Source organism: Desulfoluna butyratoxydans (assembly GCF_900699765.1).
Classification (GTDB): domain Bacteria; phylum Desulfobacterota; class Desulfobacteria; order Desulfobacterales; family Desulfolunaceae; genus Desulfoluna; species Desulfoluna butyratoxydans.
Genome location: NZ_CAADHO010000003.1, coordinates 690,285 through 747,955 on the forward strand (window position 1 = coordinate 690,285; position 57,671 = coordinate 747,955).

Below are 57,671 nucleotides of genomic sequence, written 5' to 3' on the forward strand. Positions count from 1 at the left end.
TGGTCGTTTTCCTTTCTGTCGTTTTGAGGTATAACACGGGCACACAATCGGAAGACGGTTGGAGGGGGACAGATGATCGCCGGGTTGCCTTTGGCAACCGGGAGGAAAGTCCGAACACCACAGGGCAGGGTGCTCCATAACGTGGAGTCGCGGTAACGCGAAGGCAAGTGCAACAGAGAGTAGACCGCCACGCATCCGTTTCGGGTGCGGGGTAAGGGTGAAAGGGTGCGGTAAGAGCGCACCAGTTCTCCGGGTGACCGGGGAAGCTGGGTAAACCCCACCCGGTGCAAGACCAAATAGGGAAGTGTCCGAGGGCTGCCCGTCCGAGCTTCCGGGTAGGTCGCGTGAGGTGTCGGGTAACCGGCATCCTAGATGAATGATCATCGCCCCGTTTCCGGGTAACCGGGACGGGGAACAAAATTCGGCTTACGTGCCCCTTCAACCGTCTTCGTTTTTTTTGATGGACCCGTAAAAAGCCATCCACTCCTTTTTACGACAGACCAGAGGCAGGCGACAGGCTTTATGGCAGATAAACAGTCGGCATGTTCCATTACCTTTAAAGAAAAGGTTCAGATCTATTCCCACGATTTTCTAAAGGCCTGTGTGTACATCGCCAGGTTCGACAGGGATGATAATCCCTTCACCAAGAAGCTCTACTCCCGCATGACGGCCACCAGCCACCTGCTGGAAGACTTCCTGGACCTTCATGGGGCCAAGAACAACCGGGACTGGTTTTACTACCGGGAACTTACCTCCCTTGTCCGCCACATCAGCCTCAGCTGCTACGCCCAACGTCACATCGCCAACCGCATCCCCTTTTACGATCTCACGGATACCTCCGACTTTGAAGCCCAGGGGCGTGTCACCCTGGATTTCCTCAATGATATTTTGAGAAAAGCCGTGCCGGTCATCATTGAAGAGGCGCGGCGGCTGGACATCCGGGTACCGGAAGGGGGCTACGACCAGGCCAACTTCCCCGGAGTGGTCTCCGGCGAAATGCTGGAGTACAACATCGATGACGACGCAGGTCACGATCAGCGCAAGCACATCGTCAAGATCTCCAGTGAATTCCTCAATATTGCCAAGCTTTTTGCCCCCTTTACCTTTTACGAGGAGCAGAGCCTTGAAGCGATTCGGGAGATGGTCCCGGCCAAGGTCAACGAGGTGGAGATCAGGGGCTTTGAGATGGTGGTGCACAACCTCCAGTCCTCCTTCGACTCCTATGTTATCCAGGGGGGATTCCGCTACGGCGATCGCAAGCTCAAGCAGCTGCGCGCCCATTTCTCCGTGGTGCTTCATCTCATGGAGGTCCAGGGACGCCTGCTTCATTTTTATGAGCGCCATCTCCACGAGGTGGGCACCATCCAGACCTACCGGGAGGTGCGGAAAAGCCTTGCGGAGATTGTGGACATCGACAAGCTCCTGGATCGCACGGTCAACTACTGCCTCTTTTACGCCTGCCACTTCATGAGCTGCGGCAAACGCCTGGCCAAGGAGGTTCTCAACGAGAACATCGAGCGCGGGATCATCACCGTGGGCATCCCCGAGACCCGGGGCTTCCATGCCCGGCCCAGCCTGATGGTGGCCAAGATCGTTCAGAACTACGGCGGCGAGGTGGAGATGGTGGTCAACGGGGACCGGTTTGACGCCAGCAGCGTTCTGGATATCCAGTGGGCCGGCGGCAAGATCCAGAAAGAGGAGATCTCTCAGGTGGTCTTCGAAGGAGACACCCGGGCCCTTAAGGACATCGAAATCCTCGCCTCGGTCAACTATGCCGAAGATTCCATGGGCAAGGGGCTGCCCCTTCCCAAAGAGTTGAAATACCTGAAATAGCCGCAGCCCGGCTTCGAAAAAAAAGGGGGGGCAATGCAGATCGCCGCCATTATCGTTGCCGGGGGCAAGGGGCTCCGCATGGGGGCCGATACCCGAAAGCAATACCTGAAGCTGGACGGGGTCCCCATTCTTGTGCGGACCCTGGACGCCTTTCTCTCCTGTCCGAAGATCCATCGCATCGTCCTGGCTGCTCCGGCCGATGATTTTCCGTTTATTCGATCAGAGCTTCTTTCCCTGCTCCCCGGAGGGGACCGCGTGGTCCTTGCTGCGGGCGGGGCCGAGCGCCAGGAGTCCGTGTACAGCGGCTTAAAGGCCCTGGGCACCGACTTTAAGGGGCTGGTGGCGGTCCATGACGGGGTGCGCCCCTTTGTGTCCGAAGAGGAGATCCTCAAGGTGTGTGAAGCGGCTTCAGGGTGCGGAGCCGCCATTCTGGCCGTGCCCGCCTTTGAGACCCTCAAGCGGGTAAGCACGGACGGTGCCATCGCAGGGACCCTGTCCCGGGACGGCCTCTGGATGGCTCAGACCCCCCAGGTGTTTGACGCCGGACTCCTGTGCCGTGCCCATGATGAGGCCCGGGCCCTGGGCGTGCTGGGTACGGACGATGCATCCCTGGTGGAGCGCCTGGGGCACCCCGTGGAGGTGGTGGCCGGCAGTCGGTGCAACATCAAGATCACCACGCCGGATGACCTGGATCTCGCGTCCCTTTTTCTCCCCCGCTTTCCTCTTTCTGCTGAAAATCCTGCAGGATGAAGGGCTTTTCTGTTCTTTAACTTCCTTTAAGTGCAGGCGAATTGTGCTATTTTGCAAGTAAAGGCGAATGCAGCCTTACAGGCGCTGGTTAGTCTTTCGATTTGCCTTGGGGCAGCGATTGTGCTACAACAGTACTCCGGCTAACCGCATACGGAAGATGGCGCCTCAGGGTGGGCGCCTGTCCGATACCACCTTTTCTCTCCCCACTTGCCCATGGAGCCGCAATGATCGGACAATCCCAGGAGATGGCTGACCGACGTGCCCACAGGCGTTACCGCGCCGGTGACGGCGCTTATGCTGCATTGTCTCCGGCCTCAAGCAAGGTGGGGCCCATTGTGGATATCAGCATGGACGGGCTCTGTTTTCGGTACATTGTCCACGCCGAGCAGCCCAAGGAGCCTGTGGAGACCCATATCTACGTGGGGGACAACGGGTTCTACCTGGAAAAGATGCCCTACGAGACCGTGGAAGACGTGGAGATCGACAACCCCTCTTCCCTCTCCTCCATCATCATGCGCCAGAGGCGGGTGCGGTTTGTGGACCTCAGCGCCAACCAGAAGGCTCAGCTCCAGTACTTTATTGCTCATCGCACCTCCAAGCAGGAGGAGGTTGAGGCCGGGTAGTTTTTTAAAGAAAACGGTTGTTAAAACGCCAAAGGGCGCACACGAAAGCTTGCTTCGTGTGCGCCCTTTTTTTGTGCGGTTGGGCGTGCGGGCTAAAGAACGCCTTCCTCCACCCGGTGGCAGGCCACAAGGCCTGTGCCGCAGGGATTTACCTTGGGGATCTCCCGGATGCAGCGTTCATCCGCGTGGGGGCATCTGCCGTGGAACACGCACCCCGAGGGCAGGTTGATGGGGGAGGGCACCTCGCCTTTCAGGCTGATGTGGCTCTTTTCCCCGCTCAGCTTGGGGATGGCGCTGAGGAGGGCTTTGGTGTAGGGGTGTCGCGGTTCGGTGTAGAGGGTCTCGGCATCGGCAAGTTCGCAGAGGCTCCCCAGGTACATCACGGCCACCCGGCTGCTGATGTGGCGCACCACCGAGAGGTCGTGGGAGATGAACATGTAGGAGAGGCCCCGTTTTTCCTGCGTCTCCATGAGAAGGTTGAGGATCTGGGCCTGCACCGAGACGTCCAGGGCGCTGATGGGCTCGTCGGCAACGATAAAGGCGGGGTCCACCACCAGGGCCCGGGCGATGCTGACGCGCTGGCGCTGGCCTCCGGAGAATTCGTGGGGGTAGCGCTGGGCCCACATGGGGTCCACCCCCACCTGCTCCATGACTTCGGCGATGCGGTCCTTGACCTCCCCGTTGCTGATGCCGGGGTTGTGGAACCGCAGGGGCTCTTCCAGGGTTTTTTTCACGGTGAGCCGCGGGTTCAGGGAGGAGTAGGGGTCCTGGAACACCATCTGCATCTTAGACCGGTAGGGCATCATGGCCTTGGACGAGAGGTTGTCGATGCGGTTGCCCCGAAAGAGGATCTCCCCACTGTCGGGCTGGTGGATGCCGATGACGCAGCGCGCCAGCGTGGACTTGCCGCACCCGCTCTCCCCGACAACGCTCAAGGTCTCTCCTTCCAGGATATCCAGGCTGATGCTGTTCACCGCCTGGACCACCGTGCTGTGGAGGCTGAGCTTGCCGCCCTGGAGGCGAAGTTTTTCCAGAAAGCCTCCGGAGATGTCGAAGTGCTTGACGACGTTTTTCAGTGTAAGGATGGGCTTGGTGGATTCTGTTGTCATGATGCAAGGTCTCCCGAGACTAAATGGCATGCGGCCATGTGGCCTGTTTGTTCATCCGCAAGGGCCGCCTCGGGCCGTTTGGTCATGCAGATCTCTCCCTTCATGGGGCAGCGTGGGTTAAAGGCGCAGCCGCTGGGAATGTCCGTGAGGGTGGGCATCATTCCCGGGATCTGGTAGAGGGCTTCCCCGGGTTTACGGCTCTCCGGCAGGGCCTTGATGAGGCCCTGGGTGTAGGGGTGCTTCGGGGTGTTGATGATGGCCTGGGTGGGCCCGGTCTCAATGACCCGCCCTGCGTACATGACGGCGATGCGGTCGGTGACCTCGGCCACGACCCCTAAGTCGTGGGTGATGAGGATCAGGCTCATGCCGTCGGAGTCGCACAGTTCGATGAGCAGGTCCATGATCTCGGCCTGGATGGTGACGTCCAGGGCCGTGGTGGGCTCGTCGGCGATGATGATGTCCGGATCGGTGAGCAGGCTGATGGCGATGATGATCCTCTGGCGCATGCCCCCGGAGAACTCATGGGGATACTGGGCCAGGCGCTTCTCCGGGGAGGGGATGTGCACGCGGGCCAGCTTTTCCAGGGCGATGCGCTCAGCCTCCTCCTTGGAGACATCCATGTGGGCGTGGATGGCCTCGGTCATCTGCGTGCCGATGGTCAGCACGGGGTTCAGGGCCATCATGGGGTCCTGGAATATCATGCTGATGCGGTTTCCGCGGATGTCCCGCATCTTCTCTTCGGAGTAGGCGGAGATCTCTGTGTCGCGGAAGCGGATGGTGCCCCCTGCGATAAAGCCGGGCTTTCGGATCAGCTTGATGATGGAAAAGCCCATGACCGATTTACCGGCCCCGCTTTCTCCCACGATCCCTAAGCGCTCCCCCTTGGCCAGGGAGAGGGAGAGGTTGTCGATGGCCGTGACCTCTCCGGTGCGAAGGGCGAATTTGACGTCAAGGTTCTGTATATCGAGTATCGGTTCCATGATTGGGTGTCGCCTTTATCCTTTGTAAAGCTTGGGGTTGAGCACATCCCTGAGCCAGTCCCCGAGGAGGTTGATGACAAGGACGAGGATCACGAGAAAGAGGCCGGGAAAGAGGGTGATCCACCAGGCGCCGCTGAAGATGTACTCAAATCCTGCGTTGATCAGAGAGCCCAGGGAGGGACGGTTCACGGGCATGCCCAGGCCGAGGAAGGAGAGGGCGGCCTCGCTCATGATGGCGTTTGCCACCTGGACCGTGGAGATGACGAGCACCGAGCTCATGGTGTTGGGCAGGATGTGTCGGAACATGATGCGCAGGCGGGAAAGCCCCACCACCCGAGCCGCTTCCACGTACTCCTTGCCTTTTTCGCCCAGCACCGAGGCGCGAACCGTCCGGGCGTACTGGGGCCACTCGGCGATGCCGATGATGACCACCAGCAGGGGGACGGCCATGTCGTTGTACCGGCTCGTGCCGAACACCGTCTGGAAGATGGCGCTGATGAGGATGGCCACCATCATGGTGGCAAAGGAGAGCTGGATATCAGCCATGCGCATGAGAAAGTTGTCCAGCCGGCCCCCTAAGTAGCCCGCAAAGAGCCCCACGGTGATGCCGATGAAAGCCTGGAGCACCACGGCCCCTAAGCCGATGAGCACCGACAGGCGCATGCCGTACATCATGGTGGAAAGAAGGTCCCGCCCCTGCTGGTCCGTGCCCAGGAGAAAGGCGTCGGAGCCGCCGTGCATCCAGGCCGGAGGGAGCTCCGAGTTGAGGATGTCGATGGTCCCGGAGTCATAGGGGTCGTAAGGCGCAAGGAGTGGGGCCGAAAAGCTCACCACCATGAGAATCAGCAGAATAGCCAGGCTGACCATGGCGATCTTGTCGCGCTTGAAGCTGTAAAAGAGATACGAATCTTTGAAATTTCTGAGTGACTGTTTCATTTTCTCCCCGATACCCGGATGGTGGGATTGACGAGACCATAGATGATATCCACCATGGTGTTGACGATGACGAAGACGGCGCCCACAAAGATGATGTAGGCCACCAGCAGGGTGGTGTCGGAGCGCTGGACCGCTTCAAGGAACATGAAGCCCATGCCGGTCCACTGAAAGACCGTTTCGGTAAGGATGGTGTAGGCCAGCATGATGCCCAGCTGGACGCCGCCCACGGTGATGACGGGCAGCAGGGTGTTCTTGAAGGCGTGCACGAACCAGATGCGCGGCTTTTTGAGGCCCTTTGCGTAGGCAAACCGGATGTATTCCGTCTCCAGGACCTCCATCATCTCCGATCGGATGAGCCGGATGAAGAGCGGCAGCATGATGGAGGAGAGGGCGATGGCCGGCATGACGAGGTGTTTCAGGCCGTCCAGGGTGAGAAGGCCTGTCTGCCATCCCCACAGGTTCACCGTTTCCCCCCTGCCGTAGGATGGAAACCACGCAAGGGTCACCGAAAAGAGGTAGATCATGAGAATGGCGGTGAGGAAGACCGGGATGGAGACCCCCACGATGCTGGTGCCCATGGTGAGGCGGGAGAACCAGTGGCGGGGGTTGATGGCGGCGAAGATACCCGCCGGCACGGAGATGAGGATCACGATGAGGCTGGCGGCAAAGACCAGCTCGATGGTGGCCGGGGCCTTGGAGAGGATCACGTGCATGGCAGGCTTCTTGTGGAAGAAGCTTGTGCCCAGGTCTCCGTGGGCGGCGTTTTTGAGAAACCGTCCGTACTGGGTGAGGAAGGGGTCGTTCAGTCCCATCTGTTCCCGGAGCTGCTCGCGCTCCTGAACCGACACCCGGACCCCCACCATGTCTCGGATGGGGTCGCCGAACTGGTGTTTGATGGAGAAGCCCAGCAAGCTGATGACCAGCATGACGAACAGTGCCTGTAAAATGCGTTTTACGGTAAATGCAAACATGGGTATGGTCGCGTCCTTAATTGTCACGGTGCGAGGGGAGTGCGTTGGTGCGGCACTGGGCCGCAGCGCTTCCCGTGGGCGTTCTACCCGCTGCCTGCCGGTGTCCTGTACGGGCACCGGCAGGCAGCGGGTACAGCTGATGAGGAATATGTTCCCTCACCGGTAAACGAAACGCTCGTATTCAAGCATAGATGGGCGGTGAAATGCAAATGAATCCGCCAAAATAAATGGCCGGTTCAACCGGAATTTATCGGTGGAACCGGCCAGGGATCGTCTATTTTACATCCCTTACTTGACGACGAGATCGCCGAGGTAGGGGAAGTTCATGGTGTTGACGATGGGCTCGATGTCGAGGTTCTTCACAGAAGCCCAGGCCAGGTTCTGCCAGTGCAGGGGGACGAAGGCCGCCTCGTCGTAGAGGATCTGCTCGATCTCCTGGAGCATGGCGGTGCGCTTGGCCGTGTCGGTCTCGGACTGGGCGGCCAGGGTGAGCTCATCAACCCGGGCGTTGCAGTACGTCCCGCTGTTGTACTGGCCGTAGCCGGTCTCGGTGTTGATGCACATGGTGAGGTACTCGGTGAAGTTGCCGGAGTCTTCGGTATCCGCGTGCCATCCGATGAGCTGGATGTCGGCCACCTTGGCGTCGAATTCGTCCCAGTACTGGGCCTTGGGCATGGTCTTGAGGTTCACCTTGATGTTGATCTTGGCCAGCATGTTGGCAACGGCCTCGGCGATCTTGGCATCGTTGACGTAGCGGTTGTTGGGGGAGATCATGGAGCACTCGAAGCCGTTTTCGTAGCCGGCTTCTTTCATGAGGGCCTTGGCCTTCTCCAGGTCGTAGCGGGGCACCAGGTTTTCTTTGTAGCCCAGGTAACCTTTGGGGCTCTGCTGACCGGCGGTGGTGGCGAATCCTTTCATGATGTTCTTGACGATGCCTTCGTTGTTGATGGCATGGACAATGGCCTGACGAACGCGCACGTCTTTGAACTCGGGGCGTCGGGTCTGGTTCATCTGAAGGGTGATGATGCGGGTGCCGCCCATGGTAACGAGCTTGGTCTTTTCGTCGTTTTCAATCTGGTGGAAGTCCTGGGGGGAGACGGGATAGATGAAGTCGGTGTCTCCGGAGAGCAGCGAAGCCACGCGGGTGGCGGTGTTCTTGATGGGGGTGAGCACGATTTTTTCCACGTTGCCGGGGGATGCCTTGTCCCAGTAGTCGGCGTAGCGCTCGTAAACGGTCTTGACGCCGTGCTCGCGGGAGGTGACGACGAAGGGGCCGGTGCCGGACTCGTGGTTGAGGGCAAAGGAGGGGCCGCTCTTGACCTGGGCGTCCTTGGGCTGGCCGTTTTCATCGGTGCCGGTGTAGAAGACGCTGTCCATGGGGAAGATGTAGGTGGCCATGTTCAGGAGAAGGGGGTAGGGACGCTTGGTGACGATGTCGATGGTGTGGTCGTCGACGATGTTGATGCTCTCAAAGGGCTCGAAAAGGCCTTTGTAGTCGATGCTTTTCTGGAGACGCTTGAAGGTCCAGACCACGTCTTTGGCGGTGAAGGGGTTGCCGCTGTGGAAGGTGACGTCTTTTCTGAGCCAGAATCGGACGGTCAACGGGTCCAGGCGCTCCCACTTTTCTGCGAGCCTGCCCTCAATGGACATGTCGCGGGTCCAGCGGACCAAGGGATCGAAGGCCACGTGGGAGTATGCCAGCATGCCGCCGGAGAGCTGAATGTGGGGGTCCAGGGAGACCGGGTCGGCGTCCATGGCAAGATGGACCGTTGTGTTTAACGTTGTCTTCACTTCTTCTTCCGGTTTTGAACATCCCGATACCAAAAGGGCCGCTCCCATGAGCAGGATGGATGTCAGTGCCAGTATTCGTCTCATTCACGCCTCCTGAAATTAGTGTGTTGTAAAAAAACGGTCCGGTGGATCCGCGGTGTCCTCCGTGGGGAGAAGCTGGGTGTCCCGAAGAGGGGACATGTGCGGAGCTTCGGTCGTTGTTTCAGCTGCGGAAAAAGCGCCGGTGCATATCCGGTGCCTGTGATCCGCTGTCTCTTTCCAAAATCGTTTCGTGTGCCGTATTTCGCTTAGGTGTGCCCCCGGTATGAAATGACTTATTATTCTAGTGTCATACCAAGGTTAAGTTGTAAAAATTAGCAAAAATAAACATGGAAAGCAAATGAATTCAACAATGTTCTTAGGGGGTAACAGTGCGTTTGGGGGGCGATGATGGTCCATTATCTCGGCGAGATGACACAGAAAACACCGGGGAGGCAGGGCCCCGATTCCGAAAAAAAGTGAAAGCCTGGGGAACATAAATCGGCGGGGGCTGCCCGTAAAGTGAGGGGGAAGGGGACGCTGCGGAAAAAGGATGCATGTCTCCTGTTCCGGTAAGACCGGCTTCAAAGGGCGGTGTGACGGGCAAGAATCGGGTGTGGGGGGGAGTGGGCCGTTACACTTTTTCGTCGAAGATGATGCCGACCATCTCTTCGATTTTTGCTGCCAGGTCAAGGACCTGCTTGGCGGGAATTTCACGGATAACCTCTTCGGTATCGCGGTTCGTGATCCGAACCATGGTGCGACCGGTTTCGTCATGTCGTGTGAAATTCAGGCCGACGGCGTGCAGGCTGTCCAGGTCCCGGGAGATTTCGTCAAGGGTCTCCTGGGAGAGGTTTTCTTCACGAAGCCGGTCTTCCCGGTCGCTGCGCACTTTTTCCTGGCGCTCCTCGGTGCTGGCCTTGTTGTCCGAGGTGGCTTCGGATCCGGGGGCTCTGCGGACGGGTTCCGCGGCAGAGACATCATCCCGTCTTTGGGGCATCTGGGGTTGAACGTTCGATACGGTTTGCATCATGGTGAACTCTCTTTATCCATGCGCCCTGAAGGGTGCAAAGGCTCGCCTTGGCAGGGCCTGGTTTTTCCAAAGGTTTGTGACGGCAGGGTCGGTGCCGCCTTGTGTCAATACGGGGAGGCATAGGCTCCCCGGATTCGCTTTTTGTTTGCCGAGGCAGTGAGCTGGGACCGGATGGCGTCCATCTCCTCTTCAATGCGCTGGGCAAGGTGCCGGCTCCGTTCCAGAATGCGGGAAAGGAGCTCGGCGTGGGACCTGTCCATGGGCAGCTTCTTGAGCTCGCCCACCAGGTCGGCCTGGCGCCGGGCCAGGGTGAAGAGGGCCTCGGGATCGGCGGAGCTCAGTGATGCCTCCACCTGGTCCATAAGGGCCTCCATGCGTGCCATGACATCGGCCGGAGTCTCAGATGGCAACACAGACACCACAGCTCTCCCTTGGTTTTTCGGGACGCCTCACCGACGACTGGCGTCGGGCGCGTGAGGCCTCGGTAAAGCCTTCGTTGAGGCTTACGAGGAGGGCCTCCACCTCGCGGAGGGCTTCGGTGCGGTTGTGGATGTTCGCCTCGGTGAGGCGCCGGACCATGTAGTCGTACAGAGCGGCGAGGTTTTCGGCGATCTCCCCACCGCGCTCCATGTCGAGGGCGGTGCTGAGCTCGGTAATGATGGCCAGGACTTTGGAGATGTACTCCCCCTTGAGCGCCGGTCGTTTTTCCTCGATGCCCCGCACGGCCAGGTGGATGAACTTGATGGCCCCTTCGTAGAGCATGATGAGGATCCGATCCTGGGGAAGGTCCTCTCGGGCGGCCGATGCGGCATATGCACTGTAGGTCATGGGTGTCATGGGTGTGAACTCCTTCAACTGTAACGGAAACTAAGGTGAGTGGCACCGGTTCCGGTTCTACTCTTTGGATACCCCGGGCAAAGCCTTCAACTGCGAGGCGAGGTGATCGCTTGTGACTTTGTATTCGGCAAGCAGGCTCTCAAGGGAGTTGAACTTGTTCCGAAGTCTTTCCTCGGAACGTTCCGCCTTGTCCCCGATGCGCGTGATCTGCTTGTCGATGCTGCCGATCTTGGTTTTGAGGCCCTTGCTCCCGGAGGCTAAGATGCCGCCTGTGGGATCGTTGAACCCTTCGATGAGGGTGCACATGCGAACCGCAAAGCCCTCTTCCCCTTCGTCGATGCTGGTAAAAAACCGCTTCAGGTCGTCGGGGTGTTCTTCAAGGGCTCGGGAAAGGGTCTCCTGGTTCAGTTCCAGATAGGGCTTGCCGTACTCGGGATCTTCTTTGTCCGTGACCCGCCGCATGGTCACCCCGACATCGGAAAGATAGCGGAAGCTGTCGTTTCCGGACACTGTGCCCGCGGTGGAGCGGGTCAGTGCGCCGTTGATGCGGTTGGCGGTCTGGTCTCCGAAGAGGGTGCCCTGCTCTTCCCCTTCGCCGTTGTACTTCTGGCTGTTGAAGAAGAAGGTGAGGACATTGTTGTACTTTTCCACAAAGGTTTCGAGCTTCTCGGAGATGGCGCCCTGGTCCAGTGCCACGTTGAAGGTGGTGGCCGGGGCTGTCCCGGAGAGGGTCAGGGTGACGTCCTTGACCACGTCTTCGATGGTGTTGGAGGGCCGGTGGATTCCCTGGACCCCGTCCACGGAGATGATGGCATCCTTGGCTTCCTGGGTCACGGAAAAGGCCTTGTCTCCAGCACCTTCCCCCTCTTCATTCCCGTAGGCTACCAGGGCGGAGAGCCCGGCGTCATCCCCTGTGTCCCCGTCTTCGTCTTCGATCACGTCAACGGAGATGGTGTTGGCCGCTCCGGTGTCGTTGGCCGACAGGGTCAGGAAATGATGGGTGCCGTCAAAGATCACCCCGGCCGTCACAGCGCCTTTTTCGGCGTTGATGGCGTTGGCCAGGTCGTGGAGGGAGAAGTTGGCCCCTGCCGTGATCTCCATGGGATTGCCGTCGCCCACCTGGATGCTCAGGGTCCCGCCACCGGGAAGCGCGTCTTCAGTAAAGGGCCCGGCGGCCAGCTTCTGGCTTGTGGCCAGCTGATGGACTTCCAGGCTGTAGGTTCCGGTCCGGGCAAAGGATCCGGCGGAGACGGTGTAGCTCTCGGGGTCGGGGCTGGTGGCCGTGCGGGCGGTGTAGGCGCTGGGGTACCGGAGGGAGCGGGCAGCGTTGCTGAGGCCGGAGAGCTCCTTCGACAGGTTGGCATAGGCGGAGATCAGGACCTTGAAGTCCTCTTTCTTCGCTTCCAACGCTTTGACGGGTCTCTTTTCCACTTCGGTAATCTGCTCGACGATGCCGTCGAGATCGATCCCCGAAACGATGCCGCCTACCGACACTCCCATGATCCTGCTCCTTTGGCATCCGCCGTGGGGCGGCCCGATGCCTTTGTGAACGTTTTTTCGGTGAACACGGTTCCTGCAGAAGGTGTCGGGGAAAGCCCCCGGGCGATTGGGATCGCCCAGGGGCTTTTTCGACTATGCAGGTTCCCTGTGCACTCGTTTTATCCTGAACAATCGGATAAAGGCAAACCTTCTCTTACTAAGGGTGAGACGGCTCCTTAATGGTTACCCGATCAGGCTGAGAACGGACTGCGGCAGCTGGTTCGCCTGTGCAAGCATGGCGGTACCGGCCTGCTGCATGACCTGGAGTTTGGTCATGTTGGCCGTCTCGGAGGCGAAGTCCGTATCAAGGATACGGGAACGTGACGCACTCAGGTTCTCAGAAACGTTGGAGAGGTTCTGGATGGTGGAGTCAAAACGGTTCTGGACCGCACCCAGGTTGGCGCGCATGTCGTCCACCTGGCGGATGGCGCTGTCCACCGACTTGATGGTTTCGTTGGCCGCTTCCACCGTGGAGACGTCGGCGTTGGCGATGGAGCCCTTGGCCTGGACGTTGTCCTCGGAGAGGGTTGCGAAACCGGCGTCCGTGGCGTTGGTGCCGGACAGGCTCAGGGTGTCTGAGGCCGTCAGGGAGACAGAACCGGTGATGCGCAGGTCGTTGAAGTTAGAGTCAAAGGAGGTGGACTTCACGCCGCCGCCGAAGACGAGGTTGGTGACTTCCGCGTTGGTGGTGCTCAGCACGATGTCACGGCCGTCGTCGGCAGACAGGGTCAGCTCGCCGTCGTCATCCACGCTGGCGGTAACGCCGGTGAGGTGGCTCTTGGCGTTAATGGCGTTGGTGAGGCTGCCGTCGGCGTCGTTCTCTTTGAAGTCTGCAGGGCCCACGCCCACGCCGTTGATCATCAGGTCGCTGTTGCCGATGCGGCCGACGCCGACGTTGCTGGGGCCATCCCCTGCCACGGCAGAGCCGGAGTAGTCGGCGGCGTCCATGTCGGATGCCTGGAAGCTGGTGGACGCCTTGGCGTACACGCCCTCAAGGCTGGTGCCTTCCATGCCTTCGCCGGGATCTTCCTCGTTCATCTCGCGGATGTTGTTGATTCGATCGGCAATGGCCTTTGCACTACCGCTGCCGTAGTTGGCTGCGTTGGTGTCCTTGAGGTCGGCCGTGGAGGCGGAGGTGATGTCGCCGCCGTACTTGGCCTGGGCGATGTCCACAGAGGAGGCACCGTCCACCTGGACGCTGACGTCCCCGGCGGTGAGGGTGCTGCCTGCGGCCCCTTCCTGGATACCGATGCTGCCGGCGTCGGCGGCGTCGTTGGTCAGGGAGACGCGGGAGGCGGTGGACTGTACGATGCCGGGCTGCTGGCCCAGGGCGTTGGCCTTGACGTTGACAAGGTCCACACCGATGGTCTCGTTGGCGTTGGCGCCCACCTGGAAGGTGAAGGTGCCGGAGCTGCCGTTGAGGATGTTTTTGTTGTTGAAGGTGGTGGCTTCGGCGATTCGGTCGATCTCGGAAACCAGCTGGTCGATCTCGAGCTGGATGGATGCCCGGTCTTCAGCGGTGTTGGTGTCGTTGGCCGCCTGTACGGACAGTTCGCGGATTCGCTGGAGTCCGTTGGTGGTCTCCTGGAGGGCCCCTTCAGCGGTCTGGGCCAGGGAGATACCGTCGTTGGCGTTTCGAACCGCCTGGTTCAGGCCACGGATCTGGGAGGTCATACGGTCGGTAATGGCCAGGCCAGCGGCGTCGTCTTTTGCAGAGTTGATTCTCAGGCCGGAAGAGAGTCGCTGGAGCGATTTATTGAGGCCTGACGCGGTGTTACCCAGGTTACGCTGGGCGGTGAGAGAGGTGACGTTGGTGTTGATTGAAAGTGCCATGTGATTTCCTCCGTGAAATAAACTTTCAATGGTCGGCATCCGTGCCGTGAAGTCAACTTGTCGTATACCGTTTGGGAGCCCTGTGTGGTTTTGGAAAATCCTTTTTCCAAAGGCTGGTGCCGGATCACCCGCGGTATAAAGAACATATCGGAGGATTTTTCGTATTCTTTAAATAAAAATGACGATGGGCTGTTGAAAAACAGGGAAGGAATAGGGCGGGATGGCGGGGCTGGGATACGAAAGAATTGAAATTCAATGTTTTGGGGCGCCCCGACCCTGTTGGGCCGGGGCATTTTTTTTGGCCCTTATTGACTTAAGAGTGTGGAATATCTGCGGGGCGATCCGGCTTTTTCGTGGGGGTGGAGAGCTCTTTGAGGTTGCGGATCAGCCAGCTTACCTCGTTGATGGGGTCGATGCCGAGGCCCGAGTGGCTGATGGAGAGGCGGTCAATCATGTAACCGAACAGGGCCGAAAGGTCGGTGCCGTCCTCTCCCTGGGAGGGGGCGTGTTCCCGTGCCTCCTTGAGATGGTTCAGGATCTTGACCACGGTGGAGATGTTTTTCTTCTGGTCCTCGGCTCCGCTGCAACGGGCAAGGGTGAGGTGGTCCATGGCGTCGTCGTACATGCGGACAAGCTCTTCCCGCCCAAGGGGCGAAGAGAGGTCGGGTGTTCGATACAGGGGATGGGTGGATGGCATGGTGTCCTCCCTAATATAAGGAAACGATCAGATCTTGCGATCAACGGGTTGTCCGGGGTGCTGGTGTTCGGGCGGTGCGTCAGCGGCAAGGGGGTGCGGGGAAGGGCTCCGTCCAGGGAGAGTGGGAACGATGTCAGAATGTGTTTCGATGCGGCGTTTTAGTAAACAACGTACTGATATAGATAATACAACAGCTTGTATGTAAAAGCCATTACAAATAAACAACAGGTACATGCGGTCATCTCTGTTCCGGTTGCACGGAAGTGTGGCTCATGTTTCGGATCATTGTCTTTTGTGCGGATAAATCGATCATGGACATGCGCTTTTGAGGTGGCTCACCTCGTCGCCGGAGGCATGGACTTTGGCCATGGAAGGCTTCTATTGACGATGGGCCCTGAAGTGCCATATCGTCGGGGGTATACGTTTATTGCAAATGAAAACCTGCGCCCCTTGGCGTTGCCCCGGGTCATGCCGAGGCACGTCGACACCGCTGGTGCAGGCAATGTTTAAGAGCGGGGAGAGCTGTGCATCGTTTATCGGCATTGACGGAAGATCAGGTTGTCGCCTTGAGTGTGCTGGCGTTTGTGAGGTCCCACATCCATGAGTCCGTTCTTGCCGAATGGACGGGGAGCACCATCCGGGAGACGTCCCTTGCCCTTCGGGGGCTCCATGGGGCCGGGCTCGCACACGCCTGTGGGACAGCGTGCTGGCAGCTGGCCCCGGGTGGACTGGGTCGCGCTGAAATCAGGGCCCACCTCCCGACCCTGGAGGCCCGGGCCTACCGAGGAGGGCTTCTCTCCGAGATAGACCGGCTCCGCGGCCCTGACGAGATCGCCGTGTTTGAAGCCCTGGTGGCCGATATCTCCAACCGGCTGGAGGTTTCGGTCACGGCCGGGCTCCGGGTGCTCCTCACCGAGACTCTGGAGCAGATGCTGGCTTTCTGCGACGAAGAGCGCACCCTGGAAAAATCCCGGGAAGAGCTCTCCCGGTTTCTGGAGCTTGCCATTGCCATCCTCGGGCTCAGCCTTTATCTGGCCCGGAACCTCTCCCTTTCCATTCGCCTCTTCTTTTTTGCCAACGAAATCGCCATCCGCATCGGCGACATGCGCAAGCGCATTATCCTCAAGCTCAGCGAGGTCCTTCTGGATCATTTTACCGGGCGCTCTTCCCTCCAGGCCCTGCCGTCGCTCATGGAGAGCCAGGAGGCCATTGACGAGCTCGGGGACAACGATATCCTCTGTATCGCCGCCATGTTTCTCTCCTCCCTGCACTTCAACCAGGGGGACATGAAAAAGACCCTGCACTACTACAACGAGGTGGATCCGGCTTCCTATGTCTGGAACCTGCGGTACTACAAGGACCTCTCCGGGATTTATCCCTCTTCGGCGGCCCATTTTCTGGGGAAATTTCACCTGGCCATCGGCATTGCCAAATCCGCGTGCCGCACGGCTCACCTGAAGGGCAACGAGCTTACCGAAGGGTGGTGGTGCCTCCAGCTCACCATGGTTCTGGGGGACGCAGGTTGTGATCGCGGTGAGGTGGAAAAGTACCTGAACCGGGCCAGGAGCCTTCTGGACCCCCGGCTTCACGAGATGGCCTATGTCTTTTATCTCCATGTGACGGCCTGTACCCACAGCCGTTACGGCGAGATGGACAAGGCCTATGAAGCCCTGAAGGCGTACCATGCGTTTTTCACGTCCTGTGAATTTGAGCAGACCCTCTTTGGCCGCTCCCGCAGCTACGAGCTCAGTGTTGATTTTTTCAGGCGGGGGTATCCCCCCATCCCTTCGGTGGATGTGGAGGCGGAGACCCGGAAGAACCTGAACGGCGGGGACAAAATGATGCGAGGAGCTGCCCTGCGCCAGAAGGCGCTGTTGGCCTATGACGCCGGAAAACCCCTGTCCGTTGTGCGGCAGCTGCTTACGGAGAGCATGGAGGTGTTCCATGAGGCGGGCGGGACCATCCGTATTCCCCAGACACGACAGCTCCTGGAGCGGGTGGGGTGCCTGGAAAAAGAGGGGGCGGGCGGGCAGCGGCCTCCACTGTTTCTGGAAGAGATTGCCTGGCCCCAGGCAAAAATCGCGGACCCGGAGCCGGGTGTCGGAAGCCTGACGCAGCGGTGCACCCGGCGGTTCAAGAAGCTCACGTCCCATAAGGAGCCATCGATTTTCTACCGCCAGCTTGTCACCATTATTCAAGAGGAGTTTGAGGCCGAGCGGGTCATACTGGTTCGGGGGGTCGAAGAAGGGGCGGTGGCCGGTATCGCCGCATGCAATGTCTCCCGGGAGGAGCTGGAGCACGGGGTGTGTAACTCTCTTCTTCCCCTGGCATCCCAGGCCATTGAGCGCCAGGAGGTTGCCAGGGTGAATCTGGAGTCCTTTGCCGCGGTTGCCATTCCCGTGAGCGCCCAGGGGGCGTCCACCTGGGTCCTGTATGCCGAGAGCCAGGAGACCTCCGGGCGGCTGGGGCGCCTGCTCGGGGAGATGGATGAACATCTGGCCCTGCTCATCACATCGGAGGTCCGCTCGGCGGTGATCCTGGAGGCCTCGCAGCAACAGCCCCGGTATTACCCCGTGCCCGGCGAGTCCTCCCACGAGCCCTTTTACGGCGTCTCCATGGCGCCCCTGTTGAAGAAGTCGGCCCAGGCGGCCCGCACCGATGCCACCATCCTTATCCTGGGGGAGACCGGGGTGGGCAAGGAGCTTTTTGCCCGGCATATCCACTCGGAGAGCGGGCGCAAGGGGCCGTTTATCCCTGTGCATCCGGCGAGCATGGCAGAGTCCCTTATTGAAAGTGAGCTTTTTGGTCACGAAAAAGGGGCCTTTACCGGGGCGACCTCCCAGAAGGTTGGTTTTTTTGAGCTGGCCAACCAGGGAACCCTTTTTATCGATGAGGTGGGGGAGATCTCCCTGTCCCTTCAGGTCAAGCTCTTGCGGGTGCTCCAGAACCATAAGTTCACCCGGGTGGGGGGAACCAAGGAGCACCTCTCCGATTTCCGGCTGATTGCCGCCACAAACAGGGATTTGAAACAGGACGTCATCGACGGGACCTTTCGGGAAGACCTTTTCTATCGCCTCTTTGTCCTGCCCTTTACGATTCCCCCTTTAAGGGAACGCTCCGAAGACATTGTCTATCTCGCCCAGATGTTTTTGACCCATTTTGCCAGGCGCTACGGAAAAACAGTGCTGAGTCTCACCCCGGGGCAGATCGCCGACCTTCAGTCCCGCCCCTGGCAGGGGAACATCCGGGAGCTGAAAGGGATTATGGAAAGGGCTGTGATCCTCTCCTCCGGGGACCGGCTTGAGCTGTTTCCCGAGGCCCATGAGTCGTCTCCGTCTTTGTCTGCCCCTGTGGCAGGGGCCGGTACGGAGCTCTTTGGGGGGCTGCCGACCTTAAAAGAGCTGGAGAAGAAGTACCTCGCCTATGTTCTGGGGCTGACCGGCGGTAAGGTGGCCGGTCCCGACGGCCTGGAAGGGGTGCTGCAAACCAAGCGCTCCACCATCTACGCAAAGCTTAAACGCCACGGCCTGATTTGAATGCCATGGGTCAGCCCATTCCCTTTTTGGTGGCGTCTAAAAATCAAGACATGTGTTCATGCGCGTCCCGTTTTTTGGATCCAAAAAACGGGACGCCTCCTCCTTCTGCCCGGGCCTCCTCGCCGTCCTATGCCTGCTTTCCTCCCGCTGAGCTGTTCCGTGTCTTTTCTGCTTGATACCAAATATAGATGAATTGTCGCAGTACCTGCACATGATGTGGTGTGCCTGGCCCGCGTGTGTCGATGGGGTCTGAGGGATCTTGTCCGGCATGTGGCATGGTTTGTGCCTTGATACCACGGCAAGAACAGGCCTTCGGTGGCCAATTCTCTGTGGAAGAATGATGTCAATATGATGATCGCAGACTTTGTTAGGAGGAAACGTGATGAAGAAAGTGGCTTTATGTGTGGCGATGCTGTTTCTGATGGCGGTGTTCAGTGCTCCGGCCTCAGCCAAGGTGGTCATGAACCTGGGGTGGCAGACAGCCGATGACAGCGCTTACGGCGAGCTAGTCACCATCTTTTCCGGGCTGGTGGATGAATACACCGGGGGCGAGGTGGTGGTCAAACGTCGTTGCTGCGGACAGATCGGGGGGGAGGAAGATGGGTTTAAATCCCTTCAGATCGGCATCGTGGACGGGTTTATCATCACCATGAACAACGTCTCTCCCCACTACCCCCTCATGGACGTGTTCGTCCTGCCGTATATCTTCAACAGCCTTGAGCATGCCTCCCAGGTGCTGGAAGGACCCATCGGGGACCGGTTCCGGGATCAGCTCTACGCCAAGACCGGCGTCTACCTTCTCTCCTACAACGCGGTGGAGCCCCGGGACATGTACAACACCAAGCGCCCCATCCGCAGCATGGACGACATGAAGGGGCTGAAGCTCAGGGTTCCCAAGAACAAGATCATGATCCGTACCTTCCAGGCCTTCGGCGCAGAGCCTGTGCCCCTGGCGTGGTCGGAAATGTCCACGGCCCTTCAGACCGGGACGGTGGAAGGCGGCGACAACGGCACCTTTGTCATCCGCTCCCAGAAGTTTTTCGATTTGGCCGACAACCTCACCGTCCTGGATCACTTCACCTCTTTTTCTCCTCTCTTCTGCAGCAAGCGGTTCCTGGGGAAACTCACCGATGCCCAGCGTGAGGCCGTGATCAAGGCGGGGCGGGACGCCGGAAGGATCCATCGGGCCAACATGCTCAAGAAGATCGAGGAGTGCCGCACCTACCTTGAGGCAAACGGGATGAAGATCACCCGACCGGACCGTACGCCGTTTATCGAAGCGGCCCGCAAGCTTCAGGATGAGATCCTCTCCAAGCGATCGGCCGAGTTCCGGGAGATTGTCGATCAGATCCGCGCGTCCTCCGGCAGCAAAACCGACGCATAGCCCCTCGCCAGGGCAATGATCGCGTCCACCTGCTGTTACCTGCTGCCCCGGGAACCATCCTGAACGCCCGGGGCAGTCCTTGAATTAAAAAATTCGGCTCTGTGCCATGAGTCAAGGAGCGTTTGATGTCCCCGTCAACCCTGATGCGCTGGTTCAACACGAAGTTTGAAAGCACCTTGTGCGTGATCTCCCTTGTGGTGATGTCCTGCTGTGTCTTTCTTCAGGTGATCCTGCGATACGTTTTTCATCAGTCTGCCCCGTGGGCAGAGGAGCTGGCCATTTACGGCATGGTGTTTTCCGTTTACTTCGGCACGGCCCTGGCCGTCACCGAAAAGAGCCATGTGCGTATCCTGAACCTGGTCCAGCTGTTCCCCAGAAAAATCGCCGTGGGTCTTATTGTGGCAGGCGATGCCGTCTGGTGCGCGTTTAATGTCTTTATGGTGTTTCACGGCGTGGAGTACGTGAAGGTCCTCTGGGGCACCCATTTTATCTCGCCGTCCCTGGGCATCGAGCAGCGGTGGCCCCAGGCCGTGGTGCCCTTTTGTTTTGCGCTGATGACCTTCCGGATCCTTCAGTTCTATTACCGATGGCTCCGAACCGGGACCTGTGAGCTGACCTGCGTCCTGCCCGGTGACGAACCCGTAAAATGAGGTCCGCCCGGGCGGCATGAAAAAAAAGACCACGCGCAACCCTTCGTGCATGATGTTTTAAGGAGTATGAATTATGAACGGACCTTTGTGGATGTCCATCGCCTTTGTGGGCTGCATGCTCATCGGCGTGCCCATTCCCTGGGCGGCCGGTGTCGCCACCGTCATCGGCCTGCACATTATCGATATCCCCTTTGCCCTGCTCAGCCAGACCGCTTACAACGCCTTTGAATCCTTTCCCCTGATGACCATCCCGCTGTTTGTGCTGGCCGGAAAGCTCATGGAAAAGGGCGGGATGTCCGAGCATCTCATCCACATCGCCCGCAAGATGGTCGGCTCCCTCCGGGGCGGGACCTCCCTTGTGACCATCGTGAGCTGCGGGCTTTTTGCTTCTCTTACGGGGTCCGGACCCGCCACCACGGCGGCCATCGGCTCCATCACCATTCCGGCCATGGTGGACGAAGGGTACCCGAAAAAATTCGCTTCGGGGATTTCCGCTTCTTCCGGGGCCCTGGGGAGCATCATTCCCCCCAGCAACCTGTTGATCATTTATGCCCTCATTGCCGAGGAGTCGGTGCCCAAGCTGTTTCTTGCCGGCCTGGTGCCGGGGTTTATGGTGATCCTTTTTCTGATCCTGACCTCCACCACCGTCTGCCGTGTGAGCGGGTTCGGCGGGAGGGTGGACGGTGACTTTTCCTTTGCCCCTCTCCTGCGGGCGCTCTGGGAAGGAAAGTGGGCCATCGGCGCCCCCCTGATCATTCTTGGCGGAATCTACAGCGGGGTCTTTACCCCCACCGAGGCCTCGGCCGTGGCGGTGTTTTACGGGCTCTTCGTGGGCACCGTGATCTACAGGAAGCTTACGGTGGGCCACGTCATCGAGAGCCTGAAGTTCACCACGACCATGGTGGGGACGGTGCTGGTGATCCTGGGTTCCACCAAGGCCTTTGGCCAGCTGGTGGCCTTTTACGACATTCCCCTTGCGGTCCAGGCCTTTTTTACAGGGTTTACCGACAACCCCTTCCTCGTGCTGATGATGATCAGCTTTCTTTACATCCTGGCCGGGATGTGGATGGAGTCCATCCCCCAGGTGGTTATCTTTACGGCCGTGCTTCTGCCCGTGGTGAAAAGCATGGGGGTGGACCCCATCTTTTTCGGGGTGTTGACCGTTTTGACGTGTGAGGTGGGCTTTCTGACACCACCCATCGGGGTCAACCTGTTTGTCTCCTCACGCATTGCGGGGATCTCGTTGGAAGAGTCCTCCGTGGGGGTGCTTCCCTTTGTTATCCCGTATCTGGCCACCATCACCATCCTGTGTGCCATGCCCTGGCTGACCACGGGCATGGTGGACATGTTTTTTAAGTAGCCGTTCACCTGATGATCTAACGGAGTGTAACCATGATTGACGTACTCATTAAAAACGGCGTGGTGATTGACGGAGAGGGCGGAGCGTCCTTTAAAGCGGATGTGGCGGTCAAAGACGGTCTCATCTCCACGGTGGGCCGGATCGAGGGCGACAGAGCCGCCCTGATCATCGACGCACGGGGTCAGATGGTCTGCCCCGGGTTCATCGACCTGCATACCCATTCGGATTTTACCTTTCTGGTGGACGGCAGGGCCCAGAGCTCTCTGCATCAGGGGGTCACCACCGAGGTGGTGGGGCAGTGCGGCTACAGCTGCGCCCCGTGTACCAATGCTTCGGATTTGAAGGGCCTTCTGGGCTACCAGCCGGGGGTGGCCGTGGACTGGCGCAGTGCCGGCGAGTACCTGGACCGCCTGAAGCGGGGCGGGGTGGGCGTGAACGTGGCGGCCCTTGTGGGCCACGGGTCCCTTCGGCGGTGCGTGATCCCCGAGGGCAGGGGCCAGGCCACGGACGAGCAGCTCCAGGCCATGTGTGCCCTGCTGGATGACTCCATGGCACAGGGGTTCCACGGCCTCTCCCTGGGGCTTGAGTATGAGCCGGGCATCCATGCCGATACCCGGGAGCTGGTGGCCCTGGCCAGGGTGGTGGCCGACCGGGGCGGGATCCTGTCGGCCCATGTGCGGAACCGGGACGTGCACTACGACATGGCCTTCAGCGAGGTTCTGTCGGTGGCCCGCATCACCGGGGTGCGTCTCCAGATCTCCCATATCAGCCCCAAGTTCGGAGCCCCGGACGATGCCGTGGCCAACAGCCTTGCCATGATCGACCGGCTCAACGCCACCGGGGGGGATGTGGCCTTTGACCTGATTCCCGACAACTGGGGGCCGACCCTGATGGCCTCGGTGCTTCCCTCCTGGGCCCATGTGGGTGGGATCGAGGCCACCCTGGGCTATCTCTCCGACCCGGAGGCCAGGGCAAAGATGAAGGTTTCTCCCAACCCCATCTGGCAACTGGTGCTCCAGAAACGCTGGGACCTCATCACCCTGTTTTTTTCACCGACGCACCCGGAGCTGGTGGGGAAAACCATGGCGGAGATCGGGACGATCCTGGGGTGTGATCCCCATGACGCCGCCTTTGATCTTCTGCGAGCCTCGGGTCAGGAGATGGCCCAGGTGATCTGGGCCGGGTGGAACTTTGACGAGTCCATGCAGCGGGAGCTTCTGGCCCACCGGCTGTGCGGGGTGATCTCCGATGCCCAGACCGTGGCTCCGGACGGCCCCCTGTCCGGCAACACCGGCGCGCCCACCGTCTACGGATGGGTGGGGCAGTTCTTCCAGCGCTACGTCAAGCAGGCGGGGCTCCTCTCCTGGGAGGAGGCCGTGAGGCGGATCACCAGCCTTCCGGCCGACCGCATGCGCATGACGGACCGGGGTCGCATTCACCCCGGACTGAAAGCGGATATCACGGTGATGTCTCCGGAAACCATCGCCTGCCGGGCCACCCTCCATGAACCCAACAGGTACCCGGACGGTATCAGCCATGTGCTGGTCAACGGTGAGGTTGTCATCGAAGGTGGAAAACGGGTCACCGGGAACCATGGCCGGGTGATCCGGCACCGGGAATCCTGAAGGGTAAAACAGCATGGCCCGGGGGTGTGTCTCCGGGCCATGGTCCATGGTTGTCAGGTACAAGGGTAGGGGAACCGGAACCGTGGGCATTGGCCGAGGCGTTTTTTGGGGAAACGGCCCTGGCGACGTCCTGATGAAAACCCCGGCCTCGTTTTCGGCTGTGCTGCAAAAACGTTCCATGTGGTCATTCGTTTGACCTCGGCTGGCGAATCGGCTATGACATAGCGATATATTGCAGGCGTTTTTCCATGCAACCTCCTGAAGGCTATGGAGAATAACGCACGTGCTGCCGTTTTACGGGCCAGCCGCAACCCACCACCCGCCCTGCGGGTGTCTTTGTTGGTGGCTGCCGTAAGGGCTCATCGGTGCCTTGACGGTACCGGGCCTGTTTGAGGACAGGCCGGAGGGGGGCGACGGCGCGCGGGGGGGAAATGCCGAAACCAATGAGATCAGGAGATACTGCTTGAAGATCGTTATTGTAGGAGCCGGTGAGGTGGGTTTTCACATCGCCAGTCGCCTCTCCCTTGAAAATAAAGATGTCGTGGTGGTGGACACCAGTGACGAGGCCCTGAAACGGGTCTCTGAAAACCTGGACGTGCAGGTTGTGAAGGGCTCGGGCAGCAGCCCGGAGGTCCTCATTGACGCCGGAGTGAAAAAGGCGGATATCATGCTGGCGGTCACCGACAGCGATGAGACCAACCTGGTGGCCTGCCTCACCTGCGATATCCTCTCACCTGCCACCAAAAAACTGGCCCGCATCCGTCTGGGCGATTACGACGCCTACCATGAGCACTTCAGGACCAGTGCGCCCCATATCGACACCATCATCAACCCCGAGATCGAGGTGGTAAAGACCATCTACCGCCTGATGCGGGTGCCCGGGGCCGTGGACGTGGGTGAGTTCGAAGGCGGCCGGGTGAAGATCGTGGGCATGCGGCTGGAGGAGGGGAGTCCCCTGGACGGTCTCAGGCTGGCCGAGTTCTCTTCCCGGCTTGGGGGCGTGCGGCCCCTTATTGCGGCCATCGTGCGCAAGGGGCAGCTCATTGTTCCCCACGGCAACGATGTGCTCCAGCTGGGGGATCTTGTCTATTTTATCAGTGAAGACACCAAGCTCAATGACGTCCTGCGATTTTTCAACCGCCGCATGAAGCCCGTGAACCGGGTGCTCATCGTGGGGGGCGGGCTCATCGGGACGCGCCTGGCCGACCTTCTGGAGAGCAAGAACATCCACACCAAGATCGTGGAGAGAAACCCGGATCGCTGCCGGTACCTTGCCGAGCGCATGAACCGCGCCGTGGTCCTTTGCGGTGACGGCTCCGACCAGAGCCTGCTCCTGGAAGAAAACATCAAGGACATGGACTTTGTGGTCTCCCTGACCGACGACGAGGAGACCAACATCCTTGTCTCCCTGCTTGCCCGGAGCGTGGGGGCGGACAACACCATCACCAAGATCAGCCGGTTCAGCTACATGCCTCTCATGGCCAGCATCGGTGTGGAGCAGGTGGTGAGCCCGCGGCTCTCGGCCATTAACTCCATCCTGCAGCATATCCGAAAAGGCAAGGTGCTTTCGGCCATGAGCGTCCACGGTGAGCAGGCCGAGGTCATCGAGGCCGTGGCCCTCCAGACCTCGGATATTGTGGATACCCCCATCAGCAAGGTCTCCTTTCCCCGGGGCGCGCTGCTTATCTGCATCATCCGCGACGACGAGGTGATCATTCCGTCCGGGGACAGCGTGATCAAGCCCGAAGACCGGGTGATCATCTTTGCCACGCGCGAAGCCGTTCCCCGCATTGAAAAAATGCTCACCGTCAAGCTGGAGTTCTTCTGATGCGCTGGCCTGTCGTGACCTACATTACCGGGTTCCTTCTCTTTGCGCTGGGGCTCTGCATGCTCCTGCCCGTGATCTGTTCCGTGATTTACGGGGGCGGGGACCTTGCCGCCCTGGCAGTCTCTGCGGGGTTTACCACCGTCTCCGGTGCCATTGCCATTCTGGTGTGCCGGGACACCAGCTTCGACAATATCAGTCAGCGGGAGGGCATGGCCATCGTGGCCGTGGGCTGGACCGTGGTGGGGCTTTACGGAGCTCTTCCCTTTTATATAAGCGGGGCCTTTCCCCATTTTGTGGACGCCTTTTTCGAATCGGTGTCCGGCTTCACCACCACGGGCTCGTCCGTGCTGACCAACATCGAGGCGGTGCCCAAGGGGCTCCTCTTCTGGCGGAGCCTGATTCAGTGGCTCGGGGGCATGGGGATTATCGTCCTCTCCCTGGCCATTCTCCCGTTTCTGGGGGTGGGGGGCATGCAGCTCTACAAGGCAGAGGTGCCGAGCCCGGTGCCGGATAAGCTGAAGCCCCGGCTTTCGGAGACCGCCTCCATCCTCTGGAAGGTGTACGCCATGATCTCCGTGGTGGAGGTGGTGCTTCTCCTCTTCGGGGGCATGGACCTCTATGATGCCCTCTGCCACACATTCACCACCATGCCCACGGGGGGCTTTTCCACGAAGAACGCATCGGTGGCAGGGTTTAACAGCGCCTACCTGGACGGGGTGATCATCGTCTTTATGGTGCTTGCCGGGATCAACTTTTCCCTTCATTACCAGATGCTGAGGGGCCGCACCCTGGCATTCTGGCAGGACTCCGAGTGCCGCTGGTTCCTCATAATCGTGCTGGGCCTTTCCGTGGCGGTGACCTTTGATATCTATGGCACCGTCTACCAGAGCCTTCCCGAGGCCTTTCGCTACGGTTCTTTCCAGGTGGTCTCCATTATTACCACCACGGGCTATGCCACGGCCGATTACGAGCTCTGGCCGGGCCTGAGTCAGGTGCTGATCTTTCTGTGCATGTTCATCGGGGCCTCGGCGGGCTCCACCGGGGGCGGCATGAAGATCGTGCGGGTGATGCTTTGCCTGAAGTACTGCTACCGGGAGCTCTATATGCTGATCCATCCCCGGGCCGTGGCCACCATCAAGCTGGGTGGCAAGGCGGTCTCCGAGGACGTCATGCGCAGCATCATCGGCTTTGTGTGCATCTATGTGGGCCTGTTTGCCCTCTGCTCTGCGGTGTTGGCGGGCATGGGTGTGGATTTTGTCACGGCTTTTACCGCGGTGGGTTCCTGTATTGGTAACATCGGGCCCGGTTTTGGCCTGGTGGGGCCCGCGGAAAACTTCGCCCTGATCCCCCAGGGGGGGAAGTGGCTCCTTATCTGGTGCATGCTTCTTGGGCGCCTTGAAATCTATACGGTCATCATTTTTCTGGTGCCGGAGTTCTGGCGCAAATAAAAGGGGTGAGCCTCTATCTGGGGTGAATGCACCGGTTTAGGGCGGTGCTGTGTCGCGTGTCTGCACGAATCGTCATTTTTATGTGACTTTCGGCTTGACACCTGCGTCACAAGTTGAGTATAAGCTTCGAGTCTTTGAGACGCAGCGGGTCGTTAACTCAGTCGGTAGAGTATCTGCCTTTTAAGCAGAGAGTCACTGGTTCGAGCCCAGTACGACCCACCATGCGTCCCCATCGTCTAGCCTGGTCCAGGACACCGGCCTTTCACGCCGGCGACAGGGGTTCAAATCCCCTTGGGGACGCCACACTGCATTTTAGAGTCTTTTAAGGCGCATTACGGGTCGTTAACTCAGTCGGTAGAGTATCTGCCTTTTAAGCAGAGAGTCACTGGTTCGAGCCCAGTACGACCCACCATGTGTCCCCATCGTCTAGCCTGGTCCAGGACACCGGCCTTTCACGCCGGCGACAGGGGTTCAAATCCCCTTGGGGACGCCATTTCGCCTTAAGACCCGATCAAAGAACATATGGGTCGTTAACTCAGTTGGTAGAGTATCTGCCTTTTAAGCAGAGAGTCACTGGTTCGAGCCCAGTACGACCCACCACGATGTCCCCATCGTCTAGCCTGGTCCAGGACACCGGCCTTTCACGCCGGCGACAGGGGTTCAAATCCCCTTGGGGACGCCACTTGATTTCATGAGGGGCTGACTGAAAATCCAGTCAGCCCCTTTTTTGTGTGGGGAAAAATCAGGCGAGGCCGCCCTTTCTTGGAAAAGGGTGACATGTTCCATGCAACCCTGTATGTTCAATTCAGGCGCCCGCGCCGGTACCCTCCCATATTAATTCCATACGGACACGACCCATGAAACCCATCGTCGCCATCATTGGACGCCCCAATGTGGGCAAATCCACCCTGTTCAACCGCATCACACGAAGCCGGACGGCCCTCGTGGACAACATGCCCGGTGTCACCCGGGACCGCCACTACGGCGAAGCCCTCTGGAACGACGCCCCGTTTCTGCTGGTGGACACGGGCGGATACCTCATCGACGACGAAGACGCCTTTGCGGGCGCCATTCGGGACCAGGTGACCCAGGCTGTGGCCGAGGCCGACGCCGTGGTCATGGTCCTGGACGGAAAAGGGGGGATCTCCCCTTACGACCGCGACCTGGTCACCATCCTCCGGGAGTCCCATCCCAAGGTGTTTTATGTGGTCAACAAGATCGACGGGGAGAAGCAGGAGGAGAACCTCTACGACTTCTACTCCCTGGGTATCGACCACCCCTATCCGGTCTCCGGCGAGCACGGCTACGGCGTGCCTGATTTCCTCGACGACCTGGTGGCCTCCTTTCCCGAGGCGGCGGCCTACCCCAAAGAGGAAGAGGAGATCGTCAACGTGGCGGTGGTGGGACGCCCCAACGCCGGGAAATCATCCCTTATCAACCGTCTCACCGGGCAGAAGCGCCTGGTGGTGAGCGACGTGGCCGGTACCACCAGGGATGCCGTGGACACCATGCTCAAGCGCGACGGCCAGCTCTACCGGTTCATCGACACCGCGGGAATCCGGAGAAAAGGCAAGGTCAAGGACAAGCTGGAGAAGTTCTCCGTCTTAAAGGCCATCAAGAGCATGGACCGCTGTGACGTGGCCCTGATCCTCATCGACTCCTCCGAAGGGGTCACCGATCAGGATGTCACCGTGGCCGGATACGCCCATGAAAAAGGGTGCGGGGTGATCTTCGTCTTCAACAAGTGGGACCTTGTTCCCGAGCGGGAGAAGAACCCCAAACTGTTCAAGGAACGCCTGGACATGGGCGCCAAGTTCCTCTCCTTTGCCCCCTTTACAACCATCTCGGCCCTCACCGGCCAGCGCGTGGAGAAGATCTTCGGGCAGATCCGAAGCGTGTACGATCAGTACAACACCCGCGTCTCCACCGGAGATGCGAACCGCATCATCGAGTGGGCCACGGAGCGGACCCCGCCCCCCCTTCACAAGGGCAAGCGGCTGAAGTTCTTCTACAACACCCAGGTGTCTGTGAAGCCCCCCACCTTTGTCTCCTTTGTGAACTACCCGGATGCGGTGCACTTCTCGTACCGCCGGTTCCTCATGAACCAGATTCGTGATTTTACGGGCCTGGATCAGACGCCCATCAAACACATCTTCCGGGAAAAGACCGGGCGCATGGAGTTCGGGCCCAAGCCCGAGGAGAACACCAACACCCGGAACAAGGGGCACAAGGACAAGGAGAGCCGCAACAAGATCCAGAAGAAAAAAGAGCGGGAAAAGCAGCGGCTCAAGAAATTGAAACGCGACGGGCAGTGATAAACCCTTAGTCCCCTCGGTTTCCGCTTTTACGGCGGAAGCTGCGAGGGGCCCGGCGGTGGTGCCGCCGATAATAGGGGCTTCAGGTGCCCCCTCCTGGTCGCCACGGAGAGGCCGGTTAAACCTGATAAGCAACGGGTTACGATAACGAGTCCTAACCCCTCAAGGCTTGTCGTGTCGCTCGTATAAACCACCAGCATATGTCTCGGGCGAAGCCCGAGCCGAAGGCCGTTCCGATTTGGCCCGAGGAACGAGGGACAAAGCGCAGCGGCAATAAGCTTTCGAGGTGGCTCACCTCGCCGCCGGAGGCATTCTTCTTTTTGCGACTTTGACCATAGAAGGCATACGTCTAACGAAATTTGGGTGGGTATGGATCTGTTTGAATACAGAAATGAGGAACACGGCAACTTAAACGCGCCGCTGGCCGAGCGCATGCGTCCCCGGACCCTTGCGGACGTCTTTGGCCAGGAGCATCTCACCGGGGCAGGGGGCCTTATTTCAAGCGCCCTTGCCACGGACCACATCTTCCCCATGATCATGTGGGGCCCCCCCGGTTGCGGTAAAACCACCCTGGCCTCCATCATCGCCTCCGAGACCAAGTGCCGCTTCATCAAGATCTCGGCGGTACTCTCCGGCGTCAAGGACGTGCGGGCTGTCATCGACGAGGCCAAGAAGGAGCGCAACCTCAAAGGGCGTCAGACCGTTCTTTTTGTGGACGAGATCCATCGGTTCAACAAAGCCCAGCAGGATGCCTTTCTCTACCATGTGGAGAGCGGGCTCATCACCTTGCTGGGCGCCACCACGGAAAACCCCTCCTTTGAAGTGATCCCCGCCCTTTTGTCCCGTGTCCGCGTGGTGACCCTGAAGCCTTTGTCCCACGAGACCATCTTCAAGGTGCTGAAACGTGCCATGGAGGACAAGGACCGCGGGCTGGCCCGCATGGACGTGGCCGTGGACGACGAGGCCCTGGACCACCTGGTGCGCATGGCCGACGGGGATGTGCGAACGGCCCTCAACACCCTGGAGATCATGGTGGAGCAAAAGCGCATGGAGGCGGGCAAAGGCTGCCGTGTGGTGCTGGCCGACGCCGAGACCCTCCTGGAGCGCAAGGCCGTCCGTTACGACAAGAGCGGCGACGAGCACTACAACCTCATCTCCGCCTTCCACAAGAGCCTGCGGGGCAGCGACCCGGATGCGGCCCTCTACTGGATGGTGCGCATGCTCAAGGCAGGGGAAGACCCCTTTTACATTGCTCGACGCATGGCTGCCGTGGCCACCGAAGACATCGGCATGGCCGACCCTGCCGCCCTGTCCATGGCCCTGCACGCCATGGAAGCCTACAAATTTTTGGGTGCCGCCGAAGGCGAGCGCGCCCTGGCCCAGGCCGCGGTCTACCTTGCCACCGCCCCCAAGAGCAACAGCGTCTACACCGCCCTTGCCGCCGTGCGGGAAGAGGTGGACAGAGGCGGCTCCCTTCCCGTTCCCAAGCACATCCGCAACGCACCCACCCAACTCATGAAGAACCTGGGCTACAAAGAGGGCTATCGCTACGCCCACGACTACCCCGGAGGCTTCGTTCCCCAGCAGTACCTCCCCGACGAGATCAGCGACAAGAGCTGGTACACCCCCACCGATCGAGGCTATGAGTCCGTGGTCGGTCCCCGCCTTTCCGCCTGGAAAGAGATGATTTCAAGGACAAAAAAGAAACGCTAAGAGGGATGCCCTCTATGGTTAAAGTGACCGGTAAAAAGCGTGCCTCCGGCGGCGAGGTGAGCCACCTCGAAAGCATATAGCCCTTGCGCTTTGTCCCTCGTTCCTCGGGCCAAAGCGCAAGGGCCTTCGGCTCGGGCTTCGCCCGACATATATGCTGGCTGGTTCACAAGCTTCGACGTAACAGGATACGTTGTTGCCACTTCTCCATTGTGGATTTAACCGCATTGCCGGCGGCAAGGTGTGCCACCTTGAAAGCAGGTTGCAAATGCGCTTTCCCCTTCGTTTCTCAGGGAAAATCACATTCGCCATTGTTTCAACGGTTAGCCCTCGGTGCCCTTTCCCATGTCTGTTTTTCAAAGAATAAAAAAGGTCTCTTTTCGCCATCCTCGCCGCCGGAGTCATTCCGCTTAAAGTCAAGCGAACCCCAAAGTTCTTCATCGAGTTTTTAGAAGAATGAAATGGGCCTCTCTTGCAAAGACGGTTGCCGGATGTCACACATCACGCGAATGCCCCGATAACGCAGGCTGAATGGCTGCCTTCATGCATTCGCCATAGGGTTTCCAGGTGCCCCCACCTGGCCGCCGGAGGCGTCCTATACCGAGAATTGAAACCGTCGCTCGCCGTTGATGTCGGCAGGACCGGCGGGGGTGTAGGTGCGCTCCGTGGCGGTGAGGGTGCGGTCTGCGCTGAGGGTAACAAGGCAGCTGGAGCGGGTGCCGTAGACCTCGCTGTGGATGAACAGGGGGCCTAAGATGCGTTCCCATTCTAAGGTCATGCCGGTGTCGGGGAGGAGGGCGTCCTCGGGTACGGCCTGGTCGGCAAGGAGGGAAAAGAGGGCCTCTTCGTCGGGGTGGTCAAGGGCGCCCAGTTCTTTTTTTCCGGTCTCCACCTTGGGCCAGGGGGTGTTGAGCAGGGCGTTGCTGATGCCGTGGACCCCGGGGGGCAGCTCGGTGAGGGTGTCGGAGATATTGCTGTAGTGGTAGAGGCGGTCCACGGTGCCGAAGAGGAGGTTGAAGCCATTGTAGTTGTGCCGGGTGCGGCTCAGGGCTTCGGCAAAGGCCGGGGCGTGGTCTGTCCCTTTCAGGAACTCGGAGACGATCCAGCCCCTGGAGGCGGCGTCCGGCTTGATGCGGGACGGGTCCCGGTGGTTGGTGAGGGCGGCGAACCGGCCGGTGTCTGTGACGCCCATCCAGGTGCCTCCCTCTTTGAGGTCGGTGCCGCAGAGGACGGGCGGGGCGCTGTCGTGCCAGGCCATGGGGGCGGTTTCGCGGGCATAGAACTCATCGCGGTTGGCGGCGATGATGAGAGGAAAGGACGGGTGACTCTTTAGGGAAACAAGGATCAGGCACATGACGTATGTTGTCTTTTGTTAGCGGTTCTGTTACATCTTGGTGCGATAAAACAGGCTGTTGCGACGCCTGTTTTCGCACGTGATCATCAAGCTTTTCATCATAGCAGAAACGTTCGCAGAGTCATGACAAAATATACAAACGGGAGGAATCCATGAAAAATGTTGTGATTGTCAGCGGTTCACGGACCGCCGTCGGAACCTTTGGTGCCGGACTCAAGAGTGTCAGTGTGGCCGACCTGGGTGCCGTGGTCATGAAAGAGACCCTGAAGAAGGCGGGCCTCCGCCCCGACCTGAGTGATGAGATGCGGGCAGCCTGTCCCGACGCTTTGAAAGACCAGGGCATCACCGAGCTGGAAGCCAAGGGGCGCGACTGGGATGAGTCCGCCACCCCCGTTGTGGTGGACGAGGTGATCATGGGCAACGTGCTCCAGGCGGGCCAGGGTCAGAACCCTGCGCGCCAGGCCATGATCCGTGCCGGGTTTCCCAAGGAGACCCCCACCTTTTCCCTGAACAAGGTATGCGGCTCCGGCCTGAAGGCCATTGCCCTTGCTGCCCAGTCCATCATGTGCGGTGAGGCCGAGGTGGTGCTGGCCGGGGGCATGGAGTCCATGAGCAATGCCCCCATGGCCCTGCCCAAGGCGCGATGGGGCCATCGCATGGAGCTTACCGGCGTGGGCCAGGTTACGGACCTCATGGTCTTTGACGGCCTTTACGAGATCTTCTACGGCTACCACATGGGCATCACCGCCGAGAACATCGTTGAAAAATACGGCATCACCCGCCAGGAGCAGGACGAGCTGGCCCTGCTCTCCCACAACCGGGCACTGGGTGCCATCAAGACCGGTGTGTTCAAGCCCGAGATCGCCGATGTGGTCATCAAGGGCCGCAAGGGGGACACCATTTTCAACGTGGACGAGCGGCCCATGGAGACCTCCATGGAAAAACTCGCCCGCATGCGTCCTGCCTTCAAAAAAGACGGGTCTGTCACCGCGGGCAACGCCTCGGGTATCAACGACGGCGCGGCAACGGTCCTTCTGATGACCGAAGAGAAGGCCAAAGAGCTGGAGCTTACCCCCATCGTCAAGATCAAGGGGTTTGCGTCCGGCGGCCTTGATCCCGCGTACATGGGTCTGGGGCCCATCCCGGCCGTACGGAAGGTCATGGGCCGCCTGGGCATGAGCGTTGCCGACATTGAGATGATTGAACTCAACGAGGCCTTTGCCTCCCAGGCCATCGGCTGCATGCGGGAGCTGAACATTCCCGTGGACAAGCCCAACCAGCTGGGCAGCGGCATTTCCCTGGGCCACCCCATCGGAGCCACCGGGGCCCGCCAGATGGTCACCGGCATGTACCAGATGCAGAGGGAAAATCTTGCCACCGGCATGATTTCCATGTGCATCGGCGGCGGCATGGGTATGGCCATGGTGATCGAGCGGTAAGTTCGCAAGCACAAAATCGTCCCTGGGTGGTTTTGCCCACGGCATCTTGCGCCGGGGCGCTTCGGTCCTGCTTCACAGGCCGGAGGCGCCCCGGCGTTTGTGTGTGGGCGTCCCTGCAGGTATCTGCCCTTTTTTCAAGGCGGTTTTCCTGTGTGTCGGCTGTCGGTGGACGTTGGCAAGGGGCGCGCACCCTTTTTCGTCCATCTGACATCTCGCCAAGATCCCTTGCCCGGGGCTTTTTTGCTTTACTTGGGAGGGCGTTGTTGTTACATGTAAATCACTCGATTTAAGGGAAAATCGATTGATTTTGCGATATGCTGCTTAAACCAAGGAGGCTTTTGATACGATGGACAAGGCACAGAAGGCTGGTATCATGATCTTTTCCGGTGTTCCCGCCATTATGGGCGGCGGCATCGTCTTTGCCCTTTTCGGTCACGCATTACTTCCCGTTGTGATCTACGAAACCCTGCTCTTTGCGGGTGTGTTCTCGATCCTTCGGAAGTAGCCCATTTCAGCCGGGGGGCGGTTAGGCCGGATATGTCGGTCCCGCCCTTTACGGCCCATGACACCCCGATGAGCCCTTTAGCCGGGGCCATGCCCGGGGGTGTGGATCTTTATTTCTATGCTGGACAAGACACCCCGCGACCTGATTCTCTGGTTTTTCCTGATCCTTTTTCTTATCTCGCTGTTTCTGCTTGGAAAACTGCTGTGGCCTTTTGTCTCTGTGCTTGTCATGGGGGCTGTGGTCAGCGGTGTTTTCTTTCCCGTGTACACCCTTTTCAAGCGCCGGGTGCCTCCGAGGTACGCCTCGTTTTTTACCTGCATTCTTATTTTTCTGGTTCTGTTTGTCCCCATTGTGTTGTTTGTTGGGGTCCTGGCCAACGAGGTCCACAACTTTTATGTCAGGGCCGTGAGCCCGGAGGTGGTGGACGCGGTCAAGCAGTTTTTTGTTTCCCGGAACATCCTGGGTCGGATCAACAGCATCCTGGCCAACTTCGATTTGAGCCTCACCTTTGACGAGCTCATCCAGCCCATCACGGACATGGGCAAGTCCGTGGGGTTGACGCTCCTCAACCAGGCCAACGCCGTTGCCTCCAACCTGCTGAAGTTTGTCATCCATTTCTTTTTGATGCTCATCATCATCTATTACCTGCTTTTGGACGGTCAGCGCCTGCTTCAGTACATCATCGACCTGTCGCCGCTGCCCGACGATCAGGACACCAAATTGTTCGTCAAGTTCAAGGACATGGCAGGGGCGGTGCTGGTGGTCAACGGTATCAGCGGCATGATCCAGGGGATGGTCGGGGGCGTGGTCTTTGCGTTTCTGGGGTTTCGCTCCCCGGTTCTCTGGGGCGTGCTCATGGCCTTTTTCGCCTTTCTGCCCATCGTGGGCATCGGGATCATCTTTCTGCCTGCGGCTGTCTGGCTCATGGTCGTGGGGCGCATGGGGGCGGGGATTGCCGTCCTGATGATCTACGGGATCCTCTCCGGGGGCGTGGAGTACCTGTTCAAACCGGCGGTGGTGGGCAAGCGTATCAAGATGCATACCCTCCTGGTCTTTCTGGGGATTATCGGCGGACTCCAGCTTTTCGGAATTCTCGGGATCATATACGGCCCCCTGGTGGTCACCTTTTTTTTGACCTTATCGGATATATATAATAAGAGTTACAAAAGCCTTGTGGAGCCCGACGGACAAACGCGGATCCACCTTGATGAGGTCTCGGAAGAAAACCTTGACGAGTAGCCATCCCCCACTGGATGGCTTCTTCCTGTATAGCCCGTGAAACCGGGCGCTTCGGGTCCCCGAGGCGATGAATTTTAAATGCAAGGGACTTCAGGAAAAAAACGGGTCGGCCATTCGTGACGTGCGCCGGCCAGGCGGGCAGGGGTGCACTCTCCTGCCCGATATGCCCCGATCAGCGGGTCGGCCTCAACGGCCGGTTTCCCTGCATGGGGGTTTTTTCCCGAAAGTCCCCAACGTTTGCGAGGCCGTCACGAATTTCCGATTGTCGGTTTTTTCGGATACAGGTGCCATTGCGACTTTGGACATGCACGTTAGCAGATGAAGGTAGTGAACCCTATGACTCAACTGGAAAGCTCTCCTCATATCAGCCTCGAGACCGAGATGAAAAAATCGTACCTCGAGTATGCCATGAGCGTCATCATCGGCCGGGCCCTTCCCGATGTCCGGGATGGACTCAAACCGGTACACCGCAGGTCTCTGTTTGCCATGCGGGAGTTGAAAAACGACTGGAACAAGCCCTACAAGAAATCGGCGCGTATCGTCGGTGATGTCATCGGTAAGTATCACCCCCACGGCGATACGGCCGTGTATGACACCATCGTGCGTATGGCCCAGGACTTTTCCCTTCGGTACACCCTGGTGGACGGTCAGGGCAACTTCGGCAGCATCGACGGCGACTCGGCCGCGGCCATGCGATACACGGAAGTTCGCATGCGGCAGATCGCCCATGAGATGCTGGCGGATCTCGACAAAGAGACCGTGGACTGGGTTCCCAACTACGACGAATCCCTTCTCGAACCCGCGGTGCTTCCCGCCAAGTTCCCCAACCTCCTGGTGAACGGCTCCTCAGGGATTGCCGTGGGCATGACCACCAACATTCCCCCCCATAACCTGGGGGAGGTCATCGACGGTGTGTGTGCCTTAATCGAAAACCCGGCGCTCACCAGCGAAGAACTCATGGAGTACATCCCCGGGCCGGACTTTCCCACCCGCGGCATTATTTACGGCCGCAAGGGGATCCGCGAAGCCTACACAGGCGGCAAGGGGATCATCAAGATCCGCGCCAAGGTGGAGATTGAAAAGGCCAAGAAAGACGACAGCGAGACCATCGTCGTCCACGAGTTGCCCTACCAGGTGAACAAGGCGCGTCTCATTGAGAAGATCGCCGAGCTGGTGAAGGCCAAGGTCATCGAAGGCATCCGCTACGTGCGGGACGAGTCCGACCGAAAGGGCATGCGCATCGCCATGGGGGTCAAGCGGGACCACATGGGAGAGGTGGTGATCAACCAGCTCTTCAAGCACACCCAGATGCAGAGCAGCTTCGGGGTGATCATGCTGGCCGTTGTGAACAACCGGCCCGAGCTCCTCACCCTTCGCGAGCTCCTCGATCACTTCCTGCTGCACCGAAAAGAGGTGGTGGTCCGAAGGACGGTCTACGACCTTCGGAAAGCAGAAGCCCGCGCCCATATCCTGGAAGGCCTCAAGATCGCCCTGGACAACCTTGACGAGGTGGTGGCCCTGATCCGCAAGTCCAAGAACCCGGTGGAGGCCAAAGAGGGACTGAAAAGCCGCTTCGGCCTTTCCGACCTCCAGGCCCAGGCCATTCTGGACATGCGACTGCAGCGCCTCACCGGCCTGGAGCGCGAAAAGATCCTGGAAGAATACGAAGGGGTCTTGAAGGACATTGCCTGGTTCAAGGAGATCCTGGGCAGCGAGCGCATCGTGCTCAACATCATCAAAGACGAGCTGACCACCATCCGGGAAGAGTTTACCGATGAGCGCCGCACCAAGATCGTGGAGGCCACCGGCGATATTTCCCTGGAGGACCTCATCGAAGAAGAGGACATGGTGGTGACCGTCTCCACCCGCGGGTACATCAAGCGCACGCCCATCAGCGTTTACGAGAGCCAGCGCCGGGGCGGCAAGGGCCGCGTGGGCATGGCCACCCGTGATGACGATTTCGTGGAGAAGCTCTTTGTGGCTTCCACCCACCATATGTTCCTTTTCTTCACCAACCTCGGCCGGGTCTACTGGAGCAAGGTTTACGAGCTTCCCCAGGCGAGCCGGACGAGCAAGGGGCGGGCCATCGTCAACTTCCTCAACTTTGTGGAAGGCGAGAAGCTCACCACGGTGCTGGCCGTGCCCGAGTTCAAGGAAGGTCAGTTCGTGGTGGTCGCCACCCGCAACGGCACGGTGAAGAAGACCGACCTCATGGCCTACAGTCGTCCCCGACAAGGGGGCATCATCGCCGTGGGCCTTGCCGACGGCGACGAACTGGTCTCTGCCCGTCTCTCCGACGGTGCCATGGATGTTCTCATGGCCACCCGTGAGGGCAAGGCGGTGCGGTTCAAAGAGACCGATGTCCGCGCTTCCGGTCGAAGCGCCAAGGGCGTCCGCGGGGTGCGGCTCGTGGATGACGACTACCTGGTGAGCATGGAGGTCCTCCATCCCGGGGAGAAGGTGCTGATGGTCACGGAAAACGGCTACGGAAAGCGTACGCCCGTCGAGGAGTACCCCTTGAGGGGCCGAGGCGGCAAAGGGGTCATCTCCATCAAGACCTCCGTGCGGAACGGCAACGTGGCCTCCCTGCTCCTCGTGGACGACGAGGACGACGTCATGATGATGACCAACAGCGGCAAGCTTATCCGCATCAAGGTCAAAGACGTCTCCGTGGTGGGTCGAAACACCCAGGGCGTCAAGCTCTTCCGTCTGGACGACGGGGAGCATGTGGCCGGGGCGGTTCGCCTGCCGTGGCAGGAAGAGGAAGAAGACGACGAGGCCGAGGCCCTTGAGGGGGCCGGGGGCGAAGCCCCCGAGGCCGATGCTTCCGAGGAGGGCTCACCCCATGAGCCCGATGCCCCGGAAGAGGATTCGGGGGAGGCCCAAGGGCCCACCGATGATGCATAGATTATGATAAAGATGGCGGGGCTTGCCCCGCCATTTTTCGTTTGAGGACATTTTTTCTTTAACCATCCTGCGAACTGTTCGTAAACCATCATGGGCACCAAAGCCCTCCGGCCACCGCACCACGGAGGGCTTTCTGGATGCTCCGTCCGCACGAAAACGCGGGCGACGACGGATCGACGGGGCGATACAAGCAACAGATAAGGACTGTATGGACAACAAGACAATGAAGATCGGGGTTGTCGGCGGCGGAAGCTGGGGGACGGCCCTGGCGTTTCTGCTGGCGGAAAATGGATTTGAGCTGGATCTCTGGGTTTTTGAAGAGGAGGTGAGGGATCAGATTCTGAGGGATCGTGAGAACAAGGTGTTCCTGCCCGGTGCCACGCTTCCCGACATCATCACCCCCACCTGTGACCTCAAGCAGGCCGTGGGCGGCAAGGACCTGGTCCTTGTGGTGGTGCCCTCCCATCACATGCGGAACATCGCCACGGAGATGGCTCCCTTCATGGATGAAAAGACCATTGTGGTGAGCGCCTCCAAGGGCATTGAGAACAAGACTCACCTCACCATGACAGGGGTTCTGGCCGAGTGCCTTCCCCAGGTTCCCGAAGGACAGATCACCGTGCTTTCAGGCCCCAGCTTTGCCAAAGAGGTGGCCGCCAAGGTCCCAACGGTGGTGGCCGTTGCCGGCAAGGATCCCGAAGTGGCGCGGACCGTCCAGAGCGTTTTTGCCTCCCCCGTGTTCCGGGTCTACGCCAACAACGACCCCATCGGCGTGGAGATCGGCGGGGCCATGAAGAACATCATCGCCATTGCCGCAGGCATGTGCGACGGCATGGACGCAGGCCTGAACCCCCGTGCCGCCCTGATCACCCGGGGGCTCACCGAGATGAAGCGCCTGGGCCTGACCATGGGTGCCGAGCCCCTGACCTTTTCCGGCCTTGCCGGGGTGGGGGACCTCATCCTTACCTGTACGGGGAATCTCAGCCGTAACCACACCGTGGGCATGAAGATCGCCCAGGGCATGAGCCTGGATCAGATTCTGGACGAGATGCGCATGGTGGCCGAAGGGGTGAAGACCACCCGTTCGGTCTACAACCTCTCCCACAAACTGGGGGTGGAGCTACCCATCTGCAACGAGGTGTACCATATCCTCTTTGACGGCCGGGATCCGGCGGAGTCCATCCGTCGCCTCATGACCCGGGATCTGAAAAACGAGATGGATCTGTAAGGCAATGCCATTGGCTGCAAGCTGAGCCACCTTTAAGGATGTTTAAACCTGTTTGTTAAACTTTTTAAAAGTTGAGCCTCCGGCAGGGCCGCCGGAGGCTTACACGGGCGCAGCCCGTCAGCACATGTGACAGGCCCGAGGGACGAGGGCCCTTGAGCATGTGCGGACTTGAGGAGGGTTTTAAGATGGCGACAGGGGAGACGGATGACCGGCAGGGGCATCGGCAGAGGTTGCGGGAGCGCTTTCTTGCAGGTGGCCTTGAAGGCTTTCACGACTACGAGGTGGTGGAGCTGCTCCTGACCCTGGCAACGCCCCGGAGGGATTGCAAGGGACCGGCCAAGGCGGCCCTTGAGCGCTTTGGGTCCCTTCAGGCGGTGTTCGAGGCCGAGGACAGGGAACTCACAGCGATTCCCGGCATCGGTGCCACGAATCTCTTCGGCCTGCGCCTCATCAAGGAGGTGGCGGGCCGTTACCTGGAGGAACGGATGATCCACCAGCCCCGGATTCTCAACTCCCGGGAGCTCATGGACTACCTGACCCTTACCATCGGTCACCGTCGGCGGGAGTGTTTTGTGGCGGTGTACCTGAACGCCAAGAACCGTGTGGTGGCATCAGACGTGCTGTTTGAAGGGAGCCTTACCTCCAGCGCGGTCTACCCGCGGGAGGTGGTGAGTTCGGCCCTTTCCCACAAGGCGGCGGCCGTGATCTTCGCCCACAACCACCCCTCCGGGGAGCCGGATCCGTCCGGCGAGGACATCCGCGTGACCAAAAAGCTGGTGGGCGCCTTGCAGGTCATGGGTATCACAGTCCATGAGCATCTGGTTATCGGCGCCTCCGGCCATTACAGTTTTGCCGAACACGGCTACATTGACCGCTTCGTCCGGGAGGCCGAGGCGGTGGCTTCCGAGCCCTGAACCATAAGGAGTTGCCTGTTGTGAGCGACGAACCCAAAAAGCCTGTGTGTTACGGAGTGATGGAGGAGGTGTTTCCCCTGGGAGGGGACGGCCTGCGCCACTCCCCGGAGCGCTGCATGGCCTGCCCCCACAAGACCCCGTGCCTGCGGTCTGCCCTGTCGTCCGACCCCGAGGCGGATACCGTGCGTGAAGAGCGCATCGACAGGGCCTATGACGCCGGGAACCTCTCCTTTCTGGCTCGCTGGTCCAGGAAGAAGGCCCTGGCCGGCAAAGGGAAAAAAGGAAAAGCATAAAGCACCTTTTCGGTGACGCCACGGCTCGCCGGGTCGCTTTTTCCATTCAATTTCTATTTAAGGACAAATATTGATGAAGACAATCAAGGAACTGGACATTACTGGAAAACGGGTCTTTATCCGTGTGGACTTCAACGTGCCCATGGACGCCGGGCTGAACATCACCGACGACATCCGCGTGCGCACCTCCCTGCCCACCATCACCTACGCCCTGGAGCAGGGTGCCAAGGTGATCCTGGCCTCCCACCTCGGCCGTCCCAAGGGCAAGCGCGTTCCCGAGATGAGCCTGGCCCCGGTGGCCAAGCACCTCTCCGGCCTGCTGGGCCGTGAGGTGACCATGGCCCCGGATTGCGTGGGGGACGAGGTGGAGTCCATGGTGGCGTCCATGAAGGGCGGTGAGGTTCTGCTCCTTGAAAACCTGCGCTACTACGATGAAGAGCAGGCCAACGACGCGGCCTTTGCAGCCAAGCTTGCCCGCCTTTGCGATGTGTATATCAACAACGGTTTTTCCGTTTCCCACAGGGTTCATGCTTCGGTGGCCGCCATCACCGAGCAGGTGGCCGAGAAGGCCGCAGGCCTCCTTCTGGAAAAGGAGATTGATTTCTACAACAAAGCCATGGGGGCTCCGGTACGGCCCCTGGTGGCCATCATCGGCGGCGCCAAGATCTCCAGCAAGCTCGGGGCTCTCACCAACATGCTCAATGTCGTGGACAAGGTGATCGTCGGCGGTGCCATGGCCAACACCTTCCTCAAGGCCCAGGGGCTCTCCGTGGGCAACTCCCTGGTGGAAGACGAGATGCTGGAAAACGCCCGCGCCGTCATCACCACCTGCCGGGAAAAGGGGATTCCCCTGTACCTGCCCGAAGACGGGCTGGTGGCCAAAGAGTTCAGCGCCGAGGCCGACTTCGAGGCGGTGCCTGTGGATTCCATCCCCGACGGCACCATGATGCTGGACATCGGTCCGGAAACCGTCAAAACCTACGCCCAGGTGGTGGCCCAGGCCAAGACCATCGTCTGGAACGGTCCCATGGGGGCCTTTGAGATGGCACCCTTCAGCAAGGGAACCCTGGGGCTGGTGGCCGCCGTTGCCGATGCCGACGCCCTGACCGTGGTGGGCGGGGGCGATACAGACGTGGCCCTTCACATGGCCGGTGCCGTGGATAAGGTCTCCTATGTCTCCACCGGCGGCGGTGCTTTTTTGACCCTCATGGAGGGCAAGCCTTTGCCCGGCGTGACCTACCTTGAGGGATAAAGGTGGCATTTGGTTGCCATGCCTGTCACTGAAAAACACCATTTTTAAGCGATAATGCGCGAAAATAAACGGTCCCGATGCTTCCTTGCTGAAGCCGGGGCCGTTTTTGTTGGACGGAAAGGGCTTTAAAACACGCTGAAATAGCAGCCTATACGTTCAGTTCTGTGCGCAATCCAGTTGACCCTCCCCAGGAAACATGGTACAAGATGTTGTGATGTGTCCAGCCATGAACCGCTAAAACTTCGGATCACAGGACTTGCTCCGGCACTTCAAGGGCTCTGAACGCGCGTTGCGTACCTGCAGGGGCTTCCCTACACAGAAAGAATTCAGCAGGTTAGGTCAGGGGGCCACAGTCGCGCCGAGTGGGCGATCTGCCTTTTCGCCTCCCTTGCGTTCCCTTCGTTTCCGGCCTCTTTGTCTGCCGTGTTGACAAGTCGCTGACACCACTGCCACCTCAATTATGCTTATGCGTCCGGGGACGTGTCCGTTGATCTTTGCCGAGTCACAGGCGTTCGGACAACACGTTGTTGCGGATCACTACATGAACGACGCTCACCCTGCAACGAGGCGGGGACGGGCGATACACCTTTGACGGGGGGTCCTTTGGGATACTGGGGCTACAGGGAAGAGCTCAGCCGCGCCCACAAACTGAGGCGCGTCTATTACGAAGTGCTGCGGGACGATCTGGATGAGTTTGTCCTGCAATACGGCTTGGTGGAGTCGTACGATAATTTTAAGAAAAACAACATGGATTACCCCTTTGTCGAGCGGCGAGAGCTCAAACCGAGGGCGCGTATTCCCGGCCAGGAGTATGAGGAGCACAACGCTTTTCTCATCATCTTCATCGAGGACACCCTTCCCGCGTCCTATAAAAAGTACATCCGTTTTTTCGATGTCAACAAGACGGTGAAGAGCAACCTCATCGCCTCGGGGGTCCTGGACCTTTCCGATGAGTTTGACCGCGGCTGGAAGTACCTGGACTCCATCGGGTTCAGCGGGTTGCTTCGCAAGATGCTTCCCGTGGATTATGCCCTGCTTATCCAGAGAGACCCGGTCTCCCGTGCCACGGACCGTTACGCCCTTTCCCACTACCACGTGCGCATCGACTGGCCCATTTCCGAGGCCGCCGAAGAGATGGGCAAGGATCTTCGCTACATCATCAAGGATCTCTATGAACGCGGCGACAAGACCGCCGAGGATATCCAGAAGAAGTTTTTTGAGATGTACGGCCTGCCCATCATGGCAGGGGGGCGGCGCACGGCGGCCAGTGTGGCGGCCCAGTACCTGAAGCGGCTCAACTCCATTTCAACGGTTTACGTCTCCAGCAGCGAGTCGCGCTCCGTGCTGCGATTCTCCGAGCGGGGCATTTCCCGTTACATTCTGGTGCGGTTCACCCTCCAGGAGATGCTCGAGGTGTCCGAGGAGAACTCCATGAACCTGGAGACCTTCACCAGCAATTATGTCATCGATTACGAGGAGAAGGACGGGGTCTGCATCCTCCGCGTGGACTACGATCACACCCCGCCGGCCAGGCCTCCCCAGGACGGGAAGATCCGTGCCATCAAGGCGGAGACGGCCTGGACCACCATCTGCAATCAGCTGATCATGCCCAAGCCCGGTGTGTGGAAATACCCCCTGTTGAGTGTGAACGTGGTCTACACCTGATTCCGGCCCGGAAAAGGGTCCGGTTTCCGATACCCACAAACAAAAAACGCCCCGTTGACAAAGATTGTCGACGGGGCGTTTTTTTTATATGGAAACGGATTTGTAACTATTCAGCTTGCCTCCGGCGGGTCGCTTTTTTGAAAAAAAGCTCCGCAAAAAACTTTTCGGTAGAAAGGTCAGAACAGTCAGAATCGCTGGGATTCATGGCAACGCTGTCAAAGCCTGTTTGTCAAACTTTTCAAAAGTTTGGCCCCCGGCAGGGCCGCCGGAGGCAAGCATAAGCTGAATAGTTACACGGATTTTTATTTTCGGTGTTCATCCAGGTGGCGGCGCATGGCGATCTCATCGCAGTCCGGGAACTTCACGCAGGTGATGCAGTCGCTCCAGATTTTTAAGGGGAGTTCCGACCGGTCGATGATGCCGAAACCCATCTTTTCAAAGAATCCCGGCCGGTAGGTGAGGGTGAAGATATCCTTGATACCGAAGGCCACGGCCTCGTCCAGGGCACTCTGGGCCAGCATCTTGCCGATGCCTTTGCCGGTGTGATCGGGGTGGACGGCAAGGGAGCGCACCTCAGCGAGGTCTTCCCAGCAGAACTGCAGGGCCCCGCATCCGATGATTCCCGCTTCCCGGTCCTCATACACAAAAAAATCCCTCACATGGTCGTAGAGCTCGCTCAAGGGGCGGGAGAGGAGTTCCCCGCGGTTTCCGTATTCCGAGAGGAGGGCGTGAATCTGTTTGATGTCCTGAATGGTGGCTTTTCGTATCATGGGTCGATATCCAAGGATAATAAAGGTGGTGCGCTGATCCAAAAACTGTCGGGCGCGTAAACAAAGCGTTGGAAAGGGGCTCGTCTCCATGGAAACGCTCCCGGGTTCCTGTCCGCTTCTGCGGCGCGGTGCCATGGCTTTATGGGGTGCCGAAGACTGGGCTTCGGGCCCCTTTTGCCCCGGGTCCCACGCTGGCAACAGGTTGAATGTATAACCGATGGAGCCTGCAAAGGCAATACACATGCTCGCATAAAAAATCAGCCGGAATCTGTACCTCTATCCCTGGGACAATTGAGCGTGTACCTACCGTGTGATTCCCGAAAGGCCCGGCACGACGTTTTGCCTGCGCGGTGATCTGGCGCGGGTCCTTTTTTCGAGACTCGCCATGGGGGCTTGGGTGGTTCATTGAAATGGTGTTGGGGGTGTAATGGTCTGTTTTTATGTGTGTTTGTATGGGGTGTCGGGGCGGTGGCATCATGCTTGCAAGGGCTCTCGTGAATGCCTCCCTCGGGGGGGCGCGGTACGGTTTTTTCCTCGGGTCCCGGGGCAATGACCCCCGAGGATTGTTGACGACAACCCGCAGACGAAAAGGACGCTTTATGGACACATGGATGCTTTATCTCTCCGTGGCCCTTTTTACCCTGGGCTGCATGCACCGGGTTTCGGCCTGGTTTACCCGTGATGTCTGGTTCCTTTCACGGGGAAGGGTCGAGGGTGCCGGGCCGTTTGCGCGCCTTAAGGCCTTTGCCAGGGGCGTCGGCGGGCTCAGGAAGGGGCGTGTCCTGCTCCAGGTGGCCTGGCAGTGCCTCAGGCACGGGGTGATGCAGCTGCAGGTCCTCAAGGCCGATGGGTACCGGTGGTCCATGCACATGCTCATTTTTGTCGGGTTCATGGGGCTGACCCTGATGCACGGCTTTGAAGAGGCCGTCAGCGAGCGTTTTTTTCCAGACTATTATGCCACGGTGAACCCCTATTTTTTCCTGAGGGATGCCTTCGGGCTCCTGGTGCTGGCAGGGCTTGCCATGGCCGTGGGACGCCGGGTGATGATGCGCCGCAAGGGGCTGGTCTCAAACGGCATGGACTACGGTGCCATCGCAATTCTTGCGGTTATCGTTGTTTCAGGGATGTTCCTTGAGGCGGTGAAGATTTCGTCCCACTCCGTGTTCGAAGAGATGGTGGATGAGTACGGCATGCTGGACGATGAGCAGGACATTGCCGCCCTTGAGGCCTATTGGGAGAAAGAGTTCGGTGTGGCTGTCCCCGGGCACAGGGGCTCCCCGGACCCCTTGCAGCTGGAGCTGGGCCAGGCCATTCACGAAGAGAGCTGCATGGAGTGCCATGCCGACTCCCGGTGGGCGGTGGCCGGCTACCCCCTGGCCACGGGCCTCGGCACGGAGACGGCCGTTCGCCTGGACCGGGCCGGAGCGGTGACCTTTTTCTGGTGGGTTCACTACATAAGCTGCGTGCTTTTTCTGGCATGGATTCCCTACGGAAAGATGTTTCATATGTTTTCCACGCCCATGGTGCTTATCGTCAACGCCGTCACCGGAAAAAAGGGCGGCAAAGAGGCCCTTGCCATCCGGCGGGCCCTGGCCCTGGATGCCTGCACCCGGTGCGGCACCTGCAGCCAGCACTGCTCGGTGCGCCCGGCCTATGAGATCACGGGCAACTCCCTGGTGCTCCCTTCTGAGAAGCTTGCCTTTTTCAAAGGGCGGGCCGGGCACAGAGAGCTCTCCGGGGAGGAGTTTGACCGGGCACGGCAGGGGGTGACCCTCTGTACGGACTGCGGCAACTGCGGCCGGGTCTGCACCGCAGGCATTGATCTGCCGAGCCTCTGGCAGCACATGAAAGGGGACCTGCTCCACGCGGGCAAGGGTGACCCCATGTTTCTCTCTCCCCTATCCTTTGGCTCCTGCATGGAGGAGGGCGGGGTGGACAGCCAGCGACTTGAGCCAGCCAAGAAGCGCCTTGCCGGTCGATTTGACGACCTTTCGGACCCTTCCCGGGTGATCCGTGTGGGGGGACAGCCCGCGGACCGGTCCCTGGCCCCCTTCGGCATTGACGCCTGCTTTCAGTGCGGGGGCTGCTCCAGCGTCTGTCCCGTGGCCGGGGCGGTGGCAGACCCCCGCAAGGAGCTGGGGCTGCTGCCCCATCAGGTGGTGCAAGCCCTGAAACTCGGGGAGAATGAGATGGCTGAAGGGGCGCCCATGCTCTGGAATTGCCTGACCTGTTACGAGTGCCAGGAGTCGTGCCCCCAAGGCGTTTGCGTGACGGACCTTTTTTATGAACTGAAAAACCGGGCCTACCGGCGAACCGGCGAGGGCCGGTCCCTTGCGTCGGGGCATCGCTCGGGTTTGAGGAGATAGAGAATCATGGGCTATGCACTTTTTTCGGGATGCACCATCCCCTCACGCCTGCCCGAATACCGGGACGCCACCACCGCGGTCCTGGATGCCTTTGGGGTGGACTACACCGATTCTGTCGGGTTCAACTGCTGCGGGTACCCGCTTCGCAACACCGACAGGGAGATCTACCTGCTGTCCTCGGCACGGAACCTGGCCCTGGCGGAGAAGGCGGGGCGCGATATCCTGGTGATGTGCAAGTGCTGCTACGGCAGCTTCAAGCACGCCCAGAACGCCTTGAATCAGGACCTGCGCTTAAGGGACGAAGTCAACGCCATTTTGCGGCGTGAGGGGCTGGCCTACCGCGGGGTGGTGCGGGTCTCCCACCTTCTCTCCTTTTTGCGCCACGAGGTGGGGCTGGATGCCATCCGCCGGCGCGTGGTCGCCCCCCTCACCGGGGTACGGGCAGGGGTGCAGTACGGATGCCACCTGCTGAGGCCGAGCAACATCAATGAGTTCAACGAGACCGGCGTGCCGGAGTTTTTTGACCTGCTTGTCAAGGCCATCGGCATGGAGAGCATCGATTACGCGAGGAAGTTCGACTGTTGCGGGGCTCCCCTCAACGGGATCAACTCGGCCCTCTCCATAAAAATGACGGTGAACAAACTCCGGGCCGTCGGTGAGGCCGGGGGAGAACTCGTGGCCACGGGGTGCCCGTATTGCCACCTGCAGTTTGCCGGAGCGGCCGACGCCGAAGAGGGGCTGCCCCGTCCGGTGGTCTATCCCCAGCTGCTGGGGCTGGCCATGGGGCTCTCTCCAGAATCGCTGGGGATGGCGGCCGATGAAAGCCTGGCCCCGTCCCGGACATGTCACGAGTCGGGTGTGCCTTCACTGGCCATACCGGGTAACGCCCGTATGCCGTTGGGACGGGGTGGCAGAGGGGCCGCCGGAGAGACCCGAATAGTTGATCTCTCTTGAAATAACCTGTCTCATATGCCATACCTTTTCAGGTAAGTTTCCTTTGATCAGCGTCCGCAGGGCAGGCGGATCCCCCCTGGATCCGCATGTTACACATCTCCTGTGAACGAGTCTTGCTGCTGCGTACCGCGTGACGGGCAGGCGTCTGATCTCGCCATGGGCAGAACCCGTGGACGCGTGAGTGGCTTTGGCGTGTCTGCAGGCGGTGTGTCCGGGGCGCCTGGGATGGTCAATGTTCATGGGTCGGTGCCTTCGCACGCTTTTGTGAAACTGGTTGTTCTCCCGGGGTTCCGGTGCCTTCCGGAATTCAGCTAAAACAGTGGCTGCATGAAAGTAAATCCCATTACACTTACATTTTCCGGCGAGGACGCCCAGCTTGAAGAGGCTTACCTGGCCAGGGATCACGAGAAGTACATCTGGCAGGTTCGCATTGTGCTGGTCCTTGCCGCCATTTTCTATATCCTCTTCGGGTTTATGGATGTGGTGCAGGTGCCGGAGCTGCTGCCGACGTTTCTTATGATCCGGTTCGCGTTTTTTCTGCCGGTGGTGGTGCTGGTTCTCTGTGTCTCCTTTACCCGGCTGTTCGCCCGCATTCAGCAGCCGCTCCTGGTGGCGGTTCTCCTGACCGGGGGCACGGGAATCATCATGATGTTGATTCGGGCCCCTTCCCCGGTGGGATACACCTACTTCCCCGGCTTGATCCTGGTGTTCATGTTCGGTTACGGTTTCGGCCGCCTTTCGTTTTTCTGGGCCAGCATCTCCTGCTGGTTCCTCACAGGGCTTTATACGGCAGCAGCCCTCTTCTTCTCGGACGTCCCGGTAAAAGTGGTGATCAACAACAACTTTTTTTTCGTCACCGCCAATGTCGTTGGGATGGCCTCCAGCTATATGTTCGAGTACTTCAACCGTAAGAATTTCTGCATCTCCTGCCAGCTTGAAAACGAACGATGGAAGGCGCGTCAGGCCAATCTGGAGCTGGAGCACCGGGTTCAGGAGCGCACCGCCCAGCTGGCCACCATCAACAAAAACCTTCGCGCCGAGATCGAGGAGCGGAAAAAGGTGGCCCGGGAACTCCGGGAGATCCACGGCGAGCTTGAGCTCCGGGTGGACGCCAGGACCCGGGAGCTGGTTCGCATGAACGACGAGCTCTCCCAGGCCAAGGAGGCGGCGGACCAGTCCGCGCGGGTGAAGACCGAGTTCCTGGCCAACATGAGTCATGAGATACGGACCCCCATGAACGCCATCATCGGCATGAGCGACCTGGCGCTGAACGAAGAGATCACCCGGGACCAGCGGCGTGAGTACCTGGATATCATCCGCACGTCGGCACGCTCGCTTTTGGGGATCATCAACGACATTCTGGACCTGTCCAAGATCGAGGCGGGCAAGCTGGACCTTGAAGCCACTCCCTTTGATATCAGCAGCCTGGTGGAGAACATCTCCTCCATGTTCCTGGACCAGATCAATGAAAAGGGGCTGGAGTTCATCATCGACCTTGGTGAAGGGCTCCCCGATCGCCTGGTGGGGGATCCCCTGCGCCTTCAGCAGGTGCTGGTGAACCTCACCAGCAACGCCGTGAAGTTCACCGAAGAAGGGGAGATCACCCTGCGCATCACCGTGACCCGGGAGAGCGAGGCGGAGGTGACCCTGATGTTTGAGGTGGCCGACACGGGCATCGGCCTGGACGCAGGGACCAGCGCGGTCCTCTTCGACGCATTTGCCCAGGCGGACGGTTCCACCACCCGGAAATACGGGGGCACGGGCCTGGGGCTGGCCATCTGCAAGCGTCTCGTGGAGATGATGGGGGGAAGCATCAAGGTCGCCAGCACCCCGGGGGAGGGCAGCTCCTTTACCTTTACGGCACCCATGGCCCGGGATACGTCCGCACCCGCGGCATCATCCTTTGACATGCCGAGTCACCTTCGCACCATGCAGGTGCTGGTGGCCGAAGGCAACGTGACCTTGAAAGGGGTGCTGGAGCGGATGCTGGGCTCCTTCGGGTTCGGGGTGGAGAGCTGTGAGACCGGCGAGGAAACCCTCTCCCGCTTAGGGGGCACCCACGGCATCGACCTTCTCATTGTGGACATGAACCTGCCCGATACGGACGGGGTGGCCCTGGCCCGGACCCTGGCCCGAGAGGAGGGCAGGCGTACCCGGGTGATTCTTCTCGATGCCTTCAGCGTCGGCGCCAGCCTCGACGGGAAAATCCGGTACGGCATCGACCGGGTGGTGACCAAGCCCCTGAGGCCTTCCACCCTGTTTGACGCCATCATGGAGACCTTTGGGGAGGCCGTGGTCTCCCGCAACCTCTCCTTTGCCGAGTCGTCGGGCCTTTCCGGTCATTTCGGTGGAGTGGAAGGGGCCACGGTCCTTTTGGTGGAGGACAACCGCATCAACCAGATGGTGGCCACCGAGATCCTCACCTTTTCCGGTATCCGGGTGGAGATCGCCGAAAACGGCCTTCAGGCCATCGAACGGGTCAAGGAGAAGACCTACGACGCCATCCTCATGGACATGCAAATGCCGCAACTCGACGGCATGGAGGCCACGCGGATCATCCGCAACGAGCTTAAGTTTACACGGGTGCCCATCATCGCCATGACCGCCCATGCCATGGAAGGGGACCGAGAGGCGTGTCTGGAAGCGGGCATGGACGACTACATTCCCAAGCCCATCGACCGGGAGCGGTTGATGGAGGTCCTCGCCCTGCACATGAACCGTGCCTCCGGTGACGCGGTGCACGAGGCCGTCTCGTCCTATGATCCCACGCCCCAAAAGGCTCCTAAGGCTTCCGGGGACTCAGGCTCCCTGCCGGTCCTGAATGTCGAAGAGGGGGTTGAGCGCATCGGCGGCAGCCATGAGATCTATCGCTCCATCGTGGAGAAGTTCGTGGCCCTCTACACCGACCGTCTGGTGGAGATCCGTGCCATGGTCAGCACCGGGGATTACTCCCGGGCCGCCCATGAAGTGCATGCCATCAAGGGGGCGTCGTCCAACATCTCCGCCACCTTTCTGTTCGCCATGGCCCGGGAGCTGGAGTTTGTCCTGAAGACCGGCCATGAAGCCGAGGCCCTTGCGGGGGTGGATGCTCTGGAGGAGGCTTTTCTCGGGGTTCGTGAGGCCGTGGAGGGGCTCTGATAGCAGGGCGTGCTTATACTGTCTGGGTCGTTTTCAACGTACTGAAAAAATCGAAGAATCTTTTGTGACCCCGGTTGGGGTATGGTATACTTTCTTTCATAGAGGCAGGTGTGCGACAGGACAGACACATCCCTTTTTCTATGGGTTTGATCCCGCCTGATTCACTTACGTTATATATGATGGCTTTCCCCTTGCTTTGTTTTTTCCGGCAGGTCCCCCACGATGATCCCATGACCCTGCGTGTGCGCGTTTCCCATGCGCCCCTATCATGATGTCGCACCCCATGCGACTTCCCATGCACGTCGAATACGGCGGGGACCCTTACGCCCACTCGGGATAAGGTGACCACGGCAGATGATGCGACGGATGAAAAATCCCTGCATTCGGCCGTTATGCATGGAGTACAGGTGTGATGGACACAGTCTGCAGTGTTAAGCCCGGCCCGCAGAGGTTGCGGGCGAAGACGGTCCCTATTGATGGCGATTCCCCTTGCTGTCCGGTATACCTGCCTTTTCTATGAGGAGGACGGAGGTGTCGTATGAATGTCTTCACGGATGAGAGGCACAACAAGCGCATGCAGATTCCCGGAACGATTCAGTACTCCAGGCCCCCGGCCGGTGACTACATGGATGCCGATCTTCTGGACTGCACGGACAAAGGGCTCTGCTTTCGGAGCACCTGCCCCTATCTTCCCGAGACCCCCCTGGTGATTCGGTCAACCAACCGCAAGGCCCCCCAGATGCAGAATGCCAAGGTCGTGTGGAGCAGGCCCATGAGTCAGACCACTCGGGAGAACCCCGCATACAGCGTGGGTGTGATTTTTACGAGCTGACGTGTAAGACGGCTGGCGTTACGGAGGATGAAAAAGGCCCGCGGGTACGAGGAATGTGCCCGGCCCCATGCCCCCTTGAACGGGGGAGACGATGAGAGACGGCTTGTGATATGAAGATCGGCCCGCCACCCGCTGCAAGGGAGGCGGGGCTTTTTTTTTATCGGTCAGGACACGGTCTGGACAAACTCCCTGTTCAGGTCCGCGTGGATTTTTTCAGGGGTCTTGGTTTTGTATTTTTTCAGCAGGCGGCTGTATTTTTTCATGTCCGGCTCTCCGCCCTGGCTTTTGCCCTCCAGGATCAAGGGGAAAAAGACGGCGCACAACAGGTGCTGGATGGTATGGGCGTCCAGCCCCTGCTTTTTCATGGCGTTGGTGAAGGCCACGATTTCCAGGGGATCCTTGCGGACCACCTGGGCCCCCACCAGGCCGTGGAGGAGGATGTGAAGGTAGGGGTTCACGCCCTGGCCCGGTTGGTACTCATGGGACTCGGGGTGCTCCACCCCGTCCACCTCCTTGGCAAACATCGCCCCGTGATCCCGGATGATGTCGGCATAGAAGCGTTTCATGCCGGTGAGTTCATCGAGCCTCTCTTCTTTGACCAGCGCCCAGAGGGCGCACATCTCTTCCCGCGAGGGTTGGAAATCCTCGGTGCCTGCCTGTGTCGTGTCCATCTGTCACCTCAATTGCCGGAGTCGGGTTTGCGGCTGTTTTAGACCGAATGTAAAAAAAGGCAGGCTACCTTGTTTGCTCAAGCCGTGTCAACCGGTGAGTCGCCACGTGGAGGGCTCTGTGGCCACGGCCCGCGGGCAAGATGGGTGCCTGCGGGCACCGTTTCCTGCCCATGATCCGGGCTGTGGTTTTCAGAAAAGGGCCTTACGCGCTCTTGGCGATGATGCCGTATTTGTCGATTTTCTTGTAGAGAAGGGTGCGGTGGATTCCCAGGCGCCGGGCGGCCTTTGCCTTGTTAAAGCTCTCTTCCCGCAGGGTGGCGGAGATGATGTTCTTTTCCGCGTCGTTTAAGGCCTCTTTAAGGGATGAGTGGCGCAGGGTCTCTTTGCGCTCGCTGTACTGCTGCATGCAGAAGGGCAGGTCGTCCTCGGTGAGGGCGCTTCCCGCCATGGAAGCCACGGCGCGTTCCAGGCAGTTGGAGAGTTCCCGCACGTTGCCCGGCCAGGTGTAGCCGGACAGGAGCTTCTCAGCATCCGGCGAGAGGTTCACGCCGTGGAGACCTTCCTTGTCCGCGATGATGGCCAGCAGGTGGCGGCTGAGCAGGGGGATGTCTTCACGTCGCTTCCGCAAGGGGGGCAGATGCAGGTGGATGACGTTGATGCGGTAGTAGAGATCGCTTCGGAAGCTCCCGTCGCTGACCATCTGGGCCAGGTTGCGGTTGGTGGCGGCGATGAGCCGGAAGTCCGAGCGGATCACCCGGGTTCCCCCCACGCGCTCGAACTCTTTCTCCTCTAAGACCCGCAGCAGCTTGGGCTGCATCTCAAGGGGCAGCTCCCCGATCTCGTCAAGGAAAATGGTGCCCCGGTGGGCCATCTCGAACTTACCGGGCTTGCCGTCGTTGCGGGCTCCGGTAAAGGCCCCTTTTTCGTAGCCAAAAAGTTCGGACTCCATGAGCTCCCGGGGGATGGCCGCGCAGTTGATGCGTATAAAAGGGTGGACGCTTCGCCTGCTCTCATGGTGGATAGCCTGGGCAAAGATCTCTTTGCCGGTGCCGCTCTCCCCAGTGATGAGCACGGGGAAGCTGTTGGATGTGGCGGTCAAGGCCTCTTTTTTAATGCGGTGCATGGGCTTGCTCTCCCCCACGATGCTGTCAAAGGAGTAGCGGGTGGAGCGCAGGTGACGAAGCTCCTGTTCGTAGTGCTTTACCTTGGACTCCAGAAGGGAGTATTTGCGGGCCAGGCTTGCGATCTGGCGGATGTCCTCGAAGATGACCTGTCCCACGGCGGCCACCACTTTGCCGTCTCGCTTGACGGGGATGCGCCGGGCCAAAACCTGCTGGTTGTTGATGGTCTGCACCTGGTTCATCTCGGCTTTGCCGGTCTGGGCGACGATATGCAGGCGGGAATCCCCCAGAATTTTCGTGCAGTGGGTCCCGATGATGGCATCGTAGGAAACGTCCAGAAAATCCAGATAGGGCTTGTTGATATCGATGATGTAGCCGTCCGGGTCCACCACCACGGTGGCACCGTAGGTGTAATCGAAAATCAGCTGGTAGTGGTCGATCTCTTCCTGGAGCTCTTCAATGATTCGGTCGTTATCGCGTTGCATAGGCCTTTCAAACCTTGTGGGGATCGCTGCCGGATCCCATCTGTATCTTTTTTACGACACTTTTGGGTGTATCATGGATGCTATATGTCGCATTTTTGATACAGTGTAAAGCTCTTTTTCCTGTTCCGATGCCCTGGTCGGGGGTAACTGCCTGGTATCGCCTCTTTTTCCGGGGTGATGCACCTTCCCGGAGGCGCCGGTTCCCCCCGCGGGGCAGGGGGTGACGTTTTTCGAAGAATCATCGGGTTTTACCACAGGACAGGGAAGGATACCACAGGAATTCGCTGATTTTACTGGTATGTCGGTGCCATTGTGAGGATTGCTCTGTGGTATCGATGGGTTGACCCGTGGTGTCGCCGTCGCTACAGGGCCTTGATGACGGGGAATTCGTGTATTCTATGGATAATCGCGTTAAGTAATTGATAACACAACCCGGGGAAGGAAGGTGGGCTGATATGGCACAACAATTGCTTTGACCACAGGACTGTAATGCACGTGCGTCGGCCGGGGGGAACACCCCAGAAGGTACCCGGCGGGGAGGAGCTGCTCCCCAGCCGATTGTCGGGCCAGGGCGCACGGGTGGTTCGGGATGCAACGGAGCGTCCCGGACAGATATCCGCACCATGGCCCCCTTGGACGGCCCGTGTGGATGCGAGGCATAGAATCATTCGTACACGGTGATGTGCACTGGCGCTTTTGTTTTCCGGACTCCCACGTGCCGGCGAAAGCAGCAGGGCGCATGCGTCACTTGGTTTGGCAGCCGGTGCGGATCCATCGATGGCTTTTCCCTCAAATTCCGCGAGAGCGGTGGGGGGCCATGTAAGGAGTGAGTGAGATTTATGAAAAACGCAGTGATTGTTTGTGGAGCGCGTTCTGCCGTAGGGACCTTCGGTGCCGGTCTTAAGAGTGTCAAGGTTGCCGACCTCGGAGCCGCGGTCATGAAAGACCTGTTCAAGAAGGCGGGGCTTCGTCCGGTTGCCAGTGATGAGATGCGAGCCTGTTGTCCTGATGCGCTGAAGGATCAGGGGCTCACCGAACTGGAAGCCAAAGGGTGTGACTGGGACGAGGGTGCCATTCCCGTAGAGGTGGACGAAGTGATCATGGGCAACGTGCTCCAGGCCGCCCAGGGGCAGAACCCTGCACGCCAGGCCATGATTCGCGCCGGATTTCCCAAGGAGATTCCCACCTTCTCCCTGAACAAGGTGTGCGGTTCAGGCCTTAAGGCCATCGCCCTTGCCGCCCAGTCCATCATGACCGGTCAGGCCGATGTGGTCATGGCCGGTGGCATGGAGTCCATGAGCAACGCCCCCCTGGCTCTTCCCAAGGCTCGCTGGGGACACCGCATGGAACTCACCGGTGTCGGTGAAGTAACCGACCTCATGGTCTTTGACGGGCTGTATGAGATTTTTTACGGCTACCACATGGGGATTACTGCTGAAAATATTGTGGAGAAATACGGGATCACCCGTAAAGAGCAGGATGAGCTTGCTCTTCTCTCCCATAACCGTGCCCGCAAGGCCATCACGGACGGGGTCTTCAAAGATGAGATCACAGACATCGTGATCAAGTCCCGCAAAGGAGATACCATCTTCAATGTGGATGAACGACCCATGGAGACGTCCATGGAGATTCTCTCCAAGATGCGCCCCGCCTTCAAGAAGGACGGCACGGTCACCGCAGGCAACGCCTCGGGCATCAACGACGGCGCGGCTGCCGTCCTCGTCATGAGCGAGGAGAAAGCCAAGGAACTGGGGCTCACCCCCATCGTCAAAATCAAGGGATTTGCCTCCGGCGGCCTCGACCCGGCGTACATGGGCTTAGGACCCATCCCCGCCGTAAGAAAGGCTCTCGGCCGCCTGAACATGGGCATTGCCGATATTGACATGATTGAACTCAACGAAGCATTTGCTTCCCAGGCCATCGCCTGCATGAGAGAGCTGAACATCCCCATTGAAAAGCCCAACCAGCTGGGCAGCGGGATCTCTCTCGGGCACCCCATCGGGTGCACAGGCGCCCGTCAGATGGTCACCGGTATGAACCTCATGAAGAGGGAGGGCCTGTCCACGGGCCTGATCTCCATGTGTATCGGTGGCGGCATGGGCATGGCCATGGTGATTGAATCGTAACAAGTCATACGTTCGTGTTGGGATCGGGTGTGTTGACGCAGGCACCCCCGGTTAGCCCGGCAGGAGAAGCTTGGCCCCCCGCTCCGAGCGACGGGTCCTTTAGGGGACCTGGCGCAAGGGGTGGGGGCCACAGCCTTACGAACACGTGATCTGACCCGGACAGTTCGCACTGAAATATCGCAGTCGGTGGTTCAATTTCCGGTGACACAATTATTCGATTTAGAAATTGGGTGAGATTATGAAGATTATGGTTATTGGCGCCGGTACCATGGGCGCAGAAATTGCTCAGGCTTTTGCACAGAAAAACTTTGACGTGGTTTTGAGGGATATCAACGAAGAGGCCGTCGCCAAGGGACTCGCAGGCATGACCAAGCGCCTTGATCGCCTGGTGTCCAAGGGCAAGATCGAGGCCTCTTTCAAAGACGAAGTGCTCTCCAGGGTGACGGGTTCCGTGGATATCGCGGACGCCGCCTCCTGCGGCCTCATCGTGGAAGCGGCCGTGGAGAACATGGAGATCAAGAAGGCGATCTTCAAGGAGTTGGACGGGGTCTGCCCGGCAGAGACCATCTTTGCCACCAACACCTCGTCCCTTTCCATTACCGAGGTCGCCTCGGCCACAGGAAGGCCCGATAAAGTTATCGGGATGCATTTTTTCAACCCCGCCACCATCATGAAGCTGGTGGAGATCATCCGGGGCATGACCACCTCCGATGAGACCTATGCCATCATCAAGGAGGTGACCGAAAAGATCGGCAAGACCCCCGTGGAGGTTGCCGAAGCTCCCGGGTTTGTGGTGAACCGCATCCTGATCCCCATGATCAACGAAGCCATCGGGATCTACGCCGAGGGCGTGGCCTCTGTTGAGGACATCGACAGCGCCATGAAGCTCGGAGCGAACCACCCCATGGGGCCCCTGGCCCTGGGTGACCTCATCGGTCTGGATGTCTGCCTGGCCATCATGGATGTCCTGACGGTTGAAACAGGCGATCCCAAATACCGTGCCCACACCCTGCTCAAGAAGTATGTGCGTGCGGGCTGGCTGGGTCGAAAGAGCGGGCGCGGCTTTTACGACTACAGCAAGTAGACGCAGGGCATAGGTAGCTGTCGACGGCCTGGGCGGCGGGCTGGGTTTCCCCCGCATCAGGCACCATGGACCGTGTTGTGCCGCTTTTGCGAACCGGATGACTTTGTCTCCTGTGCGGGGGCGGCATGACTCCATGGATTGAAAGAAAAAATAGAGGTATGACCATAGAAAAGGCTTGAATTCTATGCGTAAACCGTGATAAAAGACCTTCTCTACAAGCAGTAACGCTCACAACGATGTGTGGCGCTGTAAAGGCGATGAAGCTTGCTGAAGGGACTTAAGAGTGACGATTCCTTCTGCGGGCTTTTTTTGTCTTGATATATCCGGTGGGGAAACTCTCCTCCACGCTTTGGGAAGGGCGTGGGGAGGCGGTTCCGACGTCACCGAAGACGGACGACTGAAAAGACCAGAACAAAAAAAAGTGATCCTTCGTATGCGATGCATCGACGATGCACCGAGAGGTGGAGTTCGTTCTGAAATCAGGGCGAAGGGTCGAATTCGGGCAGAAATGCCCACCAGCGC

Annotated in this window: 42 protein-coding genes, 6 tRNA genes and 1 other RNA gene; 34 read left to right on the top strand and 15 right to left on the bottom strand. The window is 59.4% G+C overall.

Annotated features, from left to right (window positions below):
- Positions 1-60 precede the first annotated feature (60 nt).
- From rnpB to MSL71_RS11810, 4 genes are all read left to right on the top strand, one after another.
- Positions 61-444: RNase P RNA component class A (rnpB, locus tag MSL71_RS11795), an RNA gene on the top strand.
- Between the two features lie 78 nt (positions 445-522).
- A complete protein-coding gene (locus tag MSL71_RS11800; protein WP_180140484.1) occupies positions 523-1,833 on the top strand; it encodes an HPr family phosphocarrier protein in 1,311 nt (436 codons plus the stop codon).
- A 33-nt stretch (positions 1,834-1,866) separates the two neighbouring features.
- Positions 1,867-2,583 carry a 2-C-methyl-D-erythritol 4-phosphate cytidylyltransferase gene (gene ispD, locus MSL71_RS11805; protein WP_180140486.1) on the top strand — a complete coding sequence of 239 codons (717 nt, stop codon included), beginning with the start codon at positions 1,867-1,869 and terminating at the stop codon, positions 2,581-2,583.
- A gap of 224 nt (positions 2,584-2,807) precedes the next feature.
- Positions 2,808-3,206 (top strand): PilZ domain-containing protein, encoded by a 399-nt coding sequence (locus MSL71_RS11810; protein WP_180140488.1) that lies wholly within the window; start codon positions 2,808-2,810, stop codon positions 3,204-3,206.
- Between the two features lie 92 nt (positions 3,207-3,298).
- Here the strand turns inward: MSL71_RS11810 and MSL71_RS11815 are convergent, their stop codons facing one another.
- From MSL71_RS11815 to fliS (MSL71_RS11865), 11 genes are all read right to left on the bottom strand, one after another.
- Entirely contained in the window at positions 3,299-4,315 is a 1,017-nt protein-coding gene (locus tag MSL71_RS11815; RefSeq protein ID WP_180140490.1) for an ABC transporter ATP-binding protein, read from the bottom strand.
- Positions 4,312-5,295, bottom strand: a complete 984-nt coding sequence (locus MSL71_RS11820) for an ABC transporter ATP-binding protein (RefSeq protein ID WP_180140492.1) — start codon at positions 5,293-5,295, stop codon at positions 4,312-4,314. The genes MSL71_RS11815 and MSL71_RS11820 overlap by 4 nt, the downstream gene beginning before the upstream one ends.
- A gap of 15 nt (positions 5,296-5,310) precedes the next feature.
- A complete protein-coding gene (locus tag MSL71_RS11825; RefSeq protein WP_180140494.1) occupies positions 5,311-6,231 on the bottom strand; it encodes an ABC transporter permease in 921 nt (306 codons plus the stop codon).
- Positions 6,228-7,202 carry an ABC transporter permease gene (locus tag MSL71_RS11830; RefSeq protein ID WP_180140496.1) on the bottom strand — a complete coding sequence of 325 codons (975 nt, stop codon included), beginning with the start codon at positions 7,200-7,202 and terminating at the stop codon, positions 6,228-6,230. Before MSL71_RS11830 ends, MSL71_RS11825 begins: the two co-directional genes overlap by 4 nt.
- A 288-nt stretch (positions 7,203-7,490) precedes the next feature.
- Positions 7,491-9,077, bottom strand: coding sequence for an ABC transporter substrate-binding protein (locus MSL71_RS11835; protein ID WP_180140498.1), 1,587 nt, complete (start codon positions 9,075-9,077; stop codon positions 7,491-7,493).
- A gap of 568 nt (positions 9,078-9,645) precedes the next feature.
- On the bottom strand, positions 9,646-10,044 hold the full coding sequence (locus tag MSL71_RS11840; RefSeq protein WP_180140500.1) for a flagellar protein FlaG: 399 nt from the start codon (positions 10,042-10,044) through the stop codon (positions 9,646-9,648).
- A 104-nt stretch (positions 10,045-10,148) separates the two neighbouring features.
- Complete coding sequence (fliT, locus tag MSL71_RS11845; RefSeq protein ID WP_180140502.1) at positions 10,149-10,463, bottom strand: flagellar protein FliT; 315 nt, start codon at positions 10,461-10,463, stop codon at positions 10,149-10,151.
- The gene (gene fliS, locus MSL71_RS11850) at positions 10,444-10,881 is read right to left on the bottom strand and encodes a flagellar export chaperone FliS (RefSeq protein ID WP_180140504.1); all 438 of its coding nucleotides are present in this window, start codon (positions 10,879-10,881) and stop codon (positions 10,444-10,446) included. The genes fliT and fliS (MSL71_RS11850) overlap by 20 nt, the downstream gene beginning before the upstream one ends.
- A gap of 57 nt (positions 10,882-10,938) precedes the next feature.
- Positions 10,939-12,381, bottom strand: coding sequence for a flagellar filament capping protein FliD (gene fliD / locus MSL71_RS11855; RefSeq protein WP_180140507.1), 1,443 nt, complete (start codon positions 12,379-12,381; stop codon positions 10,939-10,941).
- A gap of 222 nt (positions 12,382-12,603) precedes the next feature.
- The gene (locus MSL71_RS26685; RefSeq protein ID WP_180140509.1) at positions 12,604-14,253 is read right to left on the bottom strand and encodes a flagellin N-terminal helical domain-containing protein; all 1,650 of its coding nucleotides are present in this window, start codon (positions 14,251-14,253) and stop codon (positions 12,604-12,606) included.
- Between the two features lie 313 nt (positions 14,254-14,566).
- Positions 14,567-14,950, bottom strand: coding sequence for a flagellar export chaperone FliS (gene fliS, locus MSL71_RS11865; protein WP_180140511.1), 384 nt, complete (start codon positions 14,948-14,950; stop codon positions 14,567-14,569).
- Positions 14,951-15,474: 524 nt separating this feature from the next.
- On the opposite strand from fliS (MSL71_RS11865), the gene MSL71_RS11870 reads away from it, so the two are divergent.
- From MSL71_RS11870 to MSL71_RS11940, 15 genes are all read left to right on the top strand, one after another.
- Positions 15,475-18,486, top strand: coding sequence for a sigma-54 interaction domain-containing protein (locus MSL71_RS11870; RefSeq protein ID WP_180140513.1), 3,012 nt, complete (start codon positions 15,475-15,477; stop codon positions 18,484-18,486).
- Positions 18,487-18,868: 382 nt separating this feature from the next.
- Positions 18,869-19,870, top strand: a complete 1,002-nt coding sequence (locus MSL71_RS11875; protein ID WP_180140516.1) for a TRAP transporter substrate-binding protein — start codon at positions 18,869-18,871, stop codon at positions 19,868-19,870.
- Positions 19,871-19,995: 125 nt separating this feature from the next.
- Positions 19,996-20,520, top strand: a complete 525-nt coding sequence (locus MSL71_RS11880) for a TRAP transporter small permease (protein ID WP_180140518.1) — start codon at positions 19,996-19,998, stop codon at positions 20,518-20,520.
- 73 nt (positions 20,521-20,593) lie between these two features.
- Entirely contained in the window at positions 20,594-21,880 is a 1,287-nt protein-coding gene (locus MSL71_RS11885) for a TRAP transporter large permease (RefSeq protein WP_180140520.1), read from the top strand.
- Positions 21,881-21,912: 32 nt separating this feature from the next.
- Positions 21,913-23,505, top strand: coding sequence for an N-acyl-D-amino-acid deacylase family protein (locus tag MSL71_RS11890; protein WP_180140522.1), 1,593 nt, complete (start codon positions 21,913-21,915; stop codon positions 23,503-23,505).
- A 463-nt stretch (positions 23,506-23,968) separates the two neighbouring features.
- On the top strand, positions 23,969-25,333 hold the full coding sequence (gene trkA / locus MSL71_RS11895; protein WP_180140524.1) for a Trk system potassium transporter TrkA: 1,365 nt from the start codon (positions 23,969-23,971) through the stop codon (positions 25,331-25,333).
- Positions 25,333-26,781 carry a TrkH family potassium uptake protein gene (locus MSL71_RS11900; protein ID WP_180140526.1) on the top strand — a complete coding sequence of 483 codons (1,449 nt, stop codon included), beginning with the start codon at positions 25,333-25,335 and terminating at the stop codon, positions 26,779-26,781. Before trkA ends, MSL71_RS11900 begins: the two co-directional genes overlap by 1 nt.
- A gap of 146 nt (positions 26,782-26,927) precedes the next feature.
- Positions 26,928-27,003, top strand: a tRNA-Lys gene (locus MSL71_RS11905).
- Between the two features lie 3 nt (positions 27,004-27,006).
- Positions 27,007-27,084, top strand: a tRNA-Glu gene (locus MSL71_RS11910).
- A 33-nt stretch (positions 27,085-27,117) separates the two neighbouring features.
- A tRNA-Lys gene (locus MSL71_RS11915) sits at positions 27,118-27,193 on the top strand.
- Positions 27,194-27,196: 3 nt separating this feature from the next.
- Positions 27,197-27,274 (top strand) — tRNA-Glu (locus MSL71_RS11920).
- 31 nt (positions 27,275-27,305) lie between these two features.
- Positions 27,306-27,381 (top strand) — tRNA-Lys (locus MSL71_RS11925).
- Positions 27,382-27,385: 4 nt separating this feature from the next.
- Positions 27,386-27,463 (top strand) — tRNA-Glu (locus MSL71_RS11930).
- 175 nt (positions 27,464-27,638) lie between these two features.
- On the top strand, positions 27,639-29,096 hold the full coding sequence (gene der / locus MSL71_RS11935) for a ribosome biogenesis GTPase Der (RefSeq protein WP_180140528.1): 1,458 nt from the start codon (positions 27,639-27,641) through the stop codon (positions 29,094-29,096).
- Between the two features lie 369 nt (positions 29,097-29,465).
- Positions 29,466-30,809 carry a replication-associated recombination protein A gene (locus MSL71_RS11940; RefSeq protein WP_180140531.1) on the top strand — a complete coding sequence of 448 codons (1,344 nt, stop codon included), beginning with the start codon at positions 29,466-29,468 and terminating at the stop codon, positions 30,807-30,809.
- 592 nt (positions 30,810-31,401) lie between these two features.
- Here MSL71_RS11940 and MSL71_RS11945 read toward each other — a convergent pair.
- Positions 31,402-32,160 carry an NRDE family protein gene (locus MSL71_RS11945; RefSeq protein ID WP_180140533.1) on the bottom strand — a complete coding sequence of 253 codons (759 nt, stop codon included), beginning with the start codon at positions 32,158-32,160 and terminating at the stop codon, positions 31,402-31,404.
- Positions 32,161-32,312: 152 nt separating this feature from the next.
- Here MSL71_RS11945 and MSL71_RS11950 point away from each other — a divergent pair, with 152 nt between their 5' ends.
- The 9 genes from MSL71_RS11950 (at position 32,313) to MSL71_RS11990 (ending at position 43,602) form a co-directional block, all read left to right on the top strand.
- On the top strand, positions 32,313-33,599 hold the full coding sequence (locus tag MSL71_RS11950; protein WP_180140535.1) for a thiolase family protein: 1,287 nt from the start codon (positions 32,313-32,315) through the stop codon (positions 33,597-33,599).
- A gap of 346 nt (positions 33,600-33,945) precedes the next feature.
- Positions 33,946-34,104 carry a hypothetical protein gene (locus tag MSL71_RS11955; RefSeq protein ID WP_180140537.1) on the top strand — a complete coding sequence of 53 codons (159 nt, stop codon included), beginning with the start codon at positions 33,946-33,948 and terminating at the stop codon, positions 34,102-34,104.
- A 117-nt stretch (positions 34,105-34,221) separates the two neighbouring features.
- Positions 34,222-35,343, top strand: coding sequence for an AI-2E family transporter (locus MSL71_RS11960; RefSeq protein ID WP_180140539.1), 1,122 nt, complete (start codon positions 34,222-34,224; stop codon positions 35,341-35,343).
- 336 nt (positions 35,344-35,679) lie between these two features.
- Entirely contained in the window at positions 35,680-38,250 is a 2,571-nt protein-coding gene (gyrA, locus tag MSL71_RS11965) for a DNA gyrase subunit A (RefSeq protein ID WP_180140541.1), read from the top strand.
- 208 nt (positions 38,251-38,458) lie between these two features.
- Positions 38,459-39,478, top strand: coding sequence for an NAD(P)H-dependent glycerol-3-phosphate dehydrogenase (locus tag MSL71_RS11970; protein WP_180140543.1), 1,020 nt, complete (start codon positions 38,459-38,461; stop codon positions 39,476-39,478).
- Positions 39,479-39,663: 185 nt separating this feature from the next.
- A complete protein-coding gene (gene radC, locus MSL71_RS11975; RefSeq protein WP_180140545.1) occupies positions 39,664-40,392 on the top strand; it encodes a RadC family protein in 729 nt (242 codons plus the stop codon).
- Between the two features lie 20 nt (positions 40,393-40,412).
- On the top strand, positions 40,413-40,685 hold the full coding sequence (locus MSL71_RS11980) for a hypothetical protein (RefSeq protein ID WP_246317773.1): 273 nt from the start codon (positions 40,413-40,415) through the stop codon (positions 40,683-40,685).
- A 73-nt stretch (positions 40,686-40,758) separates the two neighbouring features.
- The gene (locus tag MSL71_RS11985) at positions 40,759-41,937 is read left to right on the top strand and encodes a phosphoglycerate kinase (protein WP_180140547.1); all 1,179 of its coding nucleotides are present in this window, start codon (positions 40,759-40,761) and stop codon (positions 41,935-41,937) included.
- 603 nt (positions 41,938-42,540) lie between these two features.
- Positions 42,541-43,602 (top strand): hypothetical protein, encoded by a 1,062-nt coding sequence (locus MSL71_RS11990; protein WP_180140549.1) that lies wholly within the window; start codon positions 42,541-42,543, stop codon positions 43,600-43,602.
- A 302-nt stretch (positions 43,603-43,904) separates the two neighbouring features.
- Here MSL71_RS11990 and MSL71_RS11995 read toward each other — a convergent pair whose 3' ends face one another.
- Complete coding sequence (locus MSL71_RS11995; RefSeq protein WP_180140552.1) at positions 43,905-44,372, bottom strand: N-acetyltransferase; 468 nt, start codon at positions 44,370-44,372, stop codon at positions 43,905-43,907.
- A gap of 599 nt (positions 44,373-44,971) precedes the next feature.
- On the opposite strand from MSL71_RS11995, the gene MSL71_RS12000 reads away from it, so the two are divergent.
- The 4 genes from MSL71_RS12000 to MSL71_RS12015 all read left to right on the top strand — a co-directional run bounded on the left by MSL71_RS12000 (position 44,972) and on the right by MSL71_RS12015 (position 51,662).
- Positions 44,972-46,738, top strand: coding sequence for a 4Fe-4S dicluster domain-containing protein (locus MSL71_RS12000; RefSeq protein WP_180140554.1), 1,767 nt, complete (start codon positions 44,972-44,974; stop codon positions 46,736-46,738).
- Positions 46,739-46,744: 6 nt separating this feature from the next.
- The gene (locus MSL71_RS12005; protein WP_180140556.1) at positions 46,745-47,692 is read left to right on the top strand and encodes a CoB--CoM heterodisulfide reductase iron-sulfur subunit B family protein; all 948 of its coding nucleotides are present in this window, start codon (positions 46,745-46,747) and stop codon (positions 47,690-47,692) included.
- A gap of 327 nt (positions 47,693-48,019) precedes the next feature.
- Positions 48,020-50,830 carry a hybrid sensor histidine kinase/response regulator gene (locus tag MSL71_RS12010; RefSeq protein WP_180140558.1) on the top strand — a complete coding sequence of 937 codons (2,811 nt, stop codon included), beginning with the start codon at positions 48,020-48,022 and terminating at the stop codon, positions 50,828-50,830.
- A 538-nt stretch (positions 50,831-51,368) separates the two neighbouring features.
- Positions 51,369-51,662: a hypothetical protein gene (locus tag MSL71_RS12015; protein WP_180140560.1), complete on the top strand. Its 294-nt coding sequence runs from the start codon at positions 51,369-51,371 to the stop codon at positions 51,660-51,662.
- Positions 51,663-51,826: 164 nt separating this feature from the next.
- Here MSL71_RS12015 and MSL71_RS12020 read toward each other — a convergent pair whose 3' ends face one another.
- Both MSL71_RS12020 and MSL71_RS12025 read right to left on the bottom strand, forming a co-directional pair.
- The gene (locus MSL71_RS12020; RefSeq protein WP_180140562.1) at positions 51,827-52,333 is read right to left on the bottom strand and encodes a DUF1841 family protein; all 507 of its coding nucleotides are present in this window, start codon (positions 52,331-52,333) and stop codon (positions 51,827-51,829) included.
- A gap of 202 nt (positions 52,334-52,535) precedes the next feature.
- Positions 52,536-53,939: a sigma-54 interaction domain-containing protein gene (locus MSL71_RS12025; protein WP_180140564.1), complete on the bottom strand. Its 1,404-nt coding sequence runs from the start codon at positions 53,937-53,939 to the stop codon at positions 52,536-52,538.
- An 839-nt stretch (positions 53,940-54,778) separates the two neighbouring features.
- On the opposite strand from MSL71_RS12025, the gene MSL71_RS12030 reads away from it, so the two are divergent.
- Both MSL71_RS12030 and MSL71_RS12035 read left to right on the top strand, forming a co-directional pair.
- The gene (locus MSL71_RS12030; RefSeq protein WP_180140566.1) at positions 54,779-56,065 is read left to right on the top strand and encodes a thiolase family protein; all 1,287 of its coding nucleotides are present in this window, start codon (positions 54,779-54,781) and stop codon (positions 56,063-56,065) included.
- Between the two features lie 238 nt (positions 56,066-56,303).
- Complete coding sequence (locus tag MSL71_RS12035; RefSeq protein WP_218951011.1) at positions 56,304-57,149, top strand: 3-hydroxybutyryl-CoA dehydrogenase; 846 nt, start codon at positions 56,304-56,306, stop codon at positions 57,147-57,149.
- The last annotated feature ends 522 nt before the right edge of the window (positions 57,150-57,671 follow it).

Bases quoted from the DNA above. Each gene is read 5' to 3' on its own strand.
- MSL71_RS11800 (WP_180140484.1), top strand. From the start codon at position 523: ATGGCAGATAAACAGTCGGCATGTTCCATTACCTTTAAAGAAAAGGTT.
- ispD (WP_180140486.1), top strand. From the start codon at position 1,867: ATGCAGATCGCCGCCATTATCGTTGCCGGGGGCAAGGGGCTCCGCATG.
- MSL71_RS11810 (WP_180140488.1), top strand. From the start codon at position 2,808: ATGATCGGACAATCCCAGGAGATGGCTGACCGACGTGCCCACAGGCGT.
- MSL71_RS11815 (WP_180140490.1), bottom strand. From the start codon at position 4,315: ATGACAACAGAATCCACCAAGCCCATCCTTACACTGAAAAACGTCGTC.
- MSL71_RS11820 (WP_180140492.1), bottom strand. From the start codon at position 5,295: ATGGAACCGATACTCGATATACAGAACCTTGACGTCAAATTCGCCCTT.
- MSL71_RS11825 (WP_180140494.1), bottom strand. From the start codon at position 6,231: ATGAAACAGTCACTCAGAAATTTCAAAGATTCGTATCTCTTTTACAGC.
- MSL71_RS11830 (WP_180140496.1), bottom strand. From the start codon at position 7,202: ATGTTTGCATTTACCGTAAAACGCATTTTACAGGCACTGTTCGTCATG.
- MSL71_RS11835 (WP_180140498.1), bottom strand. From the start codon at position 9,077: ATGAGACGAATACTGGCACTGACATCCATCCTGCTCATGGGAGCGGCC.
- MSL71_RS11840 (WP_180140500.1), bottom strand. From the start codon at position 10,044: ATGATGCAAACCGTATCGAACGTTCAACCCCAGATGCCCCAAAGACGG.
- fliS (WP_180140504.1), bottom strand. From the start codon at position 10,881: ATGACACCCATGACCTACAGTGCATATGCCGCATCGGCCGCCCGAGAG.
- fliD (WP_180140507.1), bottom strand. From the start codon at position 12,381: ATGGGAGTGTCGGTAGGCGGCATCGTTTCGGGGATCGATCTCGACGGC.
- MSL71_RS26685 (WP_180140509.1), bottom strand. From the start codon at position 14,253: ATGGCACTTTCAATCAACACCAACGTCACCTCTCTCACCGCCCAGCGT.
- fliS (WP_180140511.1), bottom strand. From the start codon at position 14,950: ATGCCATCCACCCATCCCCTGTATCGAACACCCGACCTCTCTTCGCCC.
- MSL71_RS11875 (WP_180140516.1), top strand. From the start codon at position 18,869: ATGAAGAAAGTGGCTTTATGTGTGGCGATGCTGTTTCTGATGGCGGTG.
- MSL71_RS11880 (WP_180140518.1), top strand. From the start codon at position 19,996: ATGTCCCCGTCAACCCTGATGCGCTGGTTCAACACGAAGTTTGAAAGC.
- MSL71_RS11885 (WP_180140520.1), top strand. From the start codon at position 20,594: ATGAACGGACCTTTGTGGATGTCCATCGCCTTTGTGGGCTGCATGCTC.
- MSL71_RS11890 (WP_180140522.1), top strand. From the start codon at position 21,913: ATGATTGACGTACTCATTAAAAACGGCGTGGTGATTGACGGAGAGGGC.
- MSL71_RS11900 (WP_180140526.1), top strand. From the start codon at position 25,333: ATGCGCTGGCCTGTCGTGACCTACATTACCGGGTTCCTTCTCTTTGCG.
- der (WP_180140528.1), top strand. From the start codon at position 27,639: ATGAAACCCATCGTCGCCATCATTGGACGCCCCAATGTGGGCAAATCC.
- MSL71_RS11940 (WP_180140531.1), top strand. From the start codon at position 29,466: ATGGATCTGTTTGAATACAGAAATGAGGAACACGGCAACTTAAACGCG.
- MSL71_RS11945 (WP_180140533.1), bottom strand. From the start codon at position 32,160: ATGTGCCTGATCCTTGTTTCCCTAAAGAGTCACCCGTCCTTTCCTCTC.
- MSL71_RS11950 (WP_180140535.1), top strand. From the start codon at position 32,313: ATGAAAAATGTTGTGATTGTCAGCGGTTCACGGACCGCCGTCGGAACC.
- MSL71_RS11955 (WP_180140537.1), top strand. From the start codon at position 33,946: ATGGACAAGGCACAGAAGGCTGGTATCATGATCTTTTCCGGTGTTCCC.
- MSL71_RS11960 (WP_180140539.1), top strand. From the start codon at position 34,222: ATGCTGGACAAGACACCCCGCGACCTGATTCTCTGGTTTTTCCTGATC.
- gyrA (WP_180140541.1), top strand. From the start codon at position 35,680: ATGACTCAACTGGAAAGCTCTCCTCATATCAGCCTCGAGACCGAGATG.
- MSL71_RS11970 (WP_180140543.1), top strand. From the start codon at position 38,459: ATGGACAACAAGACAATGAAGATCGGGGTTGTCGGCGGCGGAAGCTGG.
- radC (WP_180140545.1), top strand. From the start codon at position 39,664: ATGGCGACAGGGGAGACGGATGACCGGCAGGGGCATCGGCAGAGGTTG.
- MSL71_RS11985 (WP_180140547.1), top strand. From the start codon at position 40,759: ATGAAGACAATCAAGGAACTGGACATTACTGGAAAACGGGTCTTTATC.
- MSL71_RS11995 (WP_180140552.1), bottom strand. From the start codon at position 44,372: ATGATACGAAAAGCCACCATTCAGGACATCAAACAGATTCACGCCCTC.
- MSL71_RS12000 (WP_180140554.1), top strand. From the start codon at position 44,972: ATGGACACATGGATGCTTTATCTCTCCGTGGCCCTTTTTACCCTGGGC.
- MSL71_RS12005 (WP_180140556.1), top strand. From the start codon at position 46,745: ATGGGCTATGCACTTTTTTCGGGATGCACCATCCCCTCACGCCTGCCC.
- MSL71_RS12010 (WP_180140558.1), top strand. From the start codon at position 48,020: ATGAAAGTAAATCCCATTACACTTACATTTTCCGGCGAGGACGCCCAG.
- MSL71_RS12015 (WP_180140560.1), top strand. From the start codon at position 51,369: ATGAATGTCTTCACGGATGAGAGGCACAACAAGCGCATGCAGATTCCC.
- MSL71_RS12020 (WP_180140562.1), bottom strand. From the start codon at position 52,333: ATGGACACGACACAGGCAGGCACCGAGGATTTCCAACCCTCGCGGGAA.
- MSL71_RS12025 (WP_180140564.1), bottom strand. From the start codon at position 53,939: ATGCAACGCGATAACGACCGAATCATTGAAGAGCTCCAGGAAGAGATC.
- MSL71_RS12030 (WP_180140566.1), top strand. From the start codon at position 54,779: ATGAAAAACGCAGTGATTGTTTGTGGAGCGCGTTCTGCCGTAGGGACC.
- MSL71_RS12035 (WP_218951011.1), top strand. From the start codon at position 56,304: ATGAAGATTATGGTTATTGGCGCCGGTACCATGGGCGCAGAAATTGCT.